The sequence below is a fragment of the Bradyrhizobium sp. 134 genome (genome assembly GCF_023074155.1).
GTDB lineage: Bacteria > Pseudomonadota > Alphaproteobacteria > Rhizobiales > Xanthobacteraceae > Bradyrhizobium.
The window spans coordinates 1-57,040 of the sequence record NZ_JADPKX010000026.1 but is presented as its reverse complement, the minus strand read 5'-3'; the positions used below and the strand labels follow the sequence as shown (position 1 = coordinate 57,040).

At 64.9% G+C, this 57,040-nt stretch carries 50 protein-coding genes and 2 pseudogenes; 26 read left to right on the top strand and 26 right to left on the bottom strand.

What is annotated here, in order from left to right:
* Nucleotides 1-58 precede the first annotated feature (58 nt).
* Both IVA75_RS08495 and IVA75_RS08490 read right to left on the bottom strand, forming a co-directional pair.
* A complete protein-coding gene (locus tag IVA75_RS08495) occupies nt 59-853 on the bottom strand; it encodes an rRNA adenine N-6-methyltransferase family protein (RefSeq protein WP_247282595.1) in 795 nt (264 codons plus the stop codon).
* A complete protein-coding gene (locus IVA75_RS08490; RefSeq protein WP_247282594.1) occupies nt 850-4,320 on the bottom strand; it encodes an AAA family ATPase in 3,471 nt (1,156 codons plus the stop codon). The genes IVA75_RS08495 and IVA75_RS08490 overlap by 4 nt, the downstream gene beginning before the upstream one ends.
* Nucleotides 4,321-4,462: 142 nt before the next feature.
* Between IVA75_RS08490 and IVA75_RS08485 the strand changes: the two genes are divergently transcribed.
* The 4 genes from IVA75_RS08485 to IVA75_RS08470 all read left to right on the top strand — a co-directional run bounded on the left by IVA75_RS08485 (nt 4,463) and on the right by IVA75_RS08470 (nt 13,184).
* On the top strand, nt 4,463-10,918 hold the full coding sequence (locus IVA75_RS08485) for a non-ribosomal peptide synthetase (RefSeq protein WP_247282593.1): 6,456 nt from the start codon (nt 4,463-4,465) through the stop codon (nt 10,916-10,918).
* A gap of 141 nt (nt 10,919-11,059) precedes the next feature.
* A complete protein-coding gene (locus IVA75_RS08480; protein ID WP_162847227.1) occupies nt 11,060-11,230 on the top strand; it encodes a hypothetical protein in 171 nt (56 codons plus the stop codon).
* 245 nt (nt 11,231-11,475) lie between these two features.
* Entirely contained in the window at nt 11,476-12,207 is a 732-nt protein-coding gene (locus tag IVA75_RS08475; RefSeq protein ID WP_027568173.1) for a 4'-phosphopantetheinyl transferase superfamily protein, read from the top strand.
* Nucleotides 12,204-13,184 carry an LLM class flavin-dependent oxidoreductase gene (locus IVA75_RS08470; protein ID WP_247282592.1) on the top strand — a complete coding sequence of 327 codons (981 nt, stop codon included), beginning with the start codon at nt 12,204-12,206 and terminating at the stop codon, nt 13,182-13,184. Before IVA75_RS08475 ends, IVA75_RS08470 begins: the two co-directional genes overlap by 4 nt.
* A 138-nt stretch (nt 13,185-13,322) precedes the next feature.
* Here IVA75_RS08470 and IVA75_RS08465 read toward each other — a convergent pair whose 3' ends face one another.
* The 3 genes from IVA75_RS08465 to IVA75_RS08455 form a co-directional block, all read right to left on the bottom strand.
* On the bottom strand, nt 13,323-14,348 hold the full coding sequence (locus IVA75_RS08465; RefSeq protein WP_247282591.1) for a histone deacetylase family protein: 1,026 nt from the start codon (nt 14,346-14,348) through the stop codon (nt 13,323-13,325).
* Between the two features lie 186 nt (nt 14,349-14,534).
* A complete protein-coding gene (locus IVA75_RS08460) occupies nt 14,535-15,476 on the bottom strand; it encodes an SMP-30/gluconolactonase/LRE family protein (protein ID WP_247282590.1) in 942 nt (313 codons plus the stop codon).
* Entirely contained in the window at nt 15,433-17,505 is a 2,073-nt protein-coding gene (locus IVA75_RS08455) for a PQQ-dependent sugar dehydrogenase (protein WP_247282589.1), read from the bottom strand. The genes IVA75_RS08460 and IVA75_RS08455 overlap by 44 nt, the downstream gene beginning before the upstream one ends.
* A 206-nt stretch (nt 17,506-17,711) precedes the next feature.
* Between IVA75_RS08455 and IVA75_RS08450 the strand changes: the two genes are divergently transcribed.
* The 3 genes from IVA75_RS08450 to IVA75_RS08440 all read left to right on the top strand — a co-directional run bounded on the left by IVA75_RS08450 (nt 17,712) and on the right by IVA75_RS08440 (nt 20,002).
* A complete protein-coding gene (locus IVA75_RS08450) occupies nt 17,712-17,945 on the top strand; it encodes a hypothetical protein (protein WP_007606355.1) in 234 nt (77 codons plus the stop codon).
* 9 nt (nt 17,946-17,954) lie between these two features.
* Nucleotides 17,955-18,131, top strand: a complete 177-nt coding sequence (locus IVA75_RS08445; protein WP_197031156.1) for a hypothetical protein — start codon at nt 17,955-17,957, stop codon at nt 18,129-18,131.
* Nucleotides 18,132-18,412: 281 nt separating this feature from the next.
* The gene (locus IVA75_RS08440) at nt 18,413-20,002 is read left to right on the top strand and encodes a gamma-glutamyltransferase (RefSeq protein WP_247282588.1); all 1,590 of its coding nucleotides are present in this window, start codon (nt 18,413-18,415) and stop codon (nt 20,000-20,002) included.
* Between the two features lie 2 nt (nt 20,003-20,004).
* On the opposite strand, the gene IVA75_RS08435 is transcribed toward IVA75_RS08440, so the two are convergent.
* From IVA75_RS08435 to IVA75_RS08420, 4 genes are read right to left on the bottom strand one after another with little or no spacing between them, the layout of a single operon-like run.
* On the bottom strand, nt 20,005-21,291 hold the full coding sequence (locus IVA75_RS08435) for an FAD-binding oxidoreductase (RefSeq protein ID WP_247282587.1): 1,287 nt from the start codon (nt 21,289-21,291) through the stop codon (nt 20,005-20,007).
* Between the two features lie 12 nt (nt 21,292-21,303).
* A complete protein-coding gene (locus tag IVA75_RS08430) occupies nt 21,304-22,035 on the bottom strand; it encodes an amino acid ABC transporter ATP-binding protein (protein ID WP_027568180.1) in 732 nt (243 codons plus the stop codon).
* A complete protein-coding gene (locus tag IVA75_RS08425) occupies nt 22,032-22,685 on the bottom strand; it encodes an amino acid ABC transporter permease (protein ID WP_007600584.1) in 654 nt (217 codons plus the stop codon). Before IVA75_RS08425 ends, IVA75_RS08430 begins: the two co-directional genes overlap by 4 nt.
* A 31-nt stretch (nt 22,686-22,716) precedes the next feature.
* Nucleotides 22,717-23,475 (bottom strand): ABC transporter substrate-binding protein, encoded by a 759-nt coding sequence (locus tag IVA75_RS08420; RefSeq protein ID WP_247282586.1) that lies wholly within the window; start codon nt 23,473-23,475, stop codon nt 22,717-22,719.
* A gap of 180 nt (nt 23,476-23,655) precedes the next feature.
* Between IVA75_RS08420 and IVA75_RS08415 the strand changes: the two genes are divergently transcribed.
* Nucleotides 23,656-24,330 carry an XRE family transcriptional regulator gene (locus tag IVA75_RS08415; RefSeq protein ID WP_247282585.1) on the top strand — a complete coding sequence of 225 codons (675 nt, stop codon included), beginning with the start codon at nt 23,656-23,658 and terminating at the stop codon, nt 24,328-24,330.
* A gap of 107 nt (nt 24,331-24,437) precedes the next feature.
* Here IVA75_RS08415 and IVA75_RS08410 read toward each other — a convergent pair whose 3' ends face one another.
* Together IVA75_RS08410 and IVA75_RS08405 are read right to left on the bottom strand one after the other, a co-directional pair.
* Nucleotides 24,438-25,703: a D-amino acid dehydrogenase gene (locus IVA75_RS08410; protein ID WP_247282584.1), complete on the bottom strand. Its 1,266-nt coding sequence runs from the start codon at nt 25,701-25,703 to the stop codon at nt 24,438-24,440.
* 70 nt (nt 25,704-25,773) lie between these two features.
* Complete coding sequence (locus tag IVA75_RS08405) at nt 25,774-27,102, bottom strand: aspartate aminotransferase family protein (protein ID WP_007600575.1); 1,329 nt, start codon at nt 27,100-27,102, stop codon at nt 25,774-25,776.
* Between the two features lie 149 nt (nt 27,103-27,251).
* Here IVA75_RS08405 and IVA75_RS08400 point away from each other — a divergent pair, with 149 nt between their 5' ends.
* Nucleotides 27,252-27,800 carry a cupin domain-containing protein gene (locus IVA75_RS08400; protein ID WP_007606338.1) on the top strand — a complete coding sequence of 183 codons (549 nt, stop codon included), beginning with the start codon at nt 27,252-27,254 and terminating at the stop codon, nt 27,798-27,800.
* 140 nt (nt 27,801-27,940) lie between these two features.
* Nucleotides 27,941-28,093 (top strand): hypothetical protein, encoded by a 153-nt coding sequence (locus tag IVA75_RS08395; RefSeq protein ID WP_197031157.1) that lies wholly within the window; start codon nt 27,941-27,943, stop codon nt 28,091-28,093.
* 42 nt (nt 28,094-28,135) lie between these two features.
* Here IVA75_RS08395 and IVA75_RS08390 read toward each other — a convergent pair whose 3' ends face one another.
* From IVA75_RS08390 to IVA75_RS08380, 3 genes are read right to left on the bottom strand one after another with little or no spacing between them, the layout of a single operon-like run.
* Nucleotides 28,136-30,391: a xanthine dehydrogenase family protein molybdopterin-binding subunit gene (locus IVA75_RS08390; protein WP_247282583.1), complete on the bottom strand. Its 2,256-nt coding sequence runs from the start codon at nt 30,389-30,391 to the stop codon at nt 28,136-28,138.
* A complete protein-coding gene (locus tag IVA75_RS08385; RefSeq protein WP_247282582.1) occupies nt 30,378-31,439 on the bottom strand; it encodes a xanthine dehydrogenase family protein subunit M in 1,062 nt (353 codons plus the stop codon). Before IVA75_RS08385 ends, IVA75_RS08390 begins: the two co-directional genes overlap by 14 nt.
* The gene (locus IVA75_RS08380) at nt 31,436-31,933 is read right to left on the bottom strand and encodes a 2Fe-2S iron-sulfur cluster-binding protein (protein WP_247282581.1); all 498 of its coding nucleotides are present in this window, start codon (nt 31,931-31,933) and stop codon (nt 31,436-31,438) included. Before IVA75_RS08380 ends, IVA75_RS08385 begins: the two co-directional genes overlap by 4 nt.
* 232 nt (nt 31,934-32,165) lie before the next feature.
* On the opposite strand from IVA75_RS08380, the gene IVA75_RS08375 reads away from it, so the two are divergent.
* Nucleotides 32,166-32,807, top strand: a complete 642-nt coding sequence (locus tag IVA75_RS08375; RefSeq protein ID WP_247282727.1) for a TetR/AcrR family transcriptional regulator — start codon at nt 32,166-32,168, stop codon at nt 32,805-32,807.
* Nucleotides 32,808-32,809: 2 nt separating this feature from the next.
* Here the strand turns inward: IVA75_RS08375 and IVA75_RS08370 are convergent, their stop codons facing one another.
* A complete protein-coding gene (locus IVA75_RS08370) occupies nt 32,810-33,715 on the bottom strand; it encodes a LysR family transcriptional regulator (protein ID WP_247282580.1) in 906 nt (301 codons plus the stop codon).
* A gap of 93 nt (nt 33,716-33,808) precedes the next feature.
* On the opposite strand from IVA75_RS08370, the gene IVA75_RS08365 reads away from it, so the two are divergent.
* Nucleotides 33,809-34,225, top strand: a complete 417-nt coding sequence (locus IVA75_RS08365) for a cupin domain-containing protein (protein ID WP_051462822.1) — start codon at nt 33,809-33,811, stop codon at nt 34,223-34,225.
* A 66-nt stretch (nt 34,226-34,291) separates the two neighbouring features.
* Nucleotides 34,292-34,692 (top strand): annotated as a pseudogene (locus tag IVA75_RS08360) (DUF4864 domain-containing protein).
* On the opposite strand, the gene IVA75_RS08355 reads toward IVA75_RS08360, so the two are convergent.
* Entirely contained in the window at nt 34,689-35,954 is a 1,266-nt protein-coding gene (locus IVA75_RS08355; RefSeq protein ID WP_247282579.1) for an MFS transporter, read from the bottom strand. The pseudogene IVA75_RS08360 and the gene IVA75_RS08355 overlap by 4 nt on opposite strands.
* A 152-nt stretch (nt 35,955-36,106) precedes the next feature.
* Here IVA75_RS08355 and IVA75_RS08350 point away from each other — a divergent pair, with 152 nt between their 5' ends.
* The 9 genes from IVA75_RS08350 (at nt 36,107) to IVA75_RS08310 (ending at nt 44,363) form a co-directional block, all read left to right on the top strand.
* On the top strand, nt 36,107-36,553 hold the full coding sequence (locus IVA75_RS08350; RefSeq protein ID WP_247282578.1) for a hypothetical protein: 447 nt from the start codon (nt 36,107-36,109) through the stop codon (nt 36,551-36,553).
* A 77-nt stretch (nt 36,554-36,630) separates the two neighbouring features.
* Nucleotides 36,631-36,915, top strand: coding sequence for a hypothetical protein (locus IVA75_RS08345; RefSeq protein ID WP_247282577.1), 285 nt, complete (start codon nt 36,631-36,633; stop codon nt 36,913-36,915).
* 9 nt (nt 36,916-36,924) lie between these two features.
* Nucleotides 36,925-38,346 carry a TolC family protein gene (locus IVA75_RS08340; RefSeq protein ID WP_247282576.1) on the top strand — a complete coding sequence of 474 codons (1,422 nt, stop codon included), beginning with the start codon at nt 36,925-36,927 and terminating at the stop codon, nt 38,344-38,346.
* Between the two features lie 13 nt (nt 38,347-38,359).
* On the top strand, nt 38,360-39,697 hold the full coding sequence (locus tag IVA75_RS08335) for a copper oxidase (protein WP_247282575.1): 1,338 nt from the start codon (nt 38,360-38,362) through the stop codon (nt 39,695-39,697).
* Nucleotides 39,698-39,732: 35 nt separating this feature from the next.
* A complete protein-coding gene (locus IVA75_RS08330; RefSeq protein ID WP_247282574.1) occupies nt 39,733-40,188 on the top strand; it encodes a cupredoxin family protein in 456 nt (151 codons plus the stop codon).
* A 16-nt stretch (nt 40,189-40,204) separates the two neighbouring features.
* Nucleotides 40,205-40,507, top strand: a complete 303-nt coding sequence (locus tag IVA75_RS08325; protein WP_247282573.1) for a copper-binding protein — start codon at nt 40,205-40,207, stop codon at nt 40,505-40,507.
* Between the two features lie 158 nt (nt 40,508-40,665).
* A complete protein-coding gene (locus tag IVA75_RS08320) occupies nt 40,666-41,418 on the top strand; it encodes a hypothetical protein (RefSeq protein WP_247282572.1) in 753 nt (250 codons plus the stop codon).
* A 308-nt stretch (nt 41,419-41,726) separates the two neighbouring features.
* Complete coding sequence (gene flhA, locus IVA75_RS08315; protein WP_027568198.1) at nt 41,727-43,868, top strand: flagellar biosynthesis protein FlhA; 2,142 nt, start codon at nt 41,727-41,729, stop codon at nt 43,866-43,868.
* A 294-nt stretch (nt 43,869-44,162) separates the two neighbouring features.
* Nucleotides 44,163-44,363: a hypothetical protein gene (locus IVA75_RS08310; protein WP_007600553.1), complete on the top strand. Its 201-nt coding sequence runs from the start codon at nt 44,163-44,165 to the stop codon at nt 44,361-44,363.
* Between the two features lie 298 nt (nt 44,364-44,661).
* Here the strand turns inward: IVA75_RS08310 and IVA75_RS08305 are convergent.
* The 6 genes and pseudogenes from IVA75_RS08305 to fliI all read right to left on the bottom strand — a co-directional run bounded on the left by IVA75_RS08305 (nt 44,662) and on the right by fliI (nt 50,945).
* A pseudogene (locus tag IVA75_RS08305) lies at nt 44,662-45,880 on the bottom strand (FAD-dependent oxidoreductase).
* Nucleotides 45,881-46,021: 141 nt separating this feature from the next.
* Nucleotides 46,022-46,981 carry an AraC family transcriptional regulator gene (locus IVA75_RS08300; protein ID WP_247282571.1) on the bottom strand — a complete coding sequence of 320 codons (960 nt, stop codon included), beginning with the start codon at nt 46,979-46,981 and terminating at the stop codon, nt 46,022-46,024.
* 237 nt (nt 46,982-47,218) lie between these two features.
* Nucleotides 47,219-48,274, bottom strand: coding sequence for an anti-sigma factor (locus IVA75_RS08295; protein WP_247282570.1), 1,056 nt, complete (start codon nt 48,272-48,274; stop codon nt 47,219-47,221).
* Nucleotides 48,275-48,341: 67 nt separating this feature from the next.
* Nucleotides 48,342-48,887, bottom strand: coding sequence for a sigma-70 family RNA polymerase sigma factor (locus IVA75_RS08290; protein WP_027568201.1), 546 nt, complete (start codon nt 48,885-48,887; stop codon nt 48,342-48,344).
* Nucleotides 48,888-49,066: 179 nt separating this feature from the next.
* Nucleotides 49,067-49,486 carry a flagellar export protein FliJ gene (gene fliJ, locus IVA75_RS08285; protein ID WP_007600546.1) on the bottom strand — a complete coding sequence of 140 codons (420 nt, stop codon included), beginning with the start codon at nt 49,484-49,486 and terminating at the stop codon, nt 49,067-49,069.
* Nucleotides 49,487-49,619: 133 nt separating this feature from the next.
* Complete coding sequence (gene fliI, locus IVA75_RS08280; protein WP_247282569.1) at nt 49,620-50,945, bottom strand: flagellar protein export ATPase FliI; 1,326 nt, start codon at nt 50,943-50,945, stop codon at nt 49,620-49,622.
* 415 nt (nt 50,946-51,360) lie between these two features.
* Between fliI and IVA75_RS08275 the strand changes: the two genes are divergently transcribed.
* The 4 genes from IVA75_RS08275 (at nt 51,361) to IVA75_RS08260 (ending at nt 54,224) form a co-directional block, all read left to right on the top strand.
* Nucleotides 51,361-52,062, top strand: coding sequence for a response regulator transcription factor (locus IVA75_RS08275; RefSeq protein ID WP_007600544.1), 702 nt, complete (start codon nt 51,361-51,363; stop codon nt 52,060-52,062).
* A gap of 169 nt (nt 52,063-52,231) precedes the next feature.
* A complete protein-coding gene (locus tag IVA75_RS08270; protein ID WP_247282568.1) occupies nt 52,232-52,636 on the top strand; it encodes a DUF350 domain-containing protein in 405 nt (134 codons plus the stop codon).
* 1 nt (nt 52,637) lies between these two features.
* Complete coding sequence (locus IVA75_RS08265) at nt 52,638-53,060, top strand: hypothetical protein (protein ID WP_247282567.1); 423 nt, start codon at nt 52,638-52,640, stop codon at nt 53,058-53,060.
* A gap of 3 nt (nt 53,061-53,063) precedes the next feature.
* Complete coding sequence (locus IVA75_RS08260; RefSeq protein WP_247282566.1) at nt 53,064-54,224, top strand: glutathionylspermidine synthase family protein; 1,161 nt, start codon at nt 53,064-53,066, stop codon at nt 54,222-54,224.
* Between the two features lie 41 nt (nt 54,225-54,265).
* Here the strand turns inward: IVA75_RS08260 and IVA75_RS08255 are convergent, their stop codons facing one another.
* The 4 genes from IVA75_RS08255 to IVA75_RS08240 all read right to left on the bottom strand — a co-directional run.
* Entirely contained in the window at nt 54,266-55,138 is an 873-nt protein-coding gene (locus tag IVA75_RS08255; protein WP_247282565.1) for a protein-glutamate O-methyltransferase CheR, read from the bottom strand.
* Nucleotides 55,135-56,331 (bottom strand): chemotaxis response regulator protein-glutamate methylesterase, encoded by a 1,197-nt coding sequence (locus IVA75_RS08250; RefSeq protein ID WP_247282564.1) that lies wholly within the window; start codon nt 56,329-56,331, stop codon nt 55,135-55,137. Before IVA75_RS08250 ends, IVA75_RS08255 begins: the two co-directional genes overlap by 4 nt.
* Before the next feature lie 74 nt (nt 56,332-56,405).
* Nucleotides 56,406-56,771 (bottom strand): response regulator, encoded by a 366-nt coding sequence (locus IVA75_RS08245; RefSeq protein ID WP_007600538.1) that lies wholly within the window; start codon nt 56,769-56,771, stop codon nt 56,406-56,408.
* A gap of 73 nt (nt 56,772-56,844) precedes the next feature.
* Nucleotides 56,845-57,040 (bottom strand): chemotaxis protein CheW (locus tag IVA75_RS08240; protein ID WP_247282563.1); only part of this gene is annotated, 196 nt, incomplete at its 5' end.

Here is a 57,040-nt window from a genome sequence, read left to right as displayed (position 1 = left end):
CGGCGCCGAGGCGCGTTGAATACTTACATTCGCAATCAAGGTAAAATGAAACGAATCATTAGCCATCCGACGGCAGCCCCTGCTCGATGCCGCGAAAGCGCAGCGGCGCCAGCGCGGAGGCGCGCTGCCACCAGTCGGCGACGCGGTCGTCGAGCGCGGTCACGCCTCGACCCTGACCGGGGAAGATCCGGATCTGCTGCACCGCCTCGGCTTCGAACCCCTTGCCCCTGCGGGTGATCTTGAGCGCGGCGCCTTCGCGGTCCCGCTGGGTCAGCGGCACCAGAAGCCGGCCGCGCGGACGAAGCGACCGAAGCCAGAGCGGATGCGGCTGCGAGAAGCCGGCATGAACGATGATCACGTCGGCGGGTTCGCCGATGTCCTCGCATCCGTCGCCATGGACGACCGCGACGTTGCGAAAGGCGCCAAGATAGGTCGCGGCGCGCGCCGCAAGCCGCTCGTCGCATTCGATTGCCTGCACCCTGCCCTTGGGGCCCACGATCTTCGACAGCACGGCCGAGAAATAGCCGAGCCCGCACCCGATCTGGACCACACGGTCTTTCTCCCCGACGTCGAGCACATCGATGAAGTGCGCCCACAGGCTCGGCAGTCCGGTGTCGAGCTTGCGGCGCGCATCGATCGCGACCAGCACATTGTCCTGGAGATGAACGGGATCGGCATCCGGCGTCAGCCGATAGAAGCGCGCCGCCTCGCTCTTGATGCGCCAGGGTCCCTTCGCCAGAAACTTTTCGCGCGGAACGGTGGCGAGGGCTTCTAGCAGGCGCATTGAGGAGATCCGCTCGCGCTTTGCGATCAGCTCCACGTAACGCGCGCGCGCGGCGGCAAGATCGCTCATCTCACGGGATCGACCTGTGCACGAACGGGCGCGTCCGCGCCGAGCTCGTCGATCAGTTGCATCGCCTGTTTCAGGTCCGGCGTGGAAAAGCCCTCGCTGAACCTGCCGACGATCGGTACGAGCAGGAGACGAGCGTGCTCGCGCTTGCCGGCTTGGTGCGACAGGCGCGCGAGGCTGACGGCGGTGCGAAGCTCCCACGACAGCGCGCCCTGCTTGCGCGCGATCTCCAGCGACAGGTTGAACAGGTCCTCGGCCTCCTGCACCGAGGCCGGATCCCCGTCCAAGAGCGTGATCTCGCCTTGCAGGCGGTAGACTTCGGCGAGGTAGGAGTGATCGCCGGTCCGTCTTGCGGTCGCGAGCGCACCGTCCAGCGCGCGCAAGGCGGCATCGCGCATCCCGACCTTGGCGTAGGCCTCCGCGAGCAGGCAGCGGAACCAGCAGCCGGCGAGCCAGGAATCCATCGCTTCGTATTCGTCGAGACCGAACCGCATCTGACTGAGGCCTTCGTCGGCCTCGCCGAGCTGCGCCAGCGCCCAGCCGCGCAGGATCGCGGCCTGCTGCTTCCAGTGCAGGAAATTGTGCTCGGTGGCGATGATCATGGCGCGGTTGGCGTGGTCGCGCGTGCCCTCGACATCGCGCAAATGCTGACAGAGATAGGCGCCGAACACGAGCGCGAAGGCTAGCGTGAAGGGGTGGCGGATCTTCTCGGCGTTCGCGATCGCCTGCTCGCTGTGCTGCCGCGCCGCGTCGGGCCGGCCGAGGAACCACAAGAGGTAGCCGAGATAGGACAGCGAGACGACGCCGGGATCGGTGCCGTGCCGCTCCATCAGATCGGAGTGCAGATCGGGGCTGTAGAGGTTGATGCAGCGATGCAGATGGTGCTGGGACACAGCAAAGCGCCCGCGATAGAGCATGGTCATCGCGATCGAGCGATGCGCCTCGATCAGATAGCCGGTCTGCTGTGCCGGCAGCGTCCCCTCGTTCAGCCGCTCGCGCTTGGCGAACTTCAACAGCTCGACGCTGAGATCGTGCGCGCGGGAGAGATCGGCGCGGATGAAATGACAGACCCAGAGCCCGCGCGTGGCGGCGAAGGCCTTTTCGTCGTCGTCGAGCTGCTGGCCGAGCTCGAGGGCGCGGACGTAGTTCTCCTCGACCTCCTGCACGGCATAGCCCTTGGCGGCGATCAGCGCGTTGCCGAGCGCGATGCGCAGCTCCAGCTCCATCTCGTCGGCGCCCTGCATGCGCGCATTGGCCTGCACGACGCTGAGGCCGCGGCGCAGATGGCCAATCGCCTCCAGATTGGCGCCGCTCTTGGCCGCCTGCTTGCCGGCCTTGAGCCAGAAGCTGGCAGCGCCCTCGCTCTGGCCTGATTCGGTCAAATGATGGGCAAGCAGCTCCGGTTCGCGCTCGGTCTTCTCGGGATACATCTCGGCGAGCACCTGGGCGATCCGGGAATGCAGCTTGCGTCGCTCGCTGTGCAGCAAGCTCGCATGCGCTGCGTTCTGGATCATCACGTGCTTGAAGGAGTAGAGCGCGTCGGGCGGATGGCCGCGGCGCATGATCAGCCCGGCCTCCTCCAGGTGATTGAGCGCGGCCTCGATCTGTTCGACGGGCGTGTTGGCGACCGCGTGCAGAGTCTCGTAGGAGAATTCGCGGCCGATGGTGGCGCCGATCTGCGCGATCCGCTTGAACGGCCCCATCCGGTCCAGCCGCGCCATCAGCGAGTCCGTCAGCGTCGCCGGGATCGCGAGCTGCCGCCACGGGCCCGACAGCACGTAGCGCCCGTGCCGTTCGGTCAGGAGGTTGGATTCGAGCACCGTCTTGGTCAGCTCCTCCAGGAACAACGGCACGCCGTCGGTCTTGACGATGATTTCCTCGATGACTTCCTTGGGAAGCTCGCGTCCCGCCACGCGTTCGACCAGCGTCGCGCGCAACTGCCGGCTCAACCGGCTCAGGACCAGGGTCGTGATATGCGAGTGGGCGTTCCAGCTCGGCTGGAATTCGGTCCGCGCGGTGATGATGACCAGGATCGCCCGGTTCTGTGCCCGGTCGACCAGGAGATCGATCACCTCACGGGACGTCGGGTCGATCCAGTGCAGATCCTCGAATGCGATCACCAGCGGCTGCTCGCGCGCAAGGCCGAGAAAATGATTGACCAGCGCCGCGACGGTCGCATCCTTTTGCTGCTGCGGCGACAGCTCGAGCGGCGGATAGCGGTCACCGGTCGGAATGGACAACAGCGCGGCAAGCAGCGGAGCAACCTGCTCGATGTCGCCATGAGCGGCAGCGATCGCGGTCTCCAGGCTCGCCAGCGACTGCACGGACGCATCCTCGCGATCGAGACCGAGAGAGAATTTGAGCTGCTCGGCGAACGGATAGAACGCCGTAGAGGTGTAATAGGGCGAGCACTGGAACGAGACCTGTCCATGGCGGTCGCCCGCGATCCGCTCGAAGATTTCCTGGATGATGCGCGACTTGCCGATGCCGGGCTCGCCGAACTTGACCACGACCTGGCCCTCGCCGTCCTTGGCCTGCTGCCAGCGCCCCATCAGCAGCGCAATCTCCTCCTCGCGGTTGACGAGCGGGGTCAGCCGCGTGCCCATCGCGGCGGCGAAGCGGGTCTCCACCCGCGAGGCGCGCATCACATGCCAGGCCTGGGCTTTCTCCGAGATGCCCTTGAGCGCGTGGACGCCGAGATCGCGGTAGTCGAACTTCCCCTTCAGCAGCGACTGGGTCGACGTGGAAATCACCACACCGTTGGGCGGCGCCAGGCCTTGCAGGCGCGCGGCGAGATTGACGGTTTCTCCGACCGCGGAGTCGCGCTCTTCGGTGCCCTGTCCGACGAGGTCGCCAACCACGACGAGACCGGTCGCGATGCCGATGCGGACGGCGGGTGAGTGGCTGAGCGCACCACGCGGCTCGATCGCGCGGGCGGTCGACAGCACCCGGACGATTTCCAGCCCCGCTCGCACGGCGCGCTCGGCGTCGTCCTCATGCGCGGTCGGATAGCCGAAATAGACCAAAATACCGTCCCCGACGAAGCGGGCGGCAAAACCTTCGTAATGCTTCACCACGCGGACACAGGTTTCGCGGAAGCTCGCGATCATGTCGCGCACGTCTTCCGGATCGAACTGCACCGAGAGCGAGGTGGAATCCACCATGTCGCAGAACATGGTGGTGAGCTGACGCCGCTCGGCGCCGACCTCCGTCCGGATTTGCGGGCGCGCCGTCCCGTCGGGCTTCTCCGCGGTTTCGGCCCGGAACAACGCGGTCATGGCCCGCTGGAGCCGCTTCCGATCGCCGAGTGGCAATCCGAGCTCGACCAGATCGGATTCGGTCAGGTCTCCCATGACATCGAGATCGAGACGGTGCTGCGCGAAGAGATCGGTATAATGGCTAAGACCGATACCATCGAGCCAGCGCTTCAGCCCGCCTTCCGTTCCCGTGCCCGGCTCATTCTCCAGCATGGTGATTCCGCCCGACCAATCACTCCGTCGAAGGGCTCAGGGCCCCGCAACCACAGATTTTGGGGCCAAAACTTCACCTCAGACTGGACGCGTTCCCTAACTTCTTGGAAGAATAGCCCAATCGGATCAAAAGGGAACGGAATTGTCGGACGTCACACGCCCAACGCCGCAGGAATTGGCCAGCGCGACGGCCGAAACGAAGATATTCGCCGATATCGGCGGCCTTCTCGATTTCCATGCCCGCAAGAGGCCGGCAGCCCCCGCCCTCCTCGCCCCTGGCCGGCCGGTCCTCAACTACGGCGGGATTGGCGCGCGGACGCAGGATCTCGTCCGCACGCTGCGCGGGCTTGGCGTTACCCCTGCCGACCGTATTGCGGTTGCGCTGCCGCGCGGTGCCGACAGCGCACTGGCGTTGATCGCGGTCGCCTCGAGCTGCGCTTGCGTGCCCGTCAATCCCGATCTGACGGCGGACGAGCTGCAACGCTATTTCAGCGAATTGAAGCTGAGCGCGCTCGTCACCCGGGCCGACACGAACTCGGCGGCCCGCGCTGTCGCCAAGGCGCTCAATATTGCCGTGATCGATTTCGTGCCGGGGTCGCAAGACGATCTCGGCGGCTGCACGTTCGTCGGGCCGGCGCTTGGACCGGCGAGCAGCAGCGGCGCCTCGCGCGGCGACGACGACGCGTTCATCCTGCTGACCTCGGGCACGGCGGCGCGACCGAAGATGGTGCCGCTGACGCATCGCAATGTGTGCCTCTCCGCCTACAACGCCGGCCGCGTGCTGTCGCTCGCGTCCCACGATCGTCTGCTTAACGTCCTGCCGCTGTTTCACGCCCATGGTTTGATTTCCGGCCTGCTGACGGCGCTGGCCGCGGGCTCCAGCGTGATCTGTACGGAAGGTTTTGACGCAGCCTCCTTCTTCGGCTGGATGCGGCAGCTGCAACCGACCTGGTACACGGCAGTGCCGACCATCCATCGCGCGCTGCTGACGGCGGCCGAAGCGAACCCGGATCTTGCCCGATCGTCGTCGCTGCGCGTGATCCGCTCCGCCTCGGCCTCGCTTGCGCCTGCGATCCTCGACGGGCTGGAGGCGACGTTCGGCGTTCCCGTGCTCGAAACCTACGGCATGACGGAGGCGGCCTCGCAGATCGCGGCCAACCCGTTCGAGCTGCGCAAGGTCGGATCGGTCGGCCGCGCCGCGGGCCCGGAGATCGCCATCATGGACGAGACGGGCCGCGCGCTCGCCAGCGGCGAGCACGGCGAGATCATGCTGCGCGGACCGAACATGAGCCGCGGCTACTACAATGACGAGGCGGCGACGCAGGCTGCCTTCCGCAACGGCTGGTTCCGGACCGGCGATCTCGGCTATCTCGACGCCGACGGCTATCTCTTCATCGTCGGCCGTATCAAGGACGTCATCAACCGCGGCGGACAGAAGATCTCGCCGCTGGAGGTGGAAGAGGTTCTGCTCAGCCATCCGGCGGTGCTGGAGGCCGGCGTGTTTGCCGTCCCGCACCCGAAGCTCGGCGAGAACGTCGCCGCAATCGTGGTGCTGCGGCCGAATTCCGAGGCGACCTCGGACCAGTTGCGCCAGTTCGCCCGGAAACGGCTCGCGGCCTACAAGGTGCCGAGCCTGATCCGCAGCGTGGCGACGCTGCCGAAAGGCGCCAGCGGCAAGGTCAAGCGCAATGCGCTGGCCGAGCTGATCGCAACGATTGGCGGCGGCGAGGAGGAGGCGCGTCTGCCGCGCAACGCACTGGAGACTGAGCTCGCCGGGATCTGGGCCGATTTGCTGGAGCTGCCGCAGGTCGGGAGCGATCAGGACGTCTTCGCGCTCGGCGCCGACTCGCTCGCGGTGACGCAGATGCGCTCGCGCCTGCGCGAACGCTTCAACGTCGATTTCTCGTTCGAGGACGTTTTTGATTGCGCCACGGCCGCCGCGCTTGCGGCCCGGATCGAGACCGCCGCAATTCATCGCGAAACGATGTTGCCGGCCTGGCGCCAGGCCATGAAAGCAGACGCGCCGCTGTCGTTCCAGCAGCAGCGGATGTACGTGCTCTCGCGACTGGACCCCACGCGCTACAATTACAACGTCGTCGAAGTCGCGCTCCTCAAGGGTGGGCTCGATGTCCCCGCACTTTTTACTGGCCTCGCTGCGGTGTCGGCGCGCCATGAGGCGTTGCGGTCGGTCATCGTCGAACGTGAGGGCGAGCCGGTGCAGCTTGTGCTGCAATCGCCGCCGCAGTTCGAGCGGATCAAGCTCAAGGCCTGCCCTGCGGACAAGCGGGCCGCTGTGGTCAGGCGCGAAGCGCTCCGGCTCGCGCAACATCCGTTCGACCTCGCGCACGAGGCGCCGCTGAAGGTCACGTTGCTCTCGTTCGACAAGAGCAGCCACGCGCTCGTGGTCAACGTCCATCATCTCGTCACCGACGGCTGGTCGCAGCGGCTGTTCTGGGAAGAACTCGCCGCCCATTATTCGGCAGCGCGCAACAACGAGGTGGCGGCACTGCCTTCGCCAGCCTTCCAGTACCGCGACTTTGCGCTCTGGCAGCAGAGCTGGGCGCAGACGCCGGCCGCCAAGGAGCAGCTCGATTACTGGCGGACGCAGCTCGACGGCGTCACCACACTGCCGCTGCGGACCGACCGACCAAGGCCGGAGGTCTGGAGCGGCCACGGTGCCCGTCACTATCTCGAATTCTCCAAAACCCTGTCGGCCGACCTGCGTGCGCTGAGCCAGAACCAGGGCGTCACGCCCTTCATGACCTTGCTCGCAGTGTTCCAGTGCCTGCTGTTCCGCCACACCGGACACGAGGATGTCGCGACCGGATCGCTGATCGCCAACCGCAACCAGATCGAGAGCGAGCGCCTGATCGGATTGTTCGCCAACACCCTGATCCTGCGCAATGATTTTGGCGGCGATCCGAGCTTCGGCGACATGTTGCGCCGGGTACGGCAGGTCACGCTCGATGCCTATCGCAACCAGGACCTCCCGATCGAAGAGGTCCTGCGCGCGCTTCAGATCGCGCGAAGGACCGACGGCAATCCGCTGTTCCGAATCATGTTCATCCTCCAGAATGCCTCGATCGAGGCGGCATCTTTCTCCGGTCTGTCGACGCGGCGGATCGAGATCGATCCAAAAGTGGCGCGATTCGACATCACGCTCGAACTGGTCGAGGCCGACGGCCGTTTCACCGGCTTCTTCGAATACGCCACCGATCTGTTCGACGCGGCGACGATCGAGGGCATAGCCGCTCAGTTGAAAACCCTGCTCAAATCCGTCATCGCCGATCCCGAGCAGCGCATCTCTCACTTGGCACTTCTGACCGAGACCGAACGCCGGCAGCTGCTGTCACAGGGCCGGGGCGTGCCGGCCAATTTTACCACGCGCGGCAATCCGAGCGAACGCTTCGACCGCCAGGTCAAGAAGGCGCCGAACGCGATCGCCGTGTCGGACGGCCGCACATCCTTGAGCTACCGCGAGCTGGCGCGCCGCAGCCAGGCGGCCGCGCGCTGGCTCATCCTCGAAGGCGTCGGCGCCGAGGCCGTGGTCGCCTTGCTTGCGGAGCGCGGACCCGACCTGCTGGCGGCGATGATCGCCGTGCAATGCGTGGGCGCTGCCTTCCTCAATCTCGATCCCGACCAGCCGCCGGCACGGCTCGCAACCATCCTCGGATCGAGCGGCGCCCGCATGCTGCTGACCGGACGGGCGCAGTCGTCCATGGCGGAGGCGCTGCTCGAACCGCTGGTCGAGCGCATTCCAATGGCCGGGCTCGAGGATGCGATCGCGCCAGCGTCGACCAATCCGGCCCGCGCGGCGCGCCGCGCGGCTTCGAGCCTTGCCTATCTTATTTACACTTCCGGGTCCTCCGGCGCGCCCAAGGGCGTCATGATCGAGCAGCGAGGGCTTTCGAACCATCTCGCCTCGCTCATCTCCGAGCTGAACCTCTCGTCCCGGGATGTGATCGCGCAGACCGCGCCGCAGAGTTTTGTCATCTCGCTATGGCAGTTCCTCGCAGGGCCCATGGTCGGCGCGCGCGTCCATGTCTGCGGTACCGCGATCGTGCAGGACCCGATTTTGCTCGCGCGCGAGATCGAGCGCGAGGGCATCACGGTGCTTGAGATCGTCCCGTCGCTGCTGCGCGTGATCCTCGATCGCATGGACGAGGCACCGGTCCGAGGCGGCTTTGCGAGGCTGCGCCTTCTGATCTCGACGGGCGAGCCACTGCCGGTCGATCTCTGCAACGCCTGGTTCGCGCGCTGCCCGAAAGTGCCGCTGATCAACGCCTATGGTGCGTCGGAATGTTCCGACGACGTCTCGCTGCATCGCCTGACCAGGGCACCGGCGACCACGACGGGCAACGTCCCGGTCGGCGCGCCGCTGCCGAACACCCAGTTCTACGTGCTCGACGCAAGCCTGCAGCCGCAGCCGGTCGGCGTGACCGGCGAGCTCTGCATCGGCGGCGCCGGTGTCGGCCGCGGCTATGTCAACGATCCCGCGCAGAACCGGCAGCGCTTCCTGCCCGATCCGTTCTCGCGCAAAGCAAGCAGCCGGCTGTACCGGACCGGCGACCTCGCCCGCCGCCGTGCCGACGGCACAATCGAATGCCTCGGTCGCGCCGACCATCAAGTCAAGGTCCGCGGCTACCGAATCGAGCTCAAGGAGATCGAGAACGCGCTTGCCGACCATCCGGATGTGCGCGCCGGCATCGTCGAACCGCGTCGCGAAGCGAGCGGCGATGTCAGGCTGATTGCCCACATCGTCGCGAGATCCGGCAGCCGGAGCAGCGCCAGCGAGCTGCGCGACTTCCTGAAGAGCCGGCTGCCGGGCCATGCCATCCCGTCCGCGTTCCTGTTCCTGGATCAGGTGCCGCTCAATGCCCATGGCAAAATCGACCGGAGCGCGCTGCTGGCGCCGGCGCAGCAGGAAAGCTCCGGACCGGATGCGACTGTGCCGGCGCGGCGCTTCACCGAAAAGGTGCTGTCCGACATCTGGATCGACCTGCTGAAGGTCGAGAGCCTCGGCGTGACCGACAATTTCTTCGACCTCGGCGGTCATTCGCTGCTGGCGGGCCAAGTCATGGCGCGCGTCGCCCGGGCGCTTGGCGTGTCGCTGCCGATCAAGACCATCTTCGAGGCACCGACGATCGACGAGCTTGCCCGGCGGGTCGACGAGGCCGTGGCGGCAAAGCCGCGCAAGCCGGCCGCAAGTTTAGCAAGGCTGGTTGGAGCGAGCCTGGCCGAAGGCAGCCCTCCCACGCTCTCGATCGCGCAGGACCAGATGCTGCGGATCGAGCAGAATCTTTCGGGTTTGCCGCTGTTCAACCTGCCTTTCGCCTTCCGTCTTCAGGGGCCGCTGAATCTGGTCGCTCTGGCGCAGGCGATCGACGAGATCGTGCGCCGGCACGAATCGCTGCGGACCCATTTCGGCTGGAGCGGCGGGGAGCCCGTCAGCCGCATCGCCGCGCCCGGTGCCCTCGGCCGTGTCCTGACTGTCGAGACGATCGGCGACGGTCAGCCCCACAACAACAAGCGGCGCAAGGCGCTGGAGCTCCGCAAGATCAATCTCCTGATCGAACAGGAGACCTATGTCCCGATCGACACCACGCGCGCGCCGCTGCTGCGCGCCCGGCTGTTGCGGCTCCACGATGACGATCACGTGTTGCTGCTGACGCTGCACCACGCGGTCGTCGACGGCTGGTCGATCGGCGTGCTGTTCGAGGAATTGTCCAACCGCTATGCGACACTGGCTGGCTATCCGTCGGTGCCGCTGCCGAAACAGCCGCCGGCCTTTTCGGACGTGGCGCGCTGGCAGCGCTGGTGGTGCGGCACTGATGCCGCCCGCCGTCAGGCGGCTGAATGGACGGAGAATTTGCGCGGGGCGGCTCCCCTCTTCGAGGGCGAATCAAGCCCAGGCCCGTCCAGAGGGCACCATCCGGTCAGTCTCGAGCGTGAGCTGATCGGCCGGCTCGCAGCCTTCGCCGGCCAGCACAATTGTACGCTGTTCATGTGTCTGCTAACCGGCCTGAAAGCCCTGCTGCTGGCGCGGACCGGCCGCCACGACATCTCGATCGCCACTGCCATGGCCAATCGCGCCCAGCCGGACACCGACCGGATCGTCGGCCCGTTCGAGAACACGGTGATCGTTCGCACCAAAATCACGCCGGAGCTGTCGTTCGCGCAGGCCGTGGCCCTGGTCCGCCAGAGCGTGCTTGACGCGCATGCGCGCCAGGAGCTGCCGTTCAACATCCTGGCCGACCATCTGGAGCAGGAGGGGGTCAATCCAGCCTCGCTGCTCCAGGTCTATTTCACCCTGCAAAATCCGCTGCGCCAACCGCTCGATCTGCCTGATCTCACGACAGGATCGATCGGCAACATCGCCCGCGAAGGCCAGCCGGTGCTGCCGATCGACCAGACCTGGCTGTCGCTGATGCTCAAGGAGCGGCCGACGGGAATCACCGGTTCATGCAATTACAAGAGCGAGCTGCTCGACGGCGCTACGGTCGGCCAGTGGATGGAGGATCTCGTCGCGCTGCTCGGGGCTGCTCTCGTCCAACCCAATGCGCCACTCGGCCGGCTGCTCAATCGCAGGGCGGCATGACCGACCGCAGGGCACGGGCGAATACGGGGTCACTCGTCAAAGCTGTGAATGACCAAGTTGCATCTTGATTATTTGGCGCCATCGCGCAAGATTATTCTCGCGTTTTGATTTGGGCGATTATTTTCAACCGGGGAGTTCGTTATGGGTTTCATCAAATTTACCAAAGGCACCTCCCTGAGCGACAAGGACCGCAAGGCCCTGCAGAAGTTGCTCGGCGCCGAGAAGAAGAAGCTGCAGTCCGCGCTGAAGGACGTCGACGCCAGTATTTCGATGCTGGGCGGCTCCAAGAAGTCCAAGAAGAAGAAGACGTAAGACTCGTCGGCCGGGACGCCGCACGAATCTTCAGGCTTCAGTTTTCGGGCTTCAGTTTTCAGATTTGGCCGCTCGCGTGGCGAGTTGGGGTCTCGCACAAGCTTGCGCCCGTAAACCGGCCAGCAATCGACAAGGATTCGCCCGAGTGGACCGCTAGAAGCGGTCCGCTCACTTGATTCTTGCTCAGTTGATTCTTCCGTCATGGCAGGGGATTTGGCCCCGGCCTGACGCCATGGGCCCAATTGATGGCAGACGACAGAATTGAACTGTTTGTCGGACTGATCGAGACTTTTGACGCGCCGGATGGGGTTGATGCGTGCCGGCGCTTGCTCTCGGTCGACGAACGGGTACGAGCCGACCGCTTCATGTTCGAGCGGCACCAGCGGCAATATATTTTCGCGCACGCGATGTTGCGCCTCGCGCTCTCGCACGTCGCACCTGATGTCGCCCCCACCGACTGGTCATTTGCGGCCGGGCGTTACGGGCGGCCGTTTGTCGCATCGCCCAAGACCTCGAGCACGCTGCATTTCAGCCTGTCGCACGCCGACGGCTGCGTCGCCTGCGTCGTATCGGGGCATGAGACCGTCGGCGTCGACGTCGAGACCGTGTCGCGTCGGGTGGCGCCACTGTCGACCGCGCTTCGGTTCTTCGCGCCGGAAGAGGTCGAAACGCTGCGCGGACTGCCGGAGCCCGCTGCGACCGAGCGCTTCTTCGACTACTGGACGCTGAAGGAGGCCTATCTGAAGGCCAGGGGTTTCGGCCTCAATTTACCGCTCGACGCCTTCGCGATGCAGGTATCGCGCGAGGCCATCGAGATCAGCTTCAAGCCCGATATCGCCGACGATCCGGAAGGCTGGCGATTCCAGCTGATCTCGCCGTCGCCCTCGCATCGTCTCGCGATCGCCGACGGCTCCCGCGCCACCGGCGGCCTTCCCATCACCCGCAATGCATGGCCGCTGCAGGAGGCGGCTGAATGACACTGCCGCGGCTGCGCGTCTTTCCCGCGATTTCGCGCAACCGCGACCCTAAGAAATATGCCGGCGAGCTGATGCGAGTGGCGCAGTTCGCCGACCGCAACGGCTTCGAAGGCATCCTGCTGTTCGAAGGCAACGACGTGTTCGTCGAGCCTTGGGCGATGGCCCAGCACATCATCGGCGAGACGACCCGATCCTCGCCGCTGATCGCCGTCAATCCCGTCTACATGCACCCGTTCACGGCGGCAAAATTCGTCTCGTCCTTTGCGCAGCTCCACGGCCGCAAGGTCTATCTCAACATGATCACGGGGACGGCGGTCAGCGATCTGCAGGGGCTCGGCGACGAGCAGTCGCATGCCGATCGTTATGTCCGGCTCGGCGAATTCGTTGCGCTGATGCGCCAGCTGCTGGCAAGCCCGCGGCCGGCGACTTTCGAGGGCCGGTTCTACCGCGCGAGCAACCTGCAACTGCGGCCGCGCCTGCCGCCGGAGCTGATGCCGGAATTTCTGGTCGCAGGCCAGTCCGAGCCGGCACAGCGCGTCGCAAAGGAGACCGGCTGCATCAAGATGCAGATGCTGCCGCCCGATCTCGATCTCGGCCTCGATGTATCAGGCGTGAATTTTGGAATTTTCGCCCGCGAGGGACGCGAGGAGGCACGGCAAGCGGCAAAGGCGCGTTTCCGCGATAATGCCGACGATCGCGAGCTGCTCGTGCTCACGGTGGAGAACAGCGATTCCGTGTGGAAACGGCGCCTCTACGAGGGCCAGAGCGGCGAACTCGCGGACAATGGCTATTGGCTGCTGCCGTTCCTGACCTTCCAGGCCGACTGCCCCTACCTCGTCGGCAGCTACGCGGAGATCGGCGCGAAGCTGAAGGAGTTTGCCGCGAAGGGGCTGACCACGATCATGCTCGACATGGTCGCGGACGAGACCGAGATGCAGCACGTCTGCAAGGCGCTCGCGGCAAGCGGGATGTTTTGAGTTGTTGATGAAGTCGATCTAACCATTCACATCGTCATTGCGAGCGTAGCGAAGCAATCCAGAGTCCCTCCGCGGAAAGATTCTGGATTGCTTCGCTACGCTCGCAATGACGGAGAATGATGGGCTACTCAGCGAGCATCACCGCGCCTCTTCGAATCCGGCCAGCACCGAGGTCAGGTTCGCGCCGAGGATATCCGAGAGATAGCCGCCCTCCTGCACGAACACGGTCGGCAGGCCAATCTTCGCGATGGCCTGTCCGATGCGGCGGAAGCCGGGCGTGGTGACGGCGAGACCCTTCAGCGGATCGTGCTCGGAGGCGTCGAGGCCGAGTGCGATGACGAGGGCACCGGGCGCAAAGGATTCGATCGCCTTGCGTGCGACGTTCATTGCCTGGATGTAACCGTCATCGCCGGTGCCGATCGCCAGAGGAATGTTGAGGTTGGCGCCGAGGCCGGGACCTTCGCCGCGCTCATGCGCGTAGCCCCACACGTAAGGATAATAGGCGACGGGATCGGCATGGATCGAGACCGTGTAGACGTCGGGCCGCGCATAGAAGATTCCTTGCGTGCCGTTGCCGTGATGGACGTCGACGTCGAGGATCACGACACGCTCGTGCCTCTGCCGCAGATGCGCAGCCGCGATCGCGCTGTTGTTGAGGAAGCAGAAGCCGCCGGCCATGTCGCGATAGGCGTGATGGCCGGGCGGCCGGCAAAGCGCATAGGTCGCATCCTCGCCGTCCATCACCATCTGTGCCGCGGTGACCGCGACGTCGGTCGCGGCGCAGGCCGCGGCCCAGGTGCCGGGGCCGATCGGCGCCGCGGTATCGGCGGTGTGCCAGCCGAGCTTGCCGGTGATATGGGTGGGATAAGTCGCGGCATGGCGCACCGGATGGATATTGCCGATCATCTCCGGGCCGGAATCGCCGAGCGCGGTCCAGGCCTCCCAGGCCTCGCTCAGGAACGACAAATATTCCGGACTGTGGATGCGCGCACGCGGCCCCGGCCCGAACGTGGTCGGCTCGACCAGTTGATGCTTGCCGTCCTTGAGCCCTTTGAGCAGGCGGTCGGCACGCTCGGGCTGCTCGGTGGTACGCTTGACGACACCGCGAACCAGGAAGAATTGCGGATCGTGGCTGCGATGCAGCTCGGTATGGACGGCTTTCACTCGAACACTCCGTGGTCGCTCAGGGCTCTTATTTTGACGCGTTTTCTTGACGCGAACCGGTATCCACTTCGCTCGAAAACGCTCTAGTGCCACAGATGTCTAAATCCCCGCGGCGGAGAGATGCAAGCAAGAAGAATGCCGCCCCTGTCGCACCGCCCTGCGCCGCAAGCAGATCGCTCGTGAAGCTCAGCAGCGCCCGCGCTGAAGGCAGTGCTCGCGGCCCTCCTGGTCGGTGCGGAAAGCCTCGACGAAGCCGCCCTGACGCTGGGTGACGAAGATCGTCTTGCCGTCGCTGCCGCCGAAGGCAAGATTGGTCGGCTCCTTCGCCCGCAGCGCGATCTCCCGCTCGACCGCGCCATTGGCCTTCATCAACGTGATCGTGCCCTTGAGGATGCGCGCGACGTAGAGGCGGCCAGCGACATCGGTGCGCAGGCCGTCGACGGTGTCGGGCTGAAACGCCTTGACGAGTTTTGGACTGGTGAGCTCGTTGCCGCCGATTGTGTAGGACCAGATCTGGCCACTACTGGATTCCCCGACATAGAGCGTCTTGTCATCAGGGCTGAGATCGATGCCGTTGGTCGTGCCCATCGCGCGCGGCGCCGACATGAGCTGTCCCTGCACCGTTCCGTCGGTTCCCTTCGCGATGCGCCAGATGTGGCCTTCGCGACCTTTCCAGTTCGGATCGCTCGCGTAGATCGCGCCGTCGCGGGCGATGGTGATGTCGTTGGGCTGGTTCATCTCGTCGGAGTGAAACCAGATGGCGGGCTCGGTCGATCCCTTCGGGATCGCGAAGATGTTGTGCTTCTTGTAGTCGGCGATGAACATGGTGCCGTCGCGCGCGAAGCGGATGGCATTGCCGACGCTGCCCTCGGGCAAAGCCGTGAACGACTCGGACGCCGCGCCGCCGACAGGCAGCTTGCCGATGGTGCCGGGCTTGCCGAAATTGACGACGAAGAGATTGCCGTCGAGATCGGCGGCCGGCCCTTCGATTCCGAAGGTGTATTCGCCTGATGGCGTCACCTGCACGCTTTCGAACAGCTTTGTTTCTGCTCGGGCCGGCGCCGTCGCAAGGACAAAAACAACGCTACTGCACAGGCACCAGAAATTCCTGCCGGATGTAATAGCCATCGCCGTCGCTGCACTCGCCATTCAGATAGGGATCGGCCGGCCGGAAGAAGCGGCTGAAGCCGGGTTTGTCTACAGCGTTCCTTTGTGTCACGACGACGACCTTGGCGGCCGGTATTTCGCCGCATTCCTTGTTGGTTTTGCCAAAGAACTTGCGCTGCGGCGGGCCGGACCTGATCCGCATCCGGAGGCCTGGAACCATTTTTGACACCAGCAGATCCGCCGTCTCGAGCAGGCGCGTGTAACCAGGCTCGGCCTTCGGCAGGCCTTCGCCACCCGGCGGCATCAGCTTCTCCGCGCCTAACCCGCGAAGCCGCGTGCGCAACTTGCCGGAGTCGGGATCACCAGGATAGATCCAGCCATCCTGCGCCAGCATGAAGCGAAGCACCGTCGCGTCCTTCTGAGCGTCAGATTGGCCCGGCTTCAGGCCGAAATCCGAGTGACAGCCGACGCAATGCTTTTCGACGAGGCCCTTGCGCAAATTGGTGAGCCGGACGCTGTTCGGCGCGTCCCTGGCCACGAAGACCGCCAGTTGATCGATCAGCGCCTGGCTCCGCATGTCGCAGGGCAACGGCGGCGGCGCATCGCCCGCGGCGCGGTCGATCCGGATCACGGTCTGGTTCTTGTCCTCGACCAGCCAGATGGCGCCGTCCTCCGCGACCGTCATGCCGACCGGGGCGCCTTGCGGCCGGGCGCCGTTGACGCGGTGCCAGCCTGCGATCAGTTCCTCGAACGGCGCGGCGGCGACGCCGCCGCCCTCGGTCTGAAAGCTGTGGGTCGGATCGGCCGCGCAGCTGACATGATAAGACACCGGCGCCGGGACGGGCTTCGGGAAGCCGTGGTCGTCGACGTCATAGACGATGACGCGGCTGCCGGTCGGGCGATAGCCATGCAGGCCAACCAGCAGCTTGCCTTCGAGCTCCGGAAATTTCGCCCCGTGATAATAGAGCATCGCGAGCGGCGCGCCGTGCGGTGGAAGCAGCGAGAACGGCGCCTTGTAGAGAGCGTTGGCGGTGCACAGCGCTTTGTAGACCCCCGACTGCAACACGATCCTGAATTCGGGACTGGGCGTCGACAGATCGTAGCAATAAGGCCAGCCGTAATGCCTGCCCGGCTCGATCGCGTTGATCTCCTCGTTCGGCTTGAAAATGTCGGGCAGGTCGCGGCCGTTCTCGCCTTGCAGGAAGGCATAACCCGCATCGGGGAAGCTCGGATGCAGTGCCAGCGCCATCGAGTTGCGCAGGCCGCGCGCATAGACGCTGTGCGGCGGGTCGGTCTCGCCAGGCTTCAACGCCGGAAAGATACCGCCCGGTGGCGGCGTGAACAGCCAGATCGATGCCATCGCGGAAGCGCCCTCGGCCGCCGCGCAAGATCTCGTGATCGGCGCCGGCGTGATGCAGTCGTCGCTGTGCGAGCCGACATTGACGAACAGCCGGCCGTTCTTATCAAAGACAAACTGCTTGAGTGGATGCGCGCTCTCGTCGAGCCTGGTGCCGTCGGGCAATGTGATCCGGCGGCCGGGCATGTGACGGACGATGGCCTCGACCGTGTCGCGCGGATTGTCGGCGAGCGGATCGAACCGGAATATCGTCTCCGCGCTCGAGGCATAGAGCTTCTTGTCCGGGCCGATCACCAGGCCGAACGGATACTCGATTGCAGTCAGCAGCTCCTTGAACCGCTGTCCCTGGGGAGCGCGCGGGTCGAGCAACAGCAGCCGACCATCGGTATGGCCCCAGCCCGCCATGTCGGCGACCACGAACAGGTCACGACCGGGCACCTGGATGATCGAGCGCGGGAATTTCAGCCGATCCTCCTCGCTGGCGACGAGGCCGGCGCAAAATCCCGCCTTCATGTCGATCTGGATTTTTGGAAAAGCCAGATCGACACTGCCACAGGTCTCCGTGCCGATCGCATAGCCGCTCTTGCGGACCGGTTCTGATGAGCCTACCGAGGTGAGGGTCAGGAGGACCACCAAGGCGCCCGCGCATGCGCGCAGGCTTCGGCTTTCACGCCAGAATGTGAGGTGGTTCACGGCGCCTCCCGGACTTTCCGTCCAGGGTTGTTCCATGCCGTGGGAATGCCGTCCAGTTGATCAACACCCCCTTGTGATCAAACCGGCAGGGGGCTTGGCGCCGACCAATCTCCGTAGATTCCCTTACCGGGCTCGACCCGAATGTTTCGCGAAGGCTTGGAATGGTATCGGTTTGCCGTCCCAATCGCTCCCAATAGGAGACGCATATGGTCCAGGTCTATTTTCACTGCTCCAACTTGGACGGCACGCTGATCGATCGCAGCGGCACAGCCGTGACCAACCTGACCGAGGCGCGCGACCGTGCCGCCCAGATCATGAACGCGATGATCCTGACGCCCGGCGCTGAGGATTGGCGCGACTGGGTGATCCATGTCAGCGGCTCCGACGGCGAGGAGATCTTCGATCTCCCCTTCACTGCCATGCTCGGCAAGCCGCACTGAGGCGATGCCATGTTGCTCGCGTCCCTGACCCTGCTCCGCCAGCCCCTGAACTTCGTCGCCAGCAAATGGCAGACGCTGATGCGGGTCGCGGGCAATCCCTACCGCCCCGAGCTTCACTACATGCGCGGGCCTGGCCCGAAATGGCACGCCAAGTATCAGGCCAGCCGGCTGGATCGCGCGCGCTGAGCCCTGCGGCTCCTGCTTCCCACTGATCGGTTTCTCAATGCGTCATGCCCGGGCATAGCCGTCCGAAGGACGGCGTCGCTTCCGCTCGCCTATGTCCCGGGCATTCTCGTCTTGGCATCTACGTCTTGCCGACTGCGCCTCCCCCGCCTGTTTCACACCAGCCATGCCACGCCGCCCTTTCGATGTTCTCGGTGGGGGCGATGTGCCATTCTTCGCGCGTTCCGCCGAATGCGGAACTCAGCGCAACGAAGCCAAACCGAAGACAGCACACAGACATCATCATGCCGCACCAGTTCAGCCACGCCCAAACCGTCCGCAAGCCCGCCATCACATCCAAAGGCGGCATCGTCGCCGCACAATCGCGGCGGGCGGCCGAAGTGGGGGCGCAAGTGCTGGCAGCGGGCGGCGACTGCGTGGATGCGATCGTCGCCACCACCTTCGCGCTCAACGTGCTGGAGCCCTGGAACAGCGGCATGGGCGGCGGCGGCGCGATGGTGCTCTACCGTGCCGCGGAAAATCGCTATGAGGTGATCGACTACGGCATGTGCGCGCCGCAAAGCCTGCGCACCGCAGACTATCCGCTCAGCGGCGAAGGTGCGGCTTCCGACCTGTTTCCCTGGCAGCGGGTCAAGGACGACCGCAATATCCACGGCCCCGGCTCGATCGCCGTGCCCGGAGTCGTCGCCGGCATGGAGGAGGCGCATCGCTGCCACGCCAGGCTGCCGTGGAAAGATCTTGTCGCGCCGGCCGTCGCCCTCGCCGGTGAAGGCCTGCTGGTCGACTGGTGGACCACGCTGACGATCGCGGCATCGGCGGCCGATCTTCGGCGCTATCCGGGAAGCGCGGCCACGTTCCTGAAGGATGGCCTGCCGCCGAGCGCGCCATGGGGCATCAAGTCCGAGACGCGGCTGCCGCTGGACGCGCTGAAGGTGACACTGGCGCACCTCGCCGACGCCGGTCCGCGCGATTTCTATCAGGGCGACCTCGCCAGAAGCATCGCGTCCGACATCAAGGCTGACGGCGGCGCGCTATCGGTGGAGGACCTCGCCGCGTTCCGAGCCCATCTGCGCGATCCGCTGGCGATCCCCTATCGCGGCGGCAAGGTGTTTGCGACGCCGGAGCTGACGGCCGGACCGACCATGGCGCATGCGCTGCGCCTGTTGCAGCAGAACCTGAAGCCGGGAAGCGCGCCCGATGCAACCACCTACGCCGAATATGCCGCCGCGCTGCAATCGGCTTATCGCGAGCGGCTCAAGGATATGGGGGATGCCGACGGCAAGCGCTCGCTCGGCGCGGACTATCTGGCGCCCTCCTGCACCACGCACTTCTCCGTGGTCGACCGCCACGGCAACATCGCGGCGGTGACGCAGACGCTGCTGTCGTCCTTCGGCTCGAAATACGTCACGCCGCACACCGGCATCGCCATGAACAACGGCATCATGTGGTTCGACCCGATGCCGGGCACCACCAACTCGCTCGCCCCAGGCAAGCGCTGTCTCACCAACTACACGCCTGTCATCGCCGAGGCCAAGGACGGCAGACGGCTCGCGGTCGGCGCCTCCGGCGGTCGCCGCATCCTGCCGTCGGTGATGCAGATCGTGTCGTTTGCGATGGATTTCGGCATGGATCTCGATGCCGCGATCCACCAACCGCGCATCGACGCCAGCGAAGGCGCGATCGTGATCGGCGATACCAGGTTGCCGGCGGACACACGTGAGACGCTCGCGGCGCGATTCGACTATGAGGAAGCACGGGTGCAGTCCTTGCCGCAGAAGTTCGCCTGCCCGAGCGTCGTGATGCGCGACGGCGACACCAATTCCGGCGCGGTCGAGATCTTCCAGCCCTGGGCCGACGCGGTGGCGGAGGGCTGAGCCTAGATCCCCAGCCGGTCGCGCACGCGACCAGCGATCACTGCCGTCGTCACGCCGACCGGCCAGAAGGCATGCATCGGGATCGGCTTGATGCCGGTGACGGGCATGTCGATCTCGGCCTTGGCGCCGCCGATCAGACGCCGCGCCAGCTGCGCGCCCATCGCGGTCGAGAGCGCGACGCCGCGGCCATTGCAGCCGAGCGAGATCAGGATGTTGTCCGCGGGCTCGTGCACATGCGGGTAATGATCCGCGGTGATGGCGAGCCGGCTGTTCCAGCCATGGGTCCAGGCAACGCCCTTGAGCTGCGGCCATAGCCGCTCGGCGTATCGCATGAGATAGGCGACGTCGCGCGGCGAACTGATCCAGCGCATCGGCCCGCGGCCGCCCATCAAGAGGCGGTTCTGCTGATCGATGCGGTAATAGACGGTGATGTGGCCGCTCTCGTAAAGGACGGGACGCGTCGGCATGATCGAACGGGCCACGTCGTCAGACAGCGGGGCCGTGGCCGCGATCGAGGAAAACACCGGCACGATGGTGCGGCGAAGCGCCGGCCAGAGATCGTCGGTAAAACCGTTGGTCGCGAGCAGCACCTTGTCGGCATGCACCAGCGCGCGCGGCGTCTCGATGCGCCAGCGGCTGCCTTCCCGGCGCAACGATAGTGCCGGTGTTTCGCCATGGATTTTCGCGCCTGCGGAAATCGCGGCGCGCGAGAGGCCGCGGGCATAGCTCAGGGGATGCAGGTCGCCGCCGCGGGTATCGAACATGGCGCCGATGTAGCGATCCGTGCCGGTCATCTCGCGCAATTGCTCGCGATTGAGGTACGACACCGGCATGCCACGGGCGATGCATTGCCGCGCGGTTGTCTCGATCGCGGCGGCGCTGGCCTCGTTATAGGCCGCGCGCAGCGTACCGTTCTGCCGCGCTTCGCACGGGATCTGGTAGCGGCGGATCAAATCGTGGGTGAAATTCGTCGTGCCGTAGGAGAAGTCGATCATGCGGCGGCCGAGTTCGACGCCGAAATCCGCCTCGATCTGATCGGGGTCGTGCTTCAGTCCCGGATTGGTGTGACCGCCATTGTTGCCGGATGCGCCCCAGCCCGGCTCCTGCGCCTCCAGCACCAGTGCCTCGACACCCTGCTCCGCCAGATGCAACGCGGTGGACAGGCCGGTGTAGCCGCCGCCGATAATGGCGACCGAGACCCTCTTGTCGATTTCGAGCGGCGGCGTAGCCACCGGCGCAACGGCGGTGTCGGCATAGAGAGACGGCGGCAGAGGCAGGCGCGTGGTCATGGCGAAGGCCGATCAGAGCGGATGCAGCACGCGGCGCAGAAAATCCTGCGTCCGCGCATGCTGCGGTTGGTTGAGCACCGATTTCGCCGGTCCCTGCTCGACGATGACGCCGCCGTCGATGAACAGCACGCGGTCGGCGACGTCGCGGGCAAAGCCCATCTCGTGGGTGACGACGACCATGGTCATGCCGTCGTCGGCGAGCTTGCGCATCACGCCGAGAACGTCGCCGACCAATTCAGGATCGAGCGCCGAGGTCGGTTCGTCGAACAGGATGGCCTTGGGCTGCATCGCCAGCGCCCGCGCGATCGCGACGCGTTGCTGCTGGCCGCCGGAGAGCTGCGGCGGATGTTCGTTGGCTTTCTCGGCAAGGCCCACCTGGGCGAGCAGCGCGCGGCCACGCTCGAATGCGGCAGCGCGCGGCTCCTTCTTCACATAGAGCGGACCTTCGACCACGTTCTCCAGCACGGTCCGGTGCGGAAACAGGTTGAAGCGCTGGAACACCATCGAGACCTGGGTGCGGACTTGCACGATCGACGGCGCGTCGCGGTCGACCTTCAATCCCTCGACGCTGATCTCGCCGCGGTCGTAGCTTTCGAGACCGTTGATACAGCGCAAGATGGTGGACTTGCCGGAGCCGGAGGGGCCGACGATGCAGACCACCTCGCCCTTCTGGACGGACGCCGTGATGCCCTTGAGCACCTCGTTCTCGCCAAAGCTCTTGTGGACGTCGGTCAGCTCGATCATTTCTTGCCGGCCCGCTTCTCGAAGTGACGGACCAGCAGGATCAGCGGAATGCTCATGGTGAGATACATCAGCGCAACCATCGTAAACACGTTGGTGTTCTTGAAGGTCGAGGACGCGATCAGCTTGCCCTGAAGGGCGAGCTCGGCGACCGTGATGGTCGAGGCCTGCGAGGAATCCTTCAGCATCATGATCATGACGTTGCCGTAGGGCGGCAGCACGATGCGCACCGCCTGCGGCAGCACGACCCGGCGCATGGTCAGCCACCAGCCCATGCCGATCGATTGCGCCGCCTCGATCTGCCCCTTGTCGATGGCCTCGATGCCGGCGCGGAAATTTTCCGCCTGATAGGCCGAGTAGGCGATGCCGAGCCCGAGGATCGCGGCCTGCAACGCGCTGAGCGTGACGCCGAGATCAGGCATCACGAAGTAGAGGTAGAACAACAGCACGATGATCGGAATGCCGCGGATCACGTTGATCAGGCTGGCGCTGAGCAGCGACAGGACGCGGATGCCGGAGACCCGCATCATCGCCCAGACGAGGCCAAGCACCGTCGAGAGCAGCAGCGAGCCGATGGTGACGACGATCGTCAGCACGACGCCGCTCATCAGGATCGGAAAGAATTCGGCCGCGTCGTGCCAGAAGCCTTTCATCGATCAGCTTTCATCGATTGGCCGCTGGCGATCAACCCTGTGCCTTCAGACCCCATTTATCGAGGATCTTGTCGATGGTGCCGTTGGCCTTCAGCTTGGCGAGGGAGGCATTGATCTTGCCGAGCAGCGCGGCTTCGCCCTTGCGCACGCCGATGCCGACCGAGCCGACGGTGACGGGCTTGTAGCCGTCGACCAGGCGCACCTCGGGGAAGCCGCCCTGCTTCAGATTGTAGGCGAGGATCGGATAGTCGGCGTAACCGGCCTTGAGGCGGCCGGTGTTCACGTCGCGCAGGATGTCGGGAATGGTGTCGTAGGCCTTGACGTCGGCGAACAGGCCGGACTTCTTCAGCGCGTCGACGAAGGCGGTGCCGACTTGGGCGCCGACCGTCTCACCCTTCAGATCGTCCTGGGTGGCGTAGGCCTTGGTGTCGCTCTTCGGGACCACGAGGCCTTCGCCATAGGTGTAGATCGGGTCGGAGAAGTCGACGACCTCCTTGCGCGGCGCCGTGATGAACATCGCGGCCGCAATGATGTCGATCTTGCTCGATGTCAGCGACGGGATCAGCGCCGAGAACTGCATCGGCTCGATCTGCACGTTGAAGCCGGCATCCTTGCCCACTTCAGTGACGAGATCGACCATGATGCCCTGGATGGAATTGGTCTTGGTGTCGAGGAAGGTGAAGGGAATGCCTGTCGGCGTCGAGCCGACCTTCAGCACTTGCTGCGCCGAAGCCGGCGCTGCTGCGGCAATCGCGAGTGCCGCGACCGCGGCGAGACCAAAACGCTTCATCGCATCCCCCTTGGGCCCGGCCGATGGCGGCGCTCGCAGATCTCGTCATCGCAGACGTTGCGGGCCAAGCCGTTTCGGCCTATTTTCACCAGTATGAAAATTTGGTCACACTTTCACGACCGTTGCAAGCGGTTTTCATGCACATGAAGGAAGCGGATTGACGTGAGCGGTGGCAAGAGAATGCGCAGACCGGCCGCCGCAAAGCCGGCGAAGAAGGTGCAGATAAAGGTGAAGGTGAAAGCCAAGGCCAGCACCAGCGCTTTCGCGAAAGCGGGCGAGCCGGCGATGGATGTCGCGGTCGGCCGCCGCATCCGCGATCTCAGGCGGATCAGGCAATTCTCGCTCGAGACGGTCGCTTCGCGCACGGAGCTGTCGATCGGCTTCCTCAGCCAGATCGAGCGCGGCCTGTCGTCGCCGTCGCTGCGCGTGCTGGCCACGCTCGCCGACGTGCTCGGCGTCGGCATCGCCGCGCTGTTCGGCGCGAGCCCGAACGCCGACGGTGCGTCAGATCAGGTCGTCACGCGCGGGCTGCAACGGCCCGAACTGAAGCTCTGGCGCACCGGCGTGTCGAAGCAATTACTGAGCCCGGCCAGCGCCGACAACCGGCTCAATCTGTTCCTGGTACATCTGGAGCCCGGCGGCTCCACCGGCGACGAGCTCTACACCCATGACGGCGAAGAAGCCGGCCTCGTGCTCGAAGGCGAGATGATGCTGACGGTGGACAGCGAGACATGGTCGCTGAAGACAGGCGACAGTTTTCGGTTTGCAAGCCGACGGCCGCACCGATTTTCAAATCCGGCCGAGGATGCCAAGGCGGTGGTGCTGTGGGTAAATTGCGTGACGGGGACGGGGTAGCGGCAGCGGTCATTGCGAGCGAAGCGAAGCAATCCAGACTCTGACTGCGGAGACACTCTGGATTGCTTCGTCGCAAGTGCTCCTCGCAATGACGGGAGGATAGAGTCTTAACCGAACCGGTACTTGTACCGGTCCACCGTCAGCGCACTCACATCAATGTCCGGCTTCTTGCCCGACAGCATGTCGGCGAGCACGCGGCCGGAGCCGCAGGACATGGTCCAGCCGAGCGTGCCGTGGCCGGTGTTGAGGTGAAGGTTGGCGTACTGCGTCGGGCCGATCACGGGCGGGCCGTCCGGCGTCATCGGGCGCAGGCCGCTCCAGAACGTTGCCTTGGAGAGATCGCCGCCGCGCGGAAACAGATCGGTCAGCGAGTGATCGAGCGTGGCGCGCCGCGCCTCGTAGAGCTGGCTCGAGAAGCCGGAGATTTCGGCGGTGCCGCCGACGCGGATGCGATTGCCGAGGCGCGTGATGGCGACCTTGTAGCTCTCGTCCATCACGGTCGATTCCGGCGCGCCGGAAGCGTCCTTGATCGGCACCGTGATCGAATAGCCCTTCACGGGATAGACCGGCAGCGAAATATCGAGCGGCGCGACCAGCCGCGACGACCAGCTTCCGAGCGCGAGCACGTAAGCGTCGGCCTGCAACATTCCGGCGCTGGTCACGACGCCGCTGACGCGCTCGCCGTCGGTGACGATGCGGTCGATACCGGTGTTGAACATGAAGCGCACGCCGAGCGCTTCGGCATGCTTGGCCAGCGCCTGCGTGAACATGTGACAATCGCCGGTCTCGTCCTGCGGCAAGCGCAGTCCGCCCGCGAACTTCTCCTTCACGCCCGCCAGCGCCGGCTCGGCCGCGATGCAGCCCTCACGGCTGAGCACCTCGAACGGCACACCGTATTGCTTGAGCACGGCGATGTCCTCACCGGTGCCGTCGAGCTGCGATTGGTAGCGGAATAGCTGCAGCGTGCCCTGCGAGCGCTCGTCATATTGAATGCCGATGTCGCGGCGCAGGTCGCGCAGGCAATCGCGACTATATTCCGCGATCGGGATCATCCGGCTCTTGTTGATCGCGTAGCGTTCGCTGGTGCAATTGCGCAGCATCTTGAGCAGCCAGACCCACATCACGGGATCGAGCTTCGGCCGGATCACCAGCGGGCCGTGCTTCATCAGCAGCCATTTGACCGCCTTCACCGGTACGCCGGGACCGGCCCAGGGCGAGGAATAGCCGGGCGACACCTCGCCGGCATTGGCAAAGGAGGTCTCGAGCGCCGGTTCGGGCTGACGGTCGACGACCGTCACCTCGTGGCCGGCACGCGCGAGGTAGTAGGCAGAGGTGACACCGATGACACCGCTGCCGAGGATCAGAACTTTCACGCTTGGTCAAACTCCCGCGGCATCACGCTCGCCGCTGCAAGAGGGAACTCCGCAACGGCGAGAGCAATTATCAGGCCACCCGCTTGATGGCATCGCCGAGGATCGACACGATATCGTCGATGTGGCTCTTCTCGACGATGAGCGGAGGCGACAGCGCAAAGCTATCCCCGCTCATGCGGAAGTACAGCCCGCGATTGAAGCAGTCGACCATGACGTCATAGCCACGCACGCCGACCGTACCGTCACGCGGCGACAACTCGACCGCGCCCATCAGGCCGCAATTGCGGATATCGACGACATTGGGCAGGCCCTTCAGCGAATGCAGCGCATCGCGCCAATATTCGGAGATCGAGGCACCGCGCGTCAGCAGGCCTTCGTCCTTGTAGATGTCGAGCGTCGCGATGCCCGCGGCGCAGGCGACCGGATGCGCCGAATAGGTATAGCCGTGGAACAGCTCCATCGCGTTCTCCGGGCCGACCATCAGGCCGTCGTGAACCTTGCGGCTCGCGAACACGGCGCCGCAGGGAATGGTGCCGTTGGTGATGCCCTTGGCCGTCGTCATCATGTCAGGCGTGACGCCGAAGAAATTGGCGGCGAACGGCGTGCCGAGGCGGCCGAAGCCGGTGATGACCTCGTCGAAGATCAGGAGGATGCCGTGCTTGTCGCAGATCTCACGCAGGCGCTGGAGATAGCCCTTCGGCGGCGGCAACACCGCAGTCGAGCCCGGCACCGGCTCGACGATGACGGCAGCAATGGTCTCGGCGCCGTGCAGGGCCACCAGCCGCTCGAGATCATCGGCGAGCTCGGCGCCATGCTCGGGCTGATCCTTGGCGAAGGCGTTGCGGGTGAGATCGTGGGTGTGGCGGATGTGGTCGACGCCCGGCAGCAGGGTGGCGAAGGCGCGGCGGTTGGCGACCATGCCGCCGACCGAGGTGCCGCCGAATCCGACGCCGTGATAGCCGCGCTCGCGGCCGATCAGGCGGGTGCGGCTCGCCTGGCCGTTGGCGCGATGATAGGCGAGCGCGATCTTCAGCGCGGTGTCGACCGACTCGGAGCCGGAATTGGTGAAGAAGATGCGATCGAGGCCCTTCGGCGCGATCTCGGCCAGACGCTCGGCGAAGTCGAATGCCAGCGGATGGCCCATCTGGAACGACGGTGCGAAATCCAGCGTCATCAGCTGGCGCTCGACGGCGGCGGCGATCTGCTTGCGGCCGTGGCCGGCATTGACGCACCAAAGGCCGGCGGAGGCGTCGATTACCTTGCGGCCGTCGACGGTAGTGTAGTGCATGCCCTCGGCCGAGGAGAACAGGCGGGGCGCCTTCTTGAACTGCCGGTTGGCCGTGAACGGCATCCAGAACGAATCGGTCTTGATGGTGTTCGGAATCTGATGAAGGGTCACGGGCCACGCTCCTTTGCTGACCTGGTACCAGAGGCACGGCTTGAAAACCGCAACAAGTCCTTTTCTGATGATCTGCAAGCCATTGATTTGACTAGGCCCGCCGGTCCATATTTGCGCGATCCGCACCACTTGCAACACGGGCCAGGGACATGAGCGTCGATATCGGTGGACGGCTGCGATTCATCCGGGCGCGCCAGAAGCTGTCGCAGCGCGAACTCGCCAAACGCGCCGGCGTCACCAATTCGACGATCTCGCTGATCGAATCCAACCAGATGAATCCGTCGGTGGGGGCACTCAAGCGCATCCTCGACGGCATTCCGATGGGGCTCGCCGAATTCTTCGCGCTGGAGCCGGAGAGCCGGCGCAAGATCTTCTACCGCGGCGAAGAGCTGACCGAGGTCGGCAAGAAGCCGATCTCCTACCGGCAAGTCGGCGACAATCTATTCGGTCGCAGCCTGCAGATCCTGAAGGAGCGCTATGAACCCGGCAGCGACACCGGACGCGTTCACCTCGTCCATGACGGCGAAGAAGGCGGCATCGTGATTTCAGGAAAGCTCGAAGTCACCGTCGAGGACGAGCGCCGCATCCTCAATCCGGGCGATGCCTATTACTTCGAGAGCCGTCGCCCGCATCGCTTCCGCTGCGTCGGCGGCAAGCCGTGCGAGGTGATCTCGGCCTGCACACCGCCGACGTTTTGACGTTGTCCGCAATCCTACGGAGCCACCGGTATCTTACGGAGGTTGAGCCATCTCAATTTCCGCAGCCTGATCCTCTATATGTTTCGAGCCATAGCCAAGCAGCCTCCGCTTTCCGGAGCCGCTTCGTAACAGGGCTCGCTATGAAGATCACGCTCGCAAATGCAGAGGCCGCACTCGATGAAGTGCAGCGCGACAGCGACAAGCTCCATTCGGAGGAGCTGCGCAAGACCATCGCGAATTACATCGAGTCGCAGCGAGAGGCTCTCAAGGCTCTTCGCAAGAAGCTGCACTAGCAGGCGGGGAGCGAGACGGGCTCGCCCGCCGCTGCTTGAAGGCTACGTCAGCAACTCCTCGATCCGGATCGGGAAGCGGCGGACACGCACGCCCGTCGCATGCCAGACGGCGTTAGCGACTGCCCCTGCACTGCCGGTGATGCCGATCTCGCCGACACCCTTGATGCCGAGCGCGTTCACGTGCGGATCGTGCTCATCGACCGTGATCACGTCGAGCGGCGGCACGTCGGCATTCACCGGGATATGGTACTCGCCGAGATTGGCGTTCATGATCCGGCCGGTGCGGCGGTCGGTGATTGCTTCCTCGTGCAAGGCGAAGGATAGGCCCCAGATCATGCCACCGAACAGCTGGCTCTGCACCATGCGCGGGTTGACGATCCGTCCCGCGGCGAAGGCGCCGAGCATGCGGGTGACGCGGACCTGGCCGAGTTCGGGATCGACCTTCACCTCCGCGAACACCGCGCCATGGGCGTGCATCGCATACTCCTCCATCGCCGCCGGATTCGGCGCGCCGGTGCCACGCGCCTCGACCTCGGCGACGCCGGCGCGCGCCAGAATCTCGGAATAGCTTTCGCCGCGGCTCTCGTCGTCGCGCCGGATCAACCTGCCATCGCGCGCGATCACGCCGGCGTTGCCGGCGCCGAACAGCGGCGAGTGCTCGTCACCGGTGGCGAGATCGGCGAGTTTCGCAATCACGGCCGCGCCTGCGCTGTGGATCGCAGCACCCGCGGTTGCCGTATGTGCCGAGCCGCCGGCAATGCCGGCATCGGGCAGGTCGGACGACCCCGCCTTGAACTCGACGCGATCGATATCAAGCCCGAGTTCGTCGGCCGCAATCTGCGCAAGCGCCGTCCAGGCGCCCTGCCCCATGTCATGCGCGCCGATTTCCATGGCGCCGGAGCCGTCGCGGCGAAGCACCGCACGTGCCTCGGCCTGGAACATGAGCGCCGGGAACGTCGCGGTGCCCATGCCCCAGCCAACCAGAAGACCATCGTCGTCGCGCATCTGCCGCGGCTGGAGCGGTCGCTTCGCCCAGCCGAAGCGCGCAGCGCCTTGCTCGTAGCAGGCGCGCAGCGCCTTGGACGAGAACGGTTTGCCGGTGATGGGCTCGACCTCGGCATAGTTCTTCAGACGAAAGGCGAGCGGATCGAGGCCGCAGTCCCAAGCCATCTCGTCGATCGCGCTCTCCAGCGCGATCGAGCCGGTCGCCTCGCCGGGCGCGCGCATGAACAAAGGCGTGCCGGTGTTGACACGCACGGCGTCATGCGAGGTGCGGATCGCAGGTGCCGCATAGAGCGTGTGCGAGGCATCGGCCGCGGGCTCGTAGAAATCGTCGAACGTGCTCGACACGGTGCGCGCGTGGTGATCCAGCGCTGTCAGGCGCCCCTCGCCATCGGTGCCGATGCGCAGTCGCTGCCGCGTCGGCGCGCGATGGCCGACCGGGCCGTACATCTGCTCGCGGCGCAGCACCAGCTTGACCGGTTTGCCGACGAGCTTTGCCGCCATGATGCCGAGGACCGGCGGGCCGGCCATGAGTCCCTTCGAGCCAAACCCGCCGCCGAGGAACGGGCTGCGGATGTGGATCTTGTCGTGCGCGATGCCGAACAATTCGGCGACGCGCGCAAGCGACAGCATGAGACCCTGGGTCGGCATGTCGATCTGCAGGTTGTCGCCATCCCATGCAGCCACGATCGCATGCGGCTCCATTGCGTTGTGATATTGCGGCGGCGTTTCGTAAACCGCGTCGATCCGCTTCTCGGCCGACGCAAGTCCCGCCTCCACATCGCCGCGATGATTTTCCGTGGGGTTGCCGACGCCGACGACCGGCGGCACGAAGCTTTCACCCGCGTCGAGGCCGATGAGCGCGGGCAGCGTCTCGTAGCGCGGCGCCAGCAGCGCGGCGCCTTCCGTGGCCGCCTCGAGCGTTTCGGCGATCACGACGGCGATCGGCTGGTTGGCGTAGCGAACTTCATTGCTCTGCAACACCTCCATCCGGAACACGAAAGGATTGGTCTTGATCTCGGGATCAATCGCGAGTTCAGGCTTGTGGTCTGGCGTCATGACATCGACGACGCCGGGGTGGCGCTTGGCAGCGCTGACATCGAGCGAGGTCACGCGGCCGCGCGAAATGCTGGCGACGGCCATCACCGCAAACAGCAAGCCGGGCGGATGATTGTCGGCGGCGTAGGTCGCCTGGCCTTGGACCTTAAGCACGCCGTCGCGGCGGGTCAGCGGCTGACCAATGCTGGAGCCATGGCGCAGATGAGCGGGCGCGCTGGTGAGATTAAGCTCGGGCATGAATGGCTCCGGACGTCGAGGCAAAGGGAGAGGCCGGCAGCGCGGGGATGCGCACGGGCGTACCGGCGGCAGCGAGGCTCAGCGCGCGCACGATGATGCGGCGCGCGAGCTCGATCTTGAAGGCGTTGTCGCCGGACGGTTTTGCGTCGGCTAGCGCGCGCGAGGCGGCTTCCTGGAAAGCGTCCACCGTGGGCGCGACGTTTCTGAGCACGTCCTCCCCAGCGCGGGCGCGCCAGGGCTTTGCGGCGACACCGCCGAGCGCAAGCCGCGCCTCCGCGATCTTGCCGTTCTCGATCCGCAGCGCGGCCGCAGCCGAGACGACGGCAAACGCGTAGGACGTTCGATCGCGGACCTTGAGATAGCGCACATGCGCGGCAAAGCCCCGCGCAGCGGGCGGCAGACGCACCGCCACGATCAGATCCCCCGGTTCAAGCGCCGATTCACGCTCGGGCGTATCTCCGGGCAAGCGATGAAGTTCGTCGAGCGCGATCTCGCGCCGCCCGCTCCTGCCTTCGATCTCGACGATGGCGTCAAGCGCGACCAAGGGTACGCAGAAGTCGGATGGGTGCGTTGCGATGCAGTTTTCGCTCCAGCCGAGCACGGCGTGGGTGCGGTTCTCGCCGTCACGCGCGTCGCAACCGCTGCCGGCCTCGCGCTTGTTGCAGCGGCTGGCGGTGTCATAGAAATACGCGCAGCGGGTCCGTTGCAGCAAATTGCCGCCGACGGTCGCGGCATTGCGCAATTGCGCCGATGCGCCGGAGAGCAGCGCTTCGGCGACGGCCGGATAGGACTTTGCGAAGTCGGCGTCATGCGCAAGATCGGCGTTGCTCACCAGTGCGCCGATACGCATACCACCGTCGGCGAGACGCTCGATCCGATCGAGGCCGTCGAGATGGGTGACGTCAACCAGACGATCCGGACGGCTGACGCCGCCCTTCATCAGATCGAGCAGATTAGTGCCGGCTGCGAGATAGGCGGCGCCCGGCTGCGCGGCGGCGGCGACGGCCTCGGCGACCGTGGCCGGCCTGACGTAATCAAACTGCTTCATGCGGAGCGCCTCTGGTTGGATTCGTCCATGCCGGCCTGCGCGTCGAGCACGGCATCGACGATGCCGGCATAGGCGCCGCAGCGGCACAGATTGCCGCTCATGCATTCGCGAATGCGCTCGGGATCGTTGCCGGCCTGCGCCTCGCTCATCATGCCGATCGCGCTCATGATCTGGCCGGGCGTGCAGAAGCCGCACTGAAATCCGTCATGGGCGATGAAGGCGGCCTGCACGGGGTGAAGTTGGTCGCCGCGCGCGATGCCTTCGATTGTGAGGATGTCGGCGCCGTCATGACTGATCGCGAGCGCGAGGCAGGAGTTGATGCGCTTGCCGTCGACGAGAATGGTGCAGGCGCCGCATTGGCCGCGGTCGCATCCCTTCTTGGTTCCGGTCAGATGGAGGCGCTCACGCAGGAGATCGAGCAGCGTGACGCGCGGATCGTCGAGGACGAAGTCGCGCCGCGCACCGTTCACGGTGAGGCTGATGGAGTGGTTCATATAAGGCTCCGATCAGATATGGACATGAGTGATCGCGCAGCGCGCCACCGCCGTGGCCGCCGTCGACATGCGCTCCGAACATCGGCAACGACTTCAGCGAAGATACGGAGGCAGCCTCCGCTTAACAAGGGCCGGCGGGAAATATTTGGAATTCGTCAAAAGCCCGTGCGCATCAACGCGATGCAGCCCCGTAAGGGTTCAATCTAACCAATTCGTGATCTACATTGCGTGGATGGACGACCACACCACCGACCAGACCCGGAAGCCCCGCGCCGATGCCGTGCGCAATCGCGAGCGCGTGCTTGAGGCGGCAAAGGCCGTGTTCAACGCGGGTGGTCCCGAGGCGAGCCTGGAGGCGGTGGCAAAACGTGCCGGCGTCGGCATCGGCACGCTCTATCGGCATTTCCCGACGCGCGAGGATTTGTTCGAGGCGGTGTACCGGCGCGAGGTCGAACAGCTCAGCGAGCTCGCCGAGCAGTTGAAGAACGGGGACCCGGTCGATGCGCTCAGGCGCTGGCTGCACTCAGGCGTCGAGTTCGTTGCCACCAAGAAGGGCATGGTCGCAGCCTTGGCACTGGCGGTGCAGAGCGGGTCGGAGTTGCATGCCTTTTCCTTTGAGCGCCTGACCAAGGCGATCGGCTCGCTGCTCGATCGCGCAGCCGCGGCCGGCGCGATGCGCGCAGACATAAGTCCCGAGGACTTGCTGCGCGCGTTCTTCGGCATGTGCTACATGCACGACCAGCCCGGCTGGCAATCCTCGGTGCTGCGGATGCTCGACGTGTTCGTCGACGGCTTGCGGGTGCAGCCTGTCGTGAAGGCTAAGGTCCGCGCGGCCGCAAAACCCGCGAAGCCGGCTGCAAAACGGAAGCGATAGCGTCACCCTGTCAGGATCGGCCTCAGTGCCTCGCGGTGATGCACGATGAAGTCGAAGAAGGCCGCGATCCGCGGTACACGCCGGAGATCGGGATGCGTCAGGATGCGCCAGCTTCGCGTCAATTCCGGAATCGGGCCAAGCACGCACACGAGATCGGCTTCGGCATCGCCGAGCGCGACGGGAAGCGGACCGATGCCGACGCCGGACTTGATCGCGGAAACGAGGCCAAGCACGCTGTTGACGCGCGCAGCCATCTGAGCATTGGGCGCGACCTCCTTCAGCCATGTGACGGCGCGGTGCTTGGAGAGGGATTCGTCCAGCCCGACCAGCAAATGAGACGTGAGGTCCTCGACACGATCCGGGCTGCTGTGCCGGTGAAGATAGTCGCGGCTGGCGTAAACCGCCCAGATCGACTCGGCGATCTTGCGTCCGACCAGCTCGTCGTCGGTATCGCCCGAGCGAAAAGCGATATCGACCTCGCCCTTCGACAGATCGAGATAGCCATCGCTCATCACGAATTCGACCCGCAGCGAGGGATGCAGCGTGTGAAAGTCGCCGACGAGGCCGGACTGGATGAGCCGGGCGACAATCGGCTCGGGACAGGTGACGCGGATCACACCCTTCATGTCCTGCTCGGCGTCAGCCGTCCGACGCTGGAAGTCGTCAATGGTGGCTTCGACCCGTTCGGCATAGGGCAGCATGATGTGACCGAATTCGGTGAGGCGGTAGCCGCTCGGCTGACGCATCACCAGTGCGCGGCCGACCCGCCGCTCCAGCTCCTCAAGCCGCCGCTGCACGGTCGACTGGCTGAGGCCGAGCGCCTTGCCGGCGGCAATGGTGCTGCCATGCCGCGCGACCGCCAGGAAATATTTGAGGTCGTTCCAGTCGAACATGGAGCGATTATGCACTTCTGCGGCCGCCGGCCGCAATGTTGCGGCTGCCGGGCCCGAACCGCGGCACCTAGGTTGGTGTCTTCAGCGACTTTAGAATGGAGACTTTGGATGCGCCCCCATTTCACTTTCGGCGCCGTAATCGTTCTGGGATGGTCGACCGCAGCCACTGCGCAGGACCATCGGACACAGGACATCGCCAAACCGAATCTGGTGCTTCAACAAGTGGTTGAGGGCTTGCCGAAGGACGAGAAGCAGTCCGTGCGGGTGATGACCGCGTCGTTCAAGCCGGGCGACAAGACGGTCCATCATACCCACCGCTTCCCGGTGACCGTCTACGTGCTGGAAGGCGCCTTCACACTCGAACTCGAGGGCAAGCCGCCGCTGACGGTCAAGGCCGGCGAGGCAATGGTGGAACCGCCGAACGTGGCGATGACCGGCTACAATCGGACGACGGGCGAGACCAGGGTCGTGATCTTCTATGTCAGCGCGGTCGACACGCCTTTCCTCGACCCGCTGTCGCATTAGGCTGTTTGCCCGAACATCCGCGTGGCGATATCCTCGCTGACCGGGATGACCAAGCGAGGTTTTGCCATGCGTGTGCTCCTTGTCCTGATTTTTGCGCTGCTGGCTGGCGCTTCAGCACGCGCCGACGATGTCGCGACGGCACAGGATATCATCCGCGCCCAGGAGCAGGCATTCGGCCGCGACGATGCGCGCGCGGCCTATTCCTACGCCGCGCCGGCGATCCGGGAGATCTTCCCCGCGCCCGACATCTTCATGTCCATGGTGCAAAACGGCTACCCGCCGGTCTATCGGCACAAGAGTTTGAATTTGGCGACAGCAAGAGCGAGGGCAGCCGCATTGCCCAGCACGTCCATATCATCGATGCCAATGGCGAAGCCTGGGAAGCGCTCTACACGCTCGAGCAGCAGGCGGACGGCAGCTACAAGATCACGGGTTGTTCGCTGCTGAAGGCGGGACAGGCAGTCTAGGTCGCAAAACCCGGGCCGGTCCTGACGGCATTCATCCGCGAGCGGATCAGCAGCGTCAAGACGATGCCGATATTGAGTGCGTTCCACGCCACGCCGTTGGTGAACGCCGCTGCGTAGGAGCCTGTGGCGTCGAAGATGACGCCCGAGACCCAGCCGCCGAACGACATGCCGAACACGGACGCGAAGATCACGATGCCGACTCGGGTTGCGGCCTCGCTCGCAGGCATCGCCTCGCGCACGATGATGGCATAGCTCGGCACGATGCCGCCCTGGAACAGGCCGAACATCGCTGAGATCAAATAGAGCGAGGTCAGGCTGTCGAAGAACAGGTAGAATACGAGCGCAAAGCCCTGCGCCAGCGCACCGATCAGAAGCGTCGGGATGCCGCCGATCTTGTCGGCGAGATAGCCCGAGCCGATCCGGCTGACGATGCCGCAGGCCATCATCAGCGACAGCATCTCGGCGCCGCGCGCCACGCCATATCCGAGATCGCCGCAATAGGCGACGATATGCACTTGCGGCATTGCCATGGCGACGCAACAGGAAATGCTGGCGATCGAGAGCAGCACCGTCAGCGTGTTGGTCGAGAGCTTGAGGTCGACCCGCGGCGGCGCTGCATTGGCATGATCGTGGACCTTGTCGTGGCCCATCTGCGCGCGCAGGACCAGCACCAGGATGGTCATCAGGCTGACGCAGACGAGGCCGATGCCGATATGAGTGAAGCGCCAGCCGATCGTCTGCATGCCCGTGCTCACGAGCGGCGGCCACATCGTGCCGGCGACATAATTGCCGCTTGCGACGATGGTCACGGCCAGGCCGCGATAGCGCTCGAACCAGTGCGAGGCCTCCGCCATCAGCGGCGCGAAGGTCGCGGAGGTGCCGAGCCCGATCAGGAAATACGCCGCCACGAACTGCCAGAGCTGGGTGGACAGACCCGCCAGCACATTGGCGACCCCGAGGAAGGCGATGCTGATCGCCATCGCCGCCACGATGCCGAACCGGTCGGTGATCCTGCCGGCGATGACGCCGCCAAGCCCGAAGCCGAACATCATCAGGGTGAAAGCCAGCGACACCGCACCGCGCGTCGCGGAGAATTCGGCCTGCACCGCAGGAATCATGACGACGATCGCCCACATGCCGACGCCGCCGATCGAGCCGATCAGAAGCGCAATGACGAGGCGCATCCAAGCCTGACGCGAATCAGGGGTGAATGCTTCGGGTGTTTGTCCTGATTGATTTGGTGCGTGCACGGGCGGGACCATGGCCCGCGGATCACCACAGGGTCAACCATTGTGGCGCGATATTGGGCATGCACGGTGCACTGCGGTAAGATGGAGCTTGGCGAACGCGCGTTTTGCCATTATTTTGCAAATGAGCGCATGCAACATGGCGGCGCGGAGAGCATGTCGGCGGAATGTTGCTGCGATTGACACGATCGATGCGGATCAAGGTGGGGCGCTTCATTGCCCTCGCCTATCTGTTCTGCGTGCTCGCGCCGGCCGCAAGCCTCGCCTGGGGTAGCGCTCCAGCACCGTGCCTCGACGACGCGCTTGTCGCCGACCGCGTGCCGGTGCATCACCAGATGCAGGCCGGCCACACGCATGACGGCACCTCGCATGACCACGCCGGACCGCATGCGCATCACCAGGCCGCCGCGCAGGACGCGCCCCCCGCTCCTCATCATCACGGCGGCAAGGGTACGGCGGGACCGTGCTGCGCGATGATGTGCGTGAGTGCGCTGCCGGCCGACCTGCCCAGCGTAGCAAAGCCGCTTCAGCCGGTTTCCGCCTGCTCGCCCGAGATCGTGGCCAGCCTGCACAGCGCGGCGCCGCCCCTGCACTACCGCCCTCCCATCGCCTGATCTGACACGCGACGACGTCAGGCCGAGCGCGCATCCGCGCGCGAGCCTGTGGTCTCCAGACAGATCAGGGATGACTCATGCTTACGCTTTCCGGGGCGAAGTCCGCCGCTGCATTCGCGGCGCGGGGACGACACTTTCGATTCGATTGGCCGCTGCTGGCCGCGACTGCATTGGCGTTATCCGGCTGCATGCCGGCAACGATACAAGTCGCCGGCGCTGATCCTGCCGATCCCACGGCCAAGGTCGCGCGCGCCGGCTATCGTTCGACGATTGCGCCCTACACCAGCCTGCGGCCCGCGACGCCGGCACCCTGGCGCGAGCGCAACGAGAGCGTCGCGCCGCAACCCAAACAAGACCGGTAGGAGCGCGCCATGACACACCGTCTCGCGCCAAGCCTGCTCGTTCTAGCCTCGCTCGGCTTGTCGGGCTGTGCGACCTTCTCGCCCGACAGCGGCATGAATGCCGTCTCGGAGCTGACGAGCCAGACCATCAAAAAGGATGTCGCCTTCGTGCGGACGGCCGAGGGAGCCGGCGCGATCGACGCGCGCGTTCGCCAGCTGCTGTCGCGAACACTCAGCGTCGAGACCGCCGTGCAGATCGCACTGCTCAACAACAAGGGGCTTCAAGCCGCCTATAATGAGCTCGCGCTGGCCGAGACCGATCTCGTCGAGCAGAGCCTGCCGCCCAACCCCGTGTTCTCGGTCTCGCGGATCTCGGGCAATGGCGCCAGCGAAATCGAACGTCAAATTGTCGGCGACATCCTCGCGCTCGCCAGCCTGCCGTTCCGCTCGGAGATCGCCCGCGACCGTTTCCGCCAGGCGCAATTGCGAGCTAGCCTCGCGACGTTGCGGCTTGCCGCCGATGTCCGCCGCGTCTATTGGCGCGCCGTTGGCGGCAACGAGATGGTGGCGTTGCTGACGGATGCGAAGGCGACGGCGGAATCGACCGCACAGCTCGCGGTCAAGCTCGGCGAAACCGGCTCGATCAACAAGCTCGATCAGGCCCGTGAACAGGTGTTTTACGCCGAAACCACCGCCGACCTCGCCACCGCGCGACAGACGGCGACGAGCGCGCGCGAAAAGCTGGCGCGCCTGATGGGGCTGTGGGACGGCGGCCTCGACTTCCGGCTGCCCAATCAACTGCCGCCGCTGCCGCGCCGGCCGCAGGCTTTGCCGTCGATTGAAGCCGACGCGGTCGCCCATCGCATCGACCTGCAGATCGCGCGGCTCGAGCTGACGGCGCTGGCGAAGTCGCTGAACCTCACCGAGGCGACGCGCTTCGTGACACTGCTCGATCTCGCCGGCATCTCCCGCCGCACCCGGGATCCGGAAGGCGCGCCGTTCCGCGAGCGCGGCTTCGACGTGCAGTTTCAGATCCCGATCTTCGACGGCGGAGAAGTGCGGGTGCGGCAGGCGGCGGAGACCTACAATTTCGCCTTCAATCGGCTGACCGAGCGCGCCGTGAATGTACGCTCCGAAGCGCGCGATGCTTACCGGATCTATCGCTCCGGCTACGACATCGCCAGCCACTATCAGCGCGAGATCATCCCCTTGCGAAAGATCATTACCGAGGAGATGCAGCTCCGCTTCTCCAGCATGCAGGTCGATATCTTCGCGCTGCTCACCGAGGCGCGGCAGCGGCTCGCGTCCCTGCGCGGTGCGATCGATGCGACGCAAAGATTTTTCCTTGCCCAGTCCGACTTGCAGACCGCCGTCAATGGCGGCGGCGCGCCTGCTGACGGCGACAGTTCAACCACTCTCGCCGCGGCAGCGCCTGCCGATGGCGGTCACTGACATGGAGGCCAGCATGTTTTCCCGCCGAGGATTTTTGGGTAGCGCGGCGCTAGCCGGCGCATCCGTCGTCAGCGGCCGCGCGCAGGCGGCCTCCATTCCGGAAGCCCCGCACATGGACAAGGTGGTGATGCAGCCGCCGCTGCACCCGATCAGTGGGCCGGACTATCGCCCCGTCGTCACGCTGAACGGCTGGTCGCTGCCGTTCCGGATGAACGGCGACTGGAAGGAATTTCATCTCGTCGCCGAGCCCGTGGTGCGCGAATTCGCCGAGGGCATGAAGGTGAATCTGTGGGGCTATAACGGCCAGTCGCCGGGCCCGACGATCGAGGCCGTCGAGGGCGACAAGGTCCGCATCTTCGTGACCAACAGACTGCCCGAATACACCACCGTGCACTGGCACGGCATGATCATTCCCAGCGGCATGGACGGTGTCGGCGGATTGACGCAGCCGCACATCCAGCCCGGGAAAACCTTCGTCTACGAGTTCGAGATGAGGAAGAGCGGGACCTTCATGTACCACCCGCATTCCGACGAGATGGTGCAGATGGCGATGGGTATGATGGGAATGGTCGTCGTGCATCCGCGCGACCCGAACTTTCGCCCGGTCGACCGCGACTTCGTCTTCGTCATGAGCACCTATCGCGTCGATCCCGGCACTTATCTGCCGCGCGTCAACGAGATGACTGACTTCAACATGTGGACCTGGAATGCGCGGGTGTTTCCCGGCATCGATCCGCTGCCGGTCAGGCTCGGCGACAAGGTGCGCGTGCGCATCGGCAATCTCAGCATGACCAACCATCCGATCCATTTGCACGGCCACAGCTTTGCGGTGACCTGCACCGACGGCGGCTGGATTCCGGAGAGCGCGCAATATCCGGAGACGACGACGGACGTACCGGTCGGCGCTGTCAGAGTGTTCGACGTGCTCGCCGACAACCCCGGCGACTGGGCGTTTCACTGCCACAAGTCGCATCACACCATGAATGCGATGGGACACGACATGCGCAACATGATCGGGGTGTCGCGCAAGGATCTCGCCAAGGCCGTCGGCAAGCTCGCGCCTGACGGCATGGCGATGGGCTCGACCGGCATGGCGATGGGCAACATGGAGATGCCCGCGCCCGACAACACGCTGCCGATGATGACCGGCACCGGTCAGTTCGGCCCGATCGAAATGGGCGGCATGTTCACCGTGATGAAAATCCGCGAGGGCCTCGCGCGCGACGATTATCGAGATCCCGGCCCCTACCGATTCCCGAAAGGCACCGTCGCCTACGAAGTCACGCCGCCGGCCCCGGAGCCCGTGCGGCAACAACCAGGCGGACCGCCGATGAAGAACATGAAGATGTGAGCGTTTCGATGAACCACCACCAACTGGAGACACCAATGAAGACGACGATCAAGCTCGGTCTCGCGCTGGCCGCGCTTTCCACCGCGCCGGCCTTTGCCCACGACCATCACGGGCACGGCACCTTTTCGGCCGGCGAGCCCGGCGATCCCAAGAAGCCCGCGCGCACGATCGAGATCCTGCTGAACGAGATGGACTATGCCCCCGCCAGGATCGAGGTCAAACGCGGCGAGCAGATCCGCTTCGTGCTGCGCAACGTCGGCAAGGAGGACCATGAATTCCTGCTCGCCACCACCAAAGAGAATCTCGCGCATGCGGTGGAGATGAAGAAGCATCCGCACATGGAGCACGACGATCCCAACGGGGTCAGGCTCGCGCCGAGCAAGACAGCCGAGATCCTCTGGAAGTTCAGCAAGGCCGGCACGTTCGAATTTTCCTGCCTGATACCCGACCACCGCGACTACGGCATGGTCGGCCACGTCACCGTGAAATAACGCAAGGGAGGTCCCCATGAATCGCATCATCCGCATCGCCGCCGCACTGTCGCTGGCCGTCGGCCTTGCCACAGGTGCCCTGGCAGCCCAGGGCGCCGCCATCAGCGGCGAGGTCAAGAAGATCGACGAGGGCGCCGGCAAGATCACGCTCAAGCACGGGGCCGCGAAGAACCTCGGCATGGATGAACCCATGACCATGGTCTACCGCGTCAAGGACCCGGCCGTGCTCAAGCAGGTGAAGGTCGGCGACAAGGTGACCTTCGAAGCCGAGGAGGCGACTTCGGGATACATGGTGACGAAGATGCAGAAGGCGAAGTAGGCGGTCCTCGTCCTTCAAGGGCGATGCGCTGCATCGCCCTTCGGAATCTCGGGGTTCGCCACCACGACTAGAATGGCGACGCCCCAAGCGATATCTCTCCCTTTTCCACAACTTTAAATAATGCCAAGATGACCCTTATTTGAGTCATGGAGCGCATCATGGAACAGGATCATATCGACAAGGCTATTGTTGAAAACTACAGGAAGCTGCGAACCCGAATGGGCGCGCTGACCGCGGCTTTCCCTGTCGTCGTTATCGTGACCGGGCTTCTTTGGGAAATTCGCCTCCAGCCTTCATTGAGCGATTACTATTTTGCCCAAACCCCTGCTCAAGGCGTGGCGGATCTCTATCCCGTCCGGCTTTGGTTCTGCGGTCTCCTCTTCGCCGTCGGCGTGTTCCTCTACCGCTACACGGGTTTCTCGAAAAATGAAGACCGCTGGCTCAGCCTGACCGGCGCATTCGTCTTGGGCGTTGCGATCTTTCCGATGGGGGTCTCCGGCAAGACGAGTCCATTCACCCTCGCATCTTTCGGCCTTCCCAACGTCACGCTGCACGACATCAGCGCGGTGCTGGCATTCATATGTATCGGCATCATCATATTCTGGTACTCGGACTCGACGCTGTCGAAGCTCAAGAAAGACGGTGCGGCTCGCAAATGGTTCAGGAGAGCCTACTTCCTGATTGGCGCCTACATGTTGCTGGCGATGGCAGGCTCGGTCATCATGCATTTCCTGCATACGGATCGGGAGAACGATTCCTACATCCTGTATGTCGAGTGGTCCGGGCTGTGGGCCTTTGCGATCTACTGGTTCGTGAAGAACTGGGAGCTTCGCTACGTCGCGGAGTCGATCAGGAAGGGGACGACCGCTGCTTCTCCCATGGGCCATGCCGACGTCGTGGACGCGCTCTAGATCTGGCGCGTGATGTCACAGTCCGCCTAGGGCCTGAGACTGGGCAGCTATCGGCAGCCGCTCAGACGGTTTCCGCCTGGAATGAAGTCTTAGGGACCCGACGCCCCCATGCCCCACCCTCTGTTAACCGTTTGCTAACCATACACCCGGCAAGAATTGCCCAGTGGAGTCGAGTGTCGTCAGCCGCGTAGAACGGGGATTGCCCTGTGGACGCCAGTGCGGTGCCTCACTTTCGGAACGGCGGCCCTTCGGCCGCCGCGCAGACATTTGGGGCGCGCGGACGGCAGTCGCGCGGAGGGGCAGCTACCATGGTCGACGTCACCGCTGGACAGGGCGTAGGCGGCACAAACGCCGGTTTCCCCACCCTCGCCGAGATCGGCAACATCCTCAAGCGCGGCGATATCGCGCTGGCGCTCGGCGTCCTCACCATCCTGGTGGTGCTGATCCTTCCCCTGCCTGCGATCGTGCTGGACCTGTTCCTGGCGATTTCGATCACGCTCTCGATCCTGATCCTGATGACGTCGCTGTTCATCCAGGCGCCGCTGGAATTCTCCGCTTTCCCGACCGTCCTGCTGATTTCGACCATGCTGCGGCTGTCGCTGAACATGGCCTCGACCCGGCTGATCCTGTCGCACGGGCACGAGGGCACGGATGCCGCCGGTCACGTCATCGAGGCCTTCGGCAGCTTCGTGATGGGCGGCAATTTCGTCATCGGCATCATCGTTTTCGCCATCCTGATCATCGTCAACTTCGTCGTCATCACCAAGGGTTCGGGCCGCATCGCCGAAGTCGCGGCGCGCTTCCACCTCGACGCCATGCCCGGCAAGCAGATGGCGATCGACGCCGACCTCTCCGCCGGACTGATCGACGAGGCGGTCGCCAAGCAGCGGCGCAAGGATTTGGAGGACGAGAGCGGCTTCTTCGGCGCCATGGACGGTGCCTCCAAATTCGTCCGCGGCGACGCCATCGCCGGCCTCCTGATCGTCTTCATCAACGTCGTCGGCGGCATGATCATCGGCGTGGCGCAGCAGGGCCTGTCCTTTGCCGACGCCGGCCGCAGCTACACGCTGCTGACCGTGGGTGACGGCCTCGTGACCCAGGTGCCGGCGCTGATCGTTTCGACCGCGGCCGGCCTGCTCGTCTCCAAGGCCGGCGTGTCCGGCGCCGCCGACAAGGCGCTGATGAAGCAGTTCTCCGGATATCCGCAGGCGCTGGCGATGTCCGCGGCGGTCATGCTGGTGCTGGCGGCCCTGCCGGGCATCCCGACCCTCCCCTTCCTGGCGCTCGGCTCCGGCGCCGGTGCGCTCGCCTGGCACGCCCGCAACCGCAACCGGGCAACTGCCAGGGCTGAGGAAGTTGCGAAGACCGCACCTGCGCCGGGAACGCCGGGTGCAGCCGGCTCCGCTGCGGCGGAGGAGCCGATCTCCGCGGCGTTGAAGATCGACGACCTCAAGATCGAGCTCGGCTATGCCCTGCTGCCGCTGGTCAACGGTCCCGACGGCACCGATCGCCTCACCGAGCAGATCAAGGCGCTGCGCCGCTCGCTCGCGATCGAGATGGGTTTCGTGATGCCCGCCGTGCGCATCCTCGACAACGTCCAGCTCGAAGCCAACACCTACATCATCAAGATCAAGGAGGTCGACGCCGGCACCGGCAAGATCTGGCCGAGCCAGTTCATGGTCATGGACCCCGGCGGCAGCCAGGTGCAGGTGCCCGGCATCCACACCACCGAGCCGACCTTCGGCCTGCCCGCGACCTGGGTCGATGCCAGCCTCAAGGAGGAGGCCTCGCTCAAGGGCTATACCGTCGTCGACGCCGCGACCGTGCTCTCGACCCACCTCACCGAGCTGCTCAAGGCCAACATGTCGGACCTGCTCTCCTATGGCGAGGTGCAGAAGCTGCTCAAGGAGCTGCCGAAGGAGCAAGGCGAGCTGGTCAAGGACATCGTGCCGGGACAGGTCACCGTCTCCGGCATCCAGCGTGTGCTGCAGCTGCTGCTCGCCGAGCGCATCTCGATCCGCGACCTCTCGACCATCCTCGAAGGCATCGCCGACTCGCTCGCCTTCTCGCGCAATCCGGCCACCATGGTCGAGCACGTCCGCGCCCGCCTGGCACGGCAGATCTGTGCGCAGAACACCTCTTACAGCGGGTATCTGCCGCTGATCGCGCTGTCGGCGCGGTGGGAACAAGCCTTCGCCGAATCCATTATCGGCCAGGGCGAGGAGCGCAGCCTCGCGATGCAGCCCTCGAAGCTCTCGGAGTTCATGACCGGCGTGCGCGAGGCCTTCGAGCGCGCCGCCCGCGAAGGCGAGGCCCCGGTGCTGGTCACCTCTGCGGCAATTCGTCCCTTCGTGCGTTCCCTGGTCGAGCGGTTCCGGGCCCAGACGACAGTGCTGTCGCAGGCTGAAATCCACCCCAGGGCGAGATTGAAAACGGTCGGAAGCATCTGATTTGCCTTAAGAAGCCGTGTGTTTTTTGGCCACATGCAAATGGTTTTTAAGCTTTTGGCGCCTTGCCGATCAACGGTCGGGAAGGCGCCTGACAGACACATTACAGCTTTGAAATAATTGCAAAATTGCACGATCTGGAGTCGCTTTTGATCGCGGCTTCTCACGTCCTGTCACGCTCTTGTGATCGCCTCTTGGGAACGAATCCTCCCAATACTAGGTTGTTGGGCACCGGAAGCATGAACCTGCCCAAACACGCAGGCGACTACTTCGGGTAGATGGCGGCAGGAGCCTTCCATGAACCACTCGATTTACAGCGCAGATCGCTCGACCCACCTCAAGATCGTGGTTGTCGCGCTCGTTGCCGGCATCGCGGTGGCGGGTCTCGGGATCACCGCGCGTACGAGTTCAGATGAGGGCCTGACCCAGACCGCTCGCGTCATGAAGGCCGGCAAGCCGATCGCTATCACCAGTTCGAACGTGTCCCTCGTTCGCTAAGGAGATTTGAGTTTCAGGAATTCACGCGGCTCTTTATCAGCCCCCCAAAGTCGCCACGTGGATATGTAGACGACCCCAACCCCAAGTCGACTACAGAAAGCGCCCGCCCCCCACGGGCGCTTTCTCATGTCTGGGGTATGCCGTCATCGTGAGCGCACGCGCGTCCAGCTCCGTCATTGCGAGGAGCTCTTGCGACGAAGCAATCCAGAACCCCTCCGCAGAGACATTTTGGATTGCTTCGCTACGCTCGCAAGACGAAGGAAAACGTACCGCCGTCACCCCCTAACAAGCACCGATACTACCGCGCGCCGTAAGTCGGCGGCGGCGCCTGCACGGTCGGCGCGGCTGCCGCGAACAGCTCGTCCTTGCGCCCCGAGAGCGGCGGATAGATGCGCCTGCGGTTGATGGTCTGCTTGGTTGCCTTCGCGGCGGCGCCAGTGGCGCGGACTTCGCGGTCCCACCCTTCCTTATAGAGTGCGCCCCAGCCGCCGAGATCGAGCACGGTCACGTACCAGTCGATCCGGAGCGGCAGCATCGGCAGGCCCGCGAGATCGGCGACCACATTGTGGCCGGCGAAGCGGCCCATGGGACGCGCGAACTGGCAGGACATCACGGTCGGATGCAAGCCGTCGACCAGCTCGAGGCGACGTCGCCGGCCGCGAATACGCCGCCGACATCCGCGACCCGCATCATGGGATCGACCAGAAGCCGTCCAAGGCGATCGCGTGCGTCCGGAAAGCTCGCCGCCAGGGGGCTCGCGCGCATCCCGGCACACCAGATCACCGTCCGTGTCGGAATGAACTCGCCCGAGCTCAGGCGCAGGCCGGCGGCCTCGACGGAGACGACGCGGACGCCAAGCCGTGTCTCGACGTCGAGCGAGGCCAACGCCGTATCGATGACGGCACGTGCATGTGCGCCGATCGTGGCGCCCACCACAGGATTGGGATCGACCAGGATGATGCGGCGGCTGCCGGTGATGCCGGCGCGCGCCAGCCTGTCGGGCATCTCGGCCGCGACCTCAATGCCGGTGAAGCCGGCGCCGACCACGACGATCGTCGAGCGCCCCGGCGCGGGCACGCTTCGTCCGAGCGAGGTGAGATGATCATCGAGATGGAGCGCTGCTGCATAAGTGTCGACGTCGAAAGCATGCTCGGCAAGGCCGGGAATGTCGGGACGCATCACTCGCTGCCGAGCGCCAGCACCAGCCGGTCATAAGCCAGCGTCTCGTCGCCGCCACCCGTGACCAGCGAAATCTCGCGCCGTGCCGGATCGATGGCTTCGACCTCGCCGATCTCGTGACTGACGCCGATCGGATCGAGCAGTTGCGGCAGCGGAAGCGCGACCTCGCTGAGATCGGCCTCGTAATTGCGGACGCGGATGTCGTGATACGGATTGCGATCGATGACACGAATCTCGATGTCACCGCCGGACGCGCCGATCTCTTCGCGCTTGCGTGCGGCACCGATGGCCGCCCACAGACCTGCAAACCCGGCGCCGAGCACGACGATACGCGCCATGTCCGTTGACTGCATTTCCCAAGAGAGCGACGAGGAAGCGACGAACGATCGAGCCGTCTGACCGCGCAGACAGATATAACTCATCCGGCCGGGCGGACCAACTGCGGTGGCACCGGCGCGCCGCACAAATTCTCGGCGCGCTCAGGCCTCGCGCAGTTCCGACGGCGTCGCGGCAAAGCGCTTGCGGAAAGCGCGGTTGAAATAGGACAGATCGGAGAAACCCGACGAATGCGCGATGTCGCTGATCTTGCGGGTCCTGGCGCGGGGATCGCCGAGCAGCTTGCGCGCCTGCAGCAGGCGCTGTTCCAGCACGAACTCGGTGAAGGTCGTTCCGGCCTGCTCGAAAAGGCGCTGGGCCTGGCGCGGGCTCAGGCCGGAGCGCGTGGCAATCTCGGACAGGCAGAGATCGTTGCGGCCAAGCGCAGCCATCACGTCGGCGCGCATGAGATCGAGACGGGCCGCCGCATGACCTCGTCCGCGCGCGAGACTTGCATGCTCGGCGTCGGTGCCGAGCAGGAGGCCGACGAGATCGACCATGTGCTGCGCGGTGAGGCGCTGGCCGACGGCGTCGAGATGCGGCGCATGATGGGCGGCAAGGGAGTGGTAGCGCAAGATCGTCTCGGCGACCGCGCCGTCCGAGAGGACTTGCGACAGCTTGTCCTCGGCACGCGGATTGATGTCGAGCAGCGCGCGGCGCGGCATGCGGATGGTGGTGAAGCGATCTTCCTCGGTGTGACCGACGGTGCCGGTGATGCCCATGTCGACGAGCACCATCTGCGCCGGCGCAAGCTCCACCGCATGGCCGTTCTGCCCGACGCGGACGAGACCCGCATGCGCCGCGATCAGGACAAGATCGTCGCTGCCGTCGGCAAGGTGGCTTTGGGTGCGTGAATATTGCGCGGAGGCGCCTTCGGGAATGGCAAGCGCGATATTGTCGACCACGCTGACCTGGAGCCGGCAATCGATGCTGTCGCCCCGGCTCGGCCCGATATCCAGGCCGCAAGCCCCGAAAGTCCGCTCGCGCCAATGTTCGAAGGCCGGGCCGTGTGGCAATCCCGCGTATTGGTGAATGAAGATGCCCGACGTTTTCGCTGCATCCATCTGATTTCTCGCCCCTCTCCGGCACCATGATTGGGGGCGCCGACTGCAAATTCCGGGCATTTGACGCCGCGAAACGCGGAGAGGTTCAAATCGGGGGCGGATTTGGCGGGATTTGTCGGAAGACGACAGTGGGACGGACCGTGGCGACAGGTTTACGCACTTGTAGGCCGCATGGAGCAAAGCGGAATACAGGGCAGTGGTCCCGGATTGCGCTGCGCTCCATCCGAGCTACGACGATTACTTCTTGGCAGGCGCCTGCGGCTGCGACGGCGGCACGGTCTCGATCAGCTTGCCGGAAAACACCGGCGCCGAGGTCGGCTGGCCGTTCGGCGAACCGCCCGCCTGCTCGACGGTGACGGCGTAGGTCGCACCGTTGACGACGTCGGCATCGTACGAACCAAGCACCGGCCGTGCGGTGAAATCGCCGGCGCCGATCACGCCGAGCGAGCGCGGACGCGGCAGCTTGTCGGAGATCAGCCAGAGCTCGAAGCTCTTGCCGGGCTCCGGTGTCGCGCCGACCTTGCGCACCGTAAAGTTCTTGGTCGCACCGTCGATGGTGAGGATGAAGGCGGGACCTCCGCCCTGGCCCTGCAACAGCGCGACATATTGCGACGATACCGGGAGCGGCGCCGGTGTCTTCACCTCGACCGTCTGGATGCGCGCTGGCGGTCGCAAGCCGCCCGGCAGCGCGTCGGGCAAGAAGATCTGAAGCGACAGCGTCACGAGCAGCGCGGCCGCGAGCGCGCCGACGGCGGATGCGATGGTGCGCCAGCGCTTCACGCGGCCCTCGAGCCGGATCACGTTGCTGTTGTCGGCAACCGGCGGCGGTGGCGCACGCACGACATCCGGGTTCGGCGCGTGGACCTGCGGCATGAAGATCGGCACGACGTCGGGTATCGCATCGGACTCAAGTCGCGCCGGGTCAGGCTGCTCCACTTCGGGAGGCGGCGGCGGTTGCTGCATAGTCTCCGACGGCACCTGCGGAGGCATGGTGTCGGGCGAGGAAAACTCCGGCACGGGCGGCGGCGGTGCTGCGTCCGGCAGCGCTGGCGGATCCTGCGCAAAGCCCGTCCGCGCGAGCTCGGACCTGATGTTCTCCCACACGATCGGACGCGGCTCGATCGAGCCGACCATCTGGTTGAGGACGCCGAGGCGGAATGCCCACGCCTGCACCAGATCAGCGAACGCCTTGTCCACCGCCATCATGGTCTCGACCTGCGCGCGCTCGCCGGCGTCGAGCGTGCCGAGCGCATATTCCGCGGCGAGCGCGATATGGTCCTCCGTATAGGCCATCACTTGCGGTCCAGACCCACCCTCACCGTATGAGCTCTCATAGCCCAAGCCTTCATAGTCCAAGCCCTCATAGCCCGAGACATTCGCGAATATCCAACATGCTGCGCCGAAGCCACGTCTTCACCGTGTTGACGGGCGCCGCGAATTTCTCCGCCAGTTGCTCGCGGCTCCAGCCGTTGTAATAGGCGAGAAGCACGAGCCTCTGACGGTCCGGCTCGAGCCGTCCGATACATTCGAGCAGCCGTCTCAATTCCTCAGTCATCTCCCGCCGCGCCAGCGGATCGGGGCTGTCGCTTGCGACTTCCATCGCCTGCGGCTCTTCCTCGATGGAGACTTCCGTCTTCTTGCGCACGATGTCGATGGCGCGGTTGCGCGCGATCGACGCCATCCAAGTGATCGGCGACGCGAGAGCGGGATTGAACTGGCCGGCGCTGTTCCAGATCTTGACGTAGGTCTCCTGAATGACCTCCTCTGCGAGATCCTGTCGGCGCAAGATACGGAGCACGACGCCATAGAGTTTCGCGCGCGTGGCGACGTAGAGGCGCTCGAACGCGGCCTGATCGCCCTGCGCCACCGCCCCAATCAGCCCGACCAGCTCTGCTGGCGTCAGCATTCAGCCCCCAAATGCGCAGCCCGTCGCGTTCCGCGCAGGCCCTGGCACTCCGCCACCATAGCGCGCGACAAAGCCGACCACCAAGGGGGCGCGGCGGCACACTGTGGACAGCACATGCAAAAACCCGGACCCATGGGGTCCGGGTTCTGCAAATTCTCGCAGGTCTGGCGGCTAGCGTCTCAGGCGACGGCGCCCATGCGGGCACGCATCAGGCCGATGCTGTCGAGATCGGCCTGCTCGCGGGCGTTTTCCTCGGCGCGTTCGCGGGCTTGATCGCGCTCGTCGAGGAGCTCGACCTTCTTCAGCTCCTCGAAGGCTTCGGCCAGTGCAGCCTTGGCTTCGTCGAGCTGGCCCTTCAGCTCGTCGGCCGAGCGGGTCAGGTTCTCGCGACGCTGGATGGCAGCCTTGGCATAGGTCGGATAGGCGAAGTGCGAGGGATCGTTGATCCCGGCGCGCTCCTGCTCGGTTGAGATCTCGCGTTCAAGATCGGTCGACATCCGCTGGAAGTCGGCGATCATGGTCTCGATCTGGCTGACCCGGCGGCGCTTCTCGTCGACCTGAAACTTCTTCAGGCGGATGAGGGTATCACGTGACTTCATCGACTCGTACTCCCCAGAAGTCCCTTGGCTGCAAGAAACACACACATTGGGACAACACCGGTCTCCCCACAGGCCCGACGGGGGCCAAGACCGGCTCTGCTACTCTGTGGGATGGGATGATGACGGGACAAAGTTAGCGTTCCGTTTCCAAATTGCCGAGGATTTGCGCCAACTGGCGGTAGCCGTCCGCCAGCGATGCATTTTCGTCCTTGCGTTGGCGCAGGAAGGCTTCCAGCGGCTCATGCAGGCGGATCGCCTCGTCGACCTCGGGGCTGGAGCCGGCGCGGTAGGCGCCCAGACGGATCAATTCCTCCATGTCGGCATAGGTCGCCATCACCGTCCGCGCCTTCTGGATGATCGGCCAGAACTGCGGGTCGGCCGATTTCGGCATGGTGCGGGAGACGGATTTGAGGATGTTGATGGCGGGGTAGCGGCCGCGCTCGGCGATCGAGCGCTGCATCACGATGTGGCCGTCAAGGATGCCGCGGACGGCATCCGCGATCGGCTCGTTATGGTCGTCGCCATCGACCAGCACCGTGAAGATCGCGGTGATGGCGCCCTCGCCCAAGCCCGGGCCGGCGCGCTCCAGAAGCTTCGGCAGCTCGGTGAACACGGTCGGCGTGTAACCCTTGGCGGTCGGCGGCTCGCCTGCGGACAGGCCGATCTCGCGCTGGGCCATGGCAAAGCGCGTCACCGAATCCATCAGGCAGAGGACGTCCTGCTCCTCATCGCGAAAATATTCGGCGACCGCGAGCGTCAGATAGGCGGCCTGGCGGCGCATCAGCGCCGGCTCGTCGGAGGTCGCGACCACGACCACGGAACGCGCGAGGCCCTCCTCGCCGAGGTCGTCCTGCAAGAATTCCTGCACCTCGCGGCCGCGTTCGCCGATCAGCCCGATGACGCTGACGGCGGCATCGACGTTGCGCGCAAGCATCGACAGCAGCACCGACTTGCCGACGCCGGAGCCTGCGAAGATGCCCATGCGCTGGCCGCGGCAGCAGGTCAGGAAGGTGTTCATCGCGCGCACGCCGAGATCGAGCGGCGCGCCGACGCGCTTGCGCGAGTGCGCCGGCGGCGGCGAATTGCGGTACGGCATCGGCGCCGGGCCCTGCGGCAGCGGCCCCTTGCCGTCGATCGGCTCACCCAGCGCATTGACGACGCGGCCAAGCCAGGCCGCGCAAGGCCGCACCTGATTTGCGGCATTGGCGATGACGGCCTTGCAGCCGCGCCGCACGCCGTCGAGGCCGGCGAACGGCATCACGACGGCGTTGTTGCCGGAGAAGCCGATCACCTCGCAGGGGATGGAACGGTTGCCGCCGGTCTCGATCACGAGCCGCGCGCCGACCGACATCGCGTGGATCGGTCCGGCCACCTCGACCATCAGGCCGCGCACGCCGACGACACGGCCATAAATATTGATGCCGTCAATATCGCCGATCTGTTCGGCAAGAGCCTTCATTAGAGGGCCTTCATGAGGTGATCGCCTTCATAATCCGGGGCTTCGTGGCGAAAACCTTAAGTTTCGCCATATTTCTGAACGGCGCTTAACTTCGTGTTTACCCGCATCGTTAATCATTGCGTCACTGTCTTTGTGACTGAGCGTGGCTCCCCTTCAGAAGAAGGCTGAGTCGCGGGAGTCGGTTAGGCCCGTCTCTTAAAGTGGAACTTGAACGCAACCGGATAACGAAAGCTGCTTCGCACACAAGACCTTAGGGCGATTCGACGAAAATTGCATCTACAGGGCTTGCGTTCCAGAATCAGAATTTGTTAACCATCTGTTGTCAGGATCCGAATCAGTTGTTCAAAGGCGTTTTGTTGTGTGCCGCGAATGCGGCCGACCTGACGCCCAGGAGCGGCGACTATGGGGAACTGGCATGCGCGTTTTGCTGATTGAAGATGACAGCGCCGTCGCGCAGTCGATCGAGCTGATGTTGAAGTCTGAGAGCTTCAACGTCTACACGACCGATTTGGGGGAAGAAGGCGTCGATCTCGGTAAATTATACGATTACGACATTATCCTTCTCGACCTCAACCTGCCCGACATGTCCGGCTACGACGTGCTCAAGCAGCTCCGGGTCTCCAAGATCAAGACACCCATTCTGATCCTCTCCGGCCTCGCCGGCATCGAGGACAAGGTCAAGGGTCTCGGCGTCGGCGCCGACGACTACATGACCAAGCCCTTCCACAAGGACGAGCTGGTTGCCCGCATCCACGCGATCGTGCGCCGCTCCAAGGGTCATGCCCAGTCGGTCATCCAGACCGGTGACCTCGTCGTCAACCTCGACACCAAGACGGTCGAAGTCGGCGGCCAGCGCGTGCATCTGACCGGCAAGGAATACCAGATGCTGGAGCTGCTCTCGCTCCGCAAGGGCACGACCCTCACCAAGGAAATGTTCCTTAACCACCTCTATGGCGGCATGGACGAGCCCGAGCTGAAGATCATCGACGTCTTCATCTGCAAGCTCCGCAAGAAGCTCGCGAATGCCTCGGAAGGCCGCAACTTCATCGAGACCGTTTGGGGCCGCGGCTACGTGCTGCGCGAGCCGCACGAGGTCGAAGAGCGCATTCCCGCCTGATCCTGGGTTTACCCGCGAGCCCTTCGGGGCTTCCTCCTCCCAGCCTGGACCCCGCCGCGAATGGCGGGGTTTTGTTTTTTGGGGACACGAACGCGGCCTCATCGTCCTGCCGCCGTTGAACCGCTATCCTTCCCCCGCCGACGAATGGTCGCTGCACGATGGGGGAACGATGATCCTGCAATCACTCGCCGGCCTGCCCGCCTTCCTGGTCTATTTCTGCACCGGGCTGATCGCGATCGTGACGTATCTGTTCGTCTACACCCGCATCACTCCGTATAACGAATTCCAGCTGATCCGGGACAACGAGCCGGCCGCGGCGATCGCACTCGGCCTCAGCCTGCTCGGCTTCGTGGCGCCGCTGGTCAGCGCCATCGCGCATTCGGCCAATGTGCTGGATTGCCTGATCTGGGCGCTCATCGCGCTGATCGTGCAGATCATCGTGCTCTTTCTGGTGAGGGTGCCGGTGCCGAATCTGCCGGCGCGGATCGCGGCCGGCGAGCTTGCACCCGCGATCTGGCTCGGCCTGTCCTCGCTCGCCGCGGGCCTGCTCAACGCCGCCTGCATGATCTACTGACATGGCCGACAAGCCCTCCAAAAAGGAGTTCGGCAAGCGCCGGCCGGCGGCCGGACCGCCGCCTGCACAACAGCCGGTGAAGCGCTCCCGCCATGTCGCGCTGCTGGTGATGGGCACGATTGCGGTCGGCACCACCGCCTACACGCTGATGCCGCGGCACAATTGCGAGCCCTCCGCTACCGGTGCGATAGTCCCCGGCGCCACGGTCCCCGGAGCCGCGCAGGTGCAGGCGAGCACCGCCTGCAGCAGCAGAAGCAGCTCGTCGGGCGGCGGCGGCAGCTCGCGCTGGTCGTCGCGATCGAGTTTCTTCAGCAGCGACTCCTCGAGCCATTCCTCGTCCGGAACCTCGTCCGATTCAGGCTCCGGCGGCGTGAGCCGCGGCGGCTTCGGCTCGTTTGGCCATGGCTTCTCTGGCGGCGGCTGACCCATGCAACGCATCGTCTGCCCCGAGCGCGACGACTGGCGACAGACCGCCGAACAATGCGGCTTCGCCTTCCACACCATCGACGGCGAGCGCTATTGGGACGAGCGCGCCTACTACGCCTTCACGCTCGACGAGATCGAGCGCGGCATCGAGACGCCGACCGGCGAGATCGACGCGATGTGCCTGGAGCTCGCCGGCCGGGTCATCGGCGACGAGCGCCATCTGCAGCGCTTGAAGATACCGGACGCGTTCTGGAGCCTGATTGCCGAGAGCTGGGCACGAGACGACCGCAGCCTCTATGGCCGGCTCGATCTGAAATTCGACGGCAAGGGACCGGCAAAGCTGCTCGAATACAACGCCGACACGCCGACCTCGATTTTCGAAGCCGCGGTGTTTCAATGGACCTGGCTCGAACAAGCGATTGAACGGCGCATCATTCCGTCGCGCGCCGACCAGTTCAACTCCATCCACGAACGGCTGATCGAAGCCTGGAAGCAGATTGCAGCTAGCCGCCATGTCCATCTCACCGGCACCACGGGCAATGAGGAGGACGCCGGCACGCTCGCTTATCTCGAAGACACAGCGCGCCAGGCCGGACTGGCGACCACGCTGCTCGACATCGAGGCGATCGGCTGGCGCATTGATGCCGGCGGCTTCGTCGATCTCGACGACCGCGACATCGCGCTCGCCTTCAAGCTCTATCCCTGGGAATGGATGTTCCACGACGCCTTCGGCGCAAAGCTCAAGGCCGCACCGACACGCTGGATCGAACCGCCGTGGAAGGCGGTGCTCTCCAACAAGGGCATCCTGCCGCTGCTCTGGGAGATGTTTCCGAACCATCCCAATCTGCTGCCGGCGTTCTTCGAGGACGATCCGCGGGCAGCCGAGCTCGGCAGCTCCTATGTGCGCAAGCCGCTGCTGTCGCGCGAAGGCGCCAATGTCACGCTGGTAGCAGGCGGAATGCCGCTCGACGAGCAGGCAGGTCCCTACGGCACCGAAGGATTCGTGCGGCAGGCGCTCGCGCCGCTGCCGAACTTCTCAGACTTCTATCCAGTGGTGGGAAGCTGGCTGGTCGATCACGAACCCTGCGGCCTGTCGATCCGCGAGGACGAGAGCCCGATCACCGGCAACGGCTCGCGGTTTCTGCCCCATGCGATTCTGTGAGGTGCGCTCTTCTTCCCTTCTCCCCTGGGGAAGAACGCATCTCACCGCGCCGCGGCGACCTTCAACGACGGCGGCATCAATCCGCCCATCGGGCGGCCGGAGCGCGTCGGGTTGAGCTGATAGAGACCACGACGCTCGGCGATCGGGCGGAACGCGTCGGTGATGCCGACGACGGATTCGGCGGCGCCCAACAGCAGCGTACCGTCGGCTTCCAAAACCTTCGCCATGCGCTCGAAGATCACGGCCTTGGTGTCCTGGTCGAAATAGATCAGCACATTGCGGCAGAAGATCACGTCGAACGTGCCGAGATGGGAGAAGTCCTGCAACAGATTGAGCTGGCGGAACTGCACCATCGCGCGGATGTCGGCATTGAGCTGCCAGACCTCCCCCGCTTGCGTGAAGTATTTCATCAGATGCTGGATCGGCAGGCCGCGCTGCACCTCGAACTGGCTGTAGACGCCGGCCTTGGATTTCTCCAGCACCTCCTGCGACAGATCGGTGGCGACGATCTCGATGCGCCAGCCGGCGAAGGCTGCGCCCATCTCCTTCACGCACATCGCGATCGAATAGGGCTCTTGTCCCGTCGACGAGGCCGCCGACCAGATGCGCAGCGACTTGCGCGCCGCGCGCGCCCGAAGCAGCCCCGGCAGGATCGTTTCGCGCAAATGATCGAACGGGATCTTGTCCCGGTAGAAGAAGGTCTCGTTGGTGGTCATCGCCTCGATCACGTCGCTCGCAAGCCGCCCGTCGCCGTTCCTGATCTTCAGCACGAGATCGGGGATTCCGGCGAGGCTCGCCTTGCGGGCCAGCGGCAGAAGCCGGCTCTCGACCAGATACTGCTTGTCCGGCGAGAGATCGAGGCCGGAGCGCTCTTTCAGGAATTTGCGCAGATAGTCGTAGTCAACCGGCGTCACGAGCGGTCTCCCGCGAACAGGCGATTGACCCGGCTGCCGATCTGGTTGAGCGGCAGGATCGCCGCGCAGATGCCGGCATTGGCCGCCGCGCCCGGCATGCCCCAGACCACGCTGGAAGCTTCGTCCTGCGCGATCACGCTACCGCCGGCGGCGACGATGTCCTTGCCGCCGCGCATGCCGTCCGAGCCCATGCCCGTCAGGATCACGGAGAGGATGGCGCCGTGCCAGATATCGATGGCGGAGGTGAACAGCGGATCGACCGCGGGCTTGCAGAAATTGACTGCGGGACCGTCGTCGAGCGCGATCGCCACGTCGGCGCCGCTACGCACGACGCGCATGTGCTTGCCGCCCGGCGCAAGATAGATGCGACCCGGCTTCACCGGCTCGCCGTCGACGGCTTCGGCTGCCGGCTTGCGGCTCGTGCGTGCCAGATGCTCCGCGAGAATGGTGGTGAAGGTGGGCGGCATGTGCTGCGTGATCAGCACCGGGACGCGGTCGATCACGGGGCCGAGCTCGGCGACGAGCGCCATCAGCGCCTGAGGACCGCCGGTCGATGAGCCGATCAGCAGCACCTTCGGTGCCTGGGTCGAGAACGGACGCGTGGATAGCACCGAGGACGACGACGGCGCATGCACGGCCGGAGCCGGCGCGGCAGGCCGCGCGACAAGCGGCCCACGTGCAGCCGGGGCCGGGCTTGCGGGCGCGAGCGGCGGGCTCGCAACCGCGGGCTTGCGGCGCAGCCGTGCGCCGAGGTGGCGGATTTTCTGGATCAGGTCGTGATGGAAGATGTCCGCAGCCGACGCCTCGCGCGTCGATTCCGGCTTCGGGATATAGTCGGCCGCGCCGAGCGACAGCGCCTTGAAACTGATCTCCGCGTTACGGCGGGTCAGCGTCGAAGCCATGATGATGACGAGATCGCGCTTCTTCGCCAGCAGTTGCGGCAGCGCGGAGATACCGTCGAGCTCGGGCATTTCGATATCGAGCACGGCAACGTCGGGGTTGATGCGTTCGATCTGGTTGACCGCCTCGAGCCCGGTACGCAGCGACGCCGCGACCTCCATGTCATGCTCGGCACCGATCCAGCGCGAGATCAGACCACGGATGACGACGGAGTCATCGACGACCATCACCCGCAACGGTCCGGCTTCCCGCGACGAGCCCGGGGTCGAATTACCTGCGAACGCAACACTCATTACTCACCAACTCAGACTGAAACGGTCAGTTGAAAACAAACGCCGAAGGAGCCGTTCAGCCTCCAGGCGGTCGCTCAGATAAGGCCGACTTCCTGGAATTTCGCCGTCACGATGTCCTTGTCGAAAGGCTTCATGATGTACTCGTTGGCGCCCGCGTGCAGCGCGCGCGCGATATGCGCGACGTCGTTCTCGGTGGTGCAGAACACGACCTTGGGCTGGTCGCCACCAGGCATGCGCCGGAGATGGCCGAGGAACTCGTAGCCGTCCATCACCGGCATGTTCCAGTCGAGCAGCACCGCATCGGGCAAGCCGCGCTTGCAGGCCTCCAGCGCCTTCTCACCATCCTCGGCTTCGAGGATCTGGAAGTCGAGGCCTTCCAGGATTCGGCGCGCAACCTTGCGGATGACGCTGGAATCATCAACGACGAGACAAGTTCGCATGTGAACCTCTGCTTCTCCCCCTTTTTGCGGGGGCACTTCCAATTGCAGATACGTCGGCGGATGTGCCGGCGTATCAGGCCGCCATCATCTCGGGCGCGAGCTCGAGGACACGATCGACGTCGAGGACGACCATGAGCTGGCCGTCGAGACGGTGGACACCGCCGGCGAGCTTGGCCATGCGGGGGTCGAGATTGACGGGGTTTTCTTCCATGCCGTCCTCGGCGAGCCGCAGCACTTCGCCGATCTGGTCGATCAACAGGCCATAGGAT

Excerpts from the sequence above, each read along its gene's own strand:
- IVA75_RS08495 (WP_247282595.1), bottom strand. The coding sequence starts at position 853 with ATGAGCGATCTTGCCGCCGCGCGCGCGCGTTACGTGGAGCTGATCGCA.
- IVA75_RS08490 (WP_247282594.1), bottom strand. The coding sequence starts at position 4,320 with ATGCTGGAGAATGAGCCGGGCACGGGAACGGAAGGCGGGCTGAAGCGC.
- IVA75_RS08480 (WP_162847227.1), top strand. The coding sequence starts at position 11,060 with ATGGGTTTCATCAAATTTACCAAAGGCACCTCCCTGAGCGACAAGGAC.
- IVA75_RS08475 (WP_027568173.1), top strand. The coding sequence starts at position 11,476 with ATGGCAGACGACAGAATTGAACTGTTTGTCGGACTGATCGAGACTTTT.
- IVA75_RS08470 (WP_247282592.1), top strand. The coding sequence starts at position 12,204 with ATGACACTGCCGCGGCTGCGCGTCTTTCCCGCGATTTCGCGCAACCGC.
- IVA75_RS08460 (WP_247282590.1), bottom strand. The coding sequence starts at position 15,476 with ATGGCTATTACATCCGGCAGGAATTTCTGGTGCCTGTGCAGTAGCGTT.
- IVA75_RS08450 (WP_007606355.1), top strand. The coding sequence starts at position 17,712 with ATGGTCCAGGTCTATTTTCACTGCTCCAACTTGGACGGCACGCTGATC.
- IVA75_RS08445 (WP_197031156.1), top strand. The coding sequence starts at position 17,955 with ATGTTGCTCGCGTCCCTGACCCTGCTCCGCCAGCCCCTGAACTTCGTC.
- IVA75_RS08440 (WP_247282588.1), top strand. The coding sequence starts at position 18,413 with ATGCCGCACCAGTTCAGCCACGCCCAAACCGTCCGCAAGCCCGCCATC.
- IVA75_RS08435 (WP_247282587.1), bottom strand. The coding sequence starts at position 21,291 with ATGACCACGCGCCTGCCTCTGCCGCCGTCTCTCTATGCCGACACCGCC.
- IVA75_RS08430 (WP_027568180.1), bottom strand. The coding sequence starts at position 22,035 with ATGATCGAGCTGACCGACGTCCACAAGAGCTTTGGCGAGAACGAGGTG.
- IVA75_RS08425 (WP_007600584.1), bottom strand. The coding sequence starts at position 22,685 with ATGAAAGGCTTCTGGCACGACGCGGCCGAATTCTTTCCGATCCTGATG.
- IVA75_RS08420 (WP_247282586.1), bottom strand. The coding sequence starts at position 23,475 with ATGAAGCGTTTTGGTCTCGCCGCGGTCGCGGCACTCGCGATTGCCGCA.
- IVA75_RS08415 (WP_247282585.1), top strand. The coding sequence starts at position 23,656 with ATGCGCAGACCGGCCGCCGCAAAGCCGGCGAAGAAGGTGCAGATAAAG.
- IVA75_RS08400 (WP_007606338.1), top strand. The coding sequence starts at position 27,252 with ATGAGCGTCGATATCGGTGGACGGCTGCGATTCATCCGGGCGCGCCAG.
- IVA75_RS08395 (WP_197031157.1), top strand. The coding sequence starts at position 27,941 with ATGAAGATCACGCTCGCAAATGCAGAGGCCGCACTCGATGAAGTGCAG.
- IVA75_RS08390 (WP_247282583.1), bottom strand. The coding sequence starts at position 30,391 with ATGCCCGAGCTTAATCTCACCAGCGCGCCCGCTCATCTGCGCCATGGC.
- IVA75_RS08385 (WP_247282582.1), bottom strand. The coding sequence starts at position 31,439 with ATGAAGCAGTTTGATTACGTCAGGCCGGCCACGGTCGCCGAGGCCGTC.
- IVA75_RS08380 (WP_247282581.1), bottom strand. The coding sequence starts at position 31,933 with ATGAACCACTCCATCAGCCTCACCGTGAACGGTGCGCGGCGCGACTTC.
- IVA75_RS08375 (WP_247282727.1), top strand. The coding sequence starts at position 32,166 with ATGGACGACCACACCACCGACCAGACCCGGAAGCCCCGCGCCGATGCC.
- IVA75_RS08365 (WP_051462822.1), top strand. The coding sequence starts at position 33,809 with ATGCGCCCCCATTTCACTTTCGGCGCCGTAATCGTTCTGGGATGGTCG.
- IVA75_RS08355 (WP_247282579.1), bottom strand. The coding sequence starts at position 35,954 with ATGGTCCCGCCCGTGCACGCACCAAATCAATCAGGACAAACACCCGAA.
- IVA75_RS08350 (WP_247282578.1), top strand. The coding sequence starts at position 36,107 with ATGTTGCTGCGATTGACACGATCGATGCGGATCAAGGTGGGGCGCTTC.
- IVA75_RS08345 (WP_247282577.1), top strand. The coding sequence starts at position 36,631 with ATGCTTACGCTTTCCGGGGCGAAGTCCGCCGCTGCATTCGCGGCGCGG.
- IVA75_RS08340 (WP_247282576.1), top strand. The coding sequence starts at position 36,925 with ATGACACACCGTCTCGCGCCAAGCCTGCTCGTTCTAGCCTCGCTCGGC.
- IVA75_RS08335 (WP_247282575.1), top strand. The coding sequence starts at position 38,360 with ATGTTTTCCCGCCGAGGATTTTTGGGTAGCGCGGCGCTAGCCGGCGCA.
- IVA75_RS08330 (WP_247282574.1), top strand. The coding sequence starts at position 39,733 with ATGAAGACGACGATCAAGCTCGGTCTCGCGCTGGCCGCGCTTTCCACC.
- IVA75_RS08325 (WP_247282573.1), top strand. The coding sequence starts at position 40,205 with ATGAATCGCATCATCCGCATCGCCGCCGCACTGTCGCTGGCCGTCGGC.
- IVA75_RS08320 (WP_247282572.1), top strand. The coding sequence starts at position 40,666 with ATGGAACAGGATCATATCGACAAGGCTATTGTTGAAAACTACAGGAAG.
- flhA (WP_027568198.1), top strand. The coding sequence starts at position 41,727 with ATGGTCGACGTCACCGCTGGACAGGGCGTAGGCGGCACAAACGCCGGT.
- IVA75_RS08310 (WP_007600553.1), top strand. The coding sequence starts at position 44,163 with ATGAACCACTCGATTTACAGCGCAGATCGCTCGACCCACCTCAAGATC.
- IVA75_RS08300 (WP_247282571.1), bottom strand. The coding sequence starts at position 46,981 with ATGGATGCAGCGAAAACGTCGGGCATCTTCATTCACCAATACGCGGGA.
- IVA75_RS08295 (WP_247282570.1), bottom strand. The coding sequence starts at position 48,274 with ATGGCCTATACGGAGGACCATATCGCGCTCGCCGCGGAATATGCGCTC.
- IVA75_RS08290 (WP_027568201.1), bottom strand. The coding sequence starts at position 48,887 with ATGCTGACGCCAGCAGAGCTGGTCGGGCTGATTGGGGCGGTGGCGCAG.
- fliJ (WP_007600546.1), bottom strand. The coding sequence starts at position 49,486 with ATGAAGTCACGTGATACCCTCATCCGCCTGAAGAAGTTTCAGGTCGAC.
- fliI (WP_247282569.1), bottom strand. The coding sequence starts at position 50,945 with ATGAAGGCTCTTGCCGAACAGATCGGCGATATTGACGGCATCAATATT.
- IVA75_RS08275 (WP_007600544.1), top strand. The coding sequence starts at position 51,361 with ATGCGCGTTTTGCTGATTGAAGATGACAGCGCCGTCGCGCAGTCGATC.
- IVA75_RS08270 (WP_247282568.1), top strand. The coding sequence starts at position 52,232 with ATGATCCTGCAATCACTCGCCGGCCTGCCCGCCTTCCTGGTCTATTTC.
- IVA75_RS08265 (WP_247282567.1), top strand. The coding sequence starts at position 52,638 with ATGGCCGACAAGCCCTCCAAAAAGGAGTTCGGCAAGCGCCGGCCGGCG.
- IVA75_RS08260 (WP_247282566.1), top strand. The coding sequence starts at position 53,064 with ATGCAACGCATCGTCTGCCCCGAGCGCGACGACTGGCGACAGACCGCC.
- IVA75_RS08250 (WP_247282564.1), bottom strand. The coding sequence starts at position 56,331 with ATGAGTGTTGCGTTCGCAGGTAATTCGACCCCGGGCTCGTCGCGGGAA.
- IVA75_RS08245 (WP_007600538.1), bottom strand. The coding sequence starts at position 56,771 with ATGCGAACTTGTCTCGTCGTTGATGATTCCAGCGTCATCCGCAAGGTT.